The 57,671-nt window shown below is 41.8% G+C and carries 52 protein-coding genes (1 of these 52 running past the window's edge); 36 read left to right on the forward strand and 16 right to left on the reverse strand.

All coding sequences use genetic code 11. The features are described 5' to 3' along the window. The 15 genes from BM156_RS13085 to BM156_RS13155 all read left to right on the forward strand — a co-directional run. On the forward strand, positions 1-295 hold a 295-nt coding region (locus BM156_RS13085), incomplete at its 5' end, for an integrase core domain-containing protein (protein WP_170846958.1). 341 nt (positions 296-636) lie between these two features. Beyond that, complete coding sequence (locus BM156_RS13090) at positions 637-996, forward strand: four helix bundle protein (RefSeq protein WP_093920342.1); 360 nt, start codon at positions 637-639, stop codon at positions 994-996. 52 nt (positions 997-1,048) lie between these two features. After that, the gene (wecB, locus tag BM156_RS13095; protein ID WP_093920343.1) at positions 1,049-2,323 is read left to right on the forward strand and encodes a non-hydrolyzing UDP-N-acetylglucosamine 2-epimerase; all 1,275 of its coding nucleotides are present in this window, start codon (positions 1,049-1,051) and stop codon (positions 2,321-2,323) included. Between the two features lie 91 nt (positions 2,324-2,414). Beyond that, a complete protein-coding gene (rfbB, locus tag BM156_RS13100) occupies positions 2,415-3,467 on the forward strand; it encodes a dTDP-glucose 4,6-dehydratase (protein ID WP_093920344.1) in 1,053 nt (350 codons plus the stop codon). A gap of 32 nt (positions 3,468-3,499) precedes the next feature. Beyond that, positions 3,500-4,372, forward strand: coding sequence for a glucose-1-phosphate thymidylyltransferase RfbA (gene rfbA, locus BM156_RS13105; protein WP_093920345.1), 873 nt, complete (start codon positions 3,500-3,502; stop codon positions 4,370-4,372). After that, a complete protein-coding gene (locus tag BM156_RS13110; protein ID WP_093920346.1) occupies positions 4,373-5,824 on the forward strand; it encodes an MOP flippase family protein in 1,452 nt (483 codons plus the stop codon). It abuts the gene before it with no gap. Beyond that, on the forward strand, positions 5,821-6,936 hold the full coding sequence (locus BM156_RS13115) for a DegT/DnrJ/EryC1/StrS family aminotransferase (RefSeq protein ID WP_093920347.1): 1,116 nt from the start codon (positions 5,821-5,823) through the stop codon (positions 6,934-6,936). The genes BM156_RS13110 and BM156_RS13115 overlap by 4 nt, the downstream gene beginning before the upstream one ends. A 9-nt stretch (positions 6,937-6,945) precedes the next feature. Beyond that, on the forward strand, positions 6,946-7,407 hold the full coding sequence (locus BM156_RS13120) for a MaoC family dehydratase (protein WP_093920348.1): 462 nt from the start codon (positions 6,946-6,948) through the stop codon (positions 7,405-7,407). After that, complete coding sequence (locus tag BM156_RS13125) at positions 7,404-8,297, forward strand: HpcH/HpaI aldolase/citrate lyase family protein (protein ID WP_212733515.1); 894 nt, start codon at positions 7,404-7,406, stop codon at positions 8,295-8,297. Before BM156_RS13120 ends, BM156_RS13125 begins: the two co-directional genes overlap by 4 nt. Continuing rightward, complete coding sequence (locus BM156_RS13130) at positions 8,294-8,947, forward strand: NeuD/PglB/VioB family sugar acetyltransferase (RefSeq protein WP_093920349.1); 654 nt, start codon at positions 8,294-8,296, stop codon at positions 8,945-8,947. The genes BM156_RS13125 and BM156_RS13130 overlap by 4 nt, the downstream gene beginning before the upstream one ends. A 6-nt stretch (positions 8,948-8,953) precedes the next feature. Beyond that, positions 8,954-9,862 carry a glycosyltransferase family 2 protein gene (locus BM156_RS13135; RefSeq protein WP_093920350.1) on the forward strand — a complete coding sequence of 303 codons (909 nt, stop codon included), beginning with the start codon at positions 8,954-8,956 and terminating at the stop codon, positions 9,860-9,862. Positions 9,863-9,936: 74 nt separating this feature from the next. Next, positions 9,937-11,271 carry a hypothetical protein gene (locus BM156_RS13140; RefSeq protein WP_139218280.1) on the forward strand — a complete coding sequence of 445 codons (1,335 nt, stop codon included), beginning with the start codon at positions 9,937-9,939 and terminating at the stop codon, positions 11,269-11,271. A gap of 61 nt (positions 11,272-11,332) precedes the next feature. Continuing rightward, complete coding sequence (locus tag BM156_RS13145; protein WP_093920352.1) at positions 11,333-12,109, forward strand: glycosyltransferase family 2 protein; 777 nt, start codon at positions 11,333-11,335, stop codon at positions 12,107-12,109. Continuing rightward, positions 12,090-13,184 (forward strand): glycosyltransferase family 4 protein, encoded by a 1,095-nt coding sequence (locus tag BM156_RS13150; protein ID WP_093920353.1) that lies wholly within the window; start codon positions 12,090-12,092, stop codon positions 13,182-13,184. The genes BM156_RS13145 and BM156_RS13150 overlap by 20 nt, the downstream gene beginning before the upstream one ends. A 6-nt stretch (positions 13,185-13,190) precedes the next feature. Next, positions 13,191-13,934 (forward strand): glycosyltransferase family 2 protein, encoded by a 744-nt coding sequence (locus tag BM156_RS13155; RefSeq protein ID WP_093920354.1) that lies wholly within the window; start codon positions 13,191-13,193, stop codon positions 13,932-13,934. Positions 13,935-15,306: 1,372 nt separating this feature from the next. Here BM156_RS13155 and BM156_RS13165 read toward each other — a convergent pair. Beyond that, entirely contained in the window at positions 15,307-15,993 is a 687-nt protein-coding gene (locus BM156_RS13165; RefSeq protein WP_093920356.1) for a hypothetical protein, read from the reverse strand. A 326-nt stretch (positions 15,994-16,319) separates the two neighbouring features. On the opposite strand from BM156_RS13165, the gene gmd reads away from it, so the two are divergent. The 5 genes from gmd (at position 16,320) to BM156_RS13190 (ending at position 25,356) form a co-directional block, all read left to right on the forward strand. After that, complete coding sequence (gmd, locus tag BM156_RS13170; protein WP_093920357.1) at positions 16,320-17,480, forward strand: GDP-mannose 4,6-dehydratase; 1,161 nt, start codon at positions 16,320-16,322, stop codon at positions 17,478-17,480. An 801-nt stretch (positions 17,481-18,281) separates the two neighbouring features. Then, positions 18,282-19,385 (forward strand): GDP-L-fucose synthase family protein, encoded by a 1,104-nt coding sequence (locus BM156_RS13175; protein WP_093920358.1) that lies wholly within the window; start codon positions 18,282-18,284, stop codon positions 19,383-19,385. Between the two features lie 105 nt (positions 19,386-19,490). Beyond that, positions 19,491-22,355 carry a bifunctional fucokinase/fucose-1-phosphate guanylyltransferase gene (locus BM156_RS13180; RefSeq protein ID WP_093920359.1) on the forward strand — a complete coding sequence of 955 codons (2,865 nt, stop codon included), beginning with the start codon at positions 19,491-19,493 and terminating at the stop codon, positions 22,353-22,355. A gap of 325 nt (positions 22,356-22,680) precedes the next feature. Further along, positions 22,681-23,832 (forward strand): glycosyltransferase family 4 protein, encoded by a 1,152-nt coding sequence (locus BM156_RS13185; protein WP_139218281.1) that lies wholly within the window; start codon positions 22,681-22,683, stop codon positions 23,830-23,832. Positions 23,833-24,078: 246 nt separating this feature from the next. After that, positions 24,079-25,356 carry a class I SAM-dependent methyltransferase gene (locus BM156_RS13190; RefSeq protein ID WP_093920361.1) on the forward strand — a complete coding sequence of 426 codons (1,278 nt, stop codon included), beginning with the start codon at positions 24,079-24,081 and terminating at the stop codon, positions 25,354-25,356. A 192-nt stretch (positions 25,357-25,548) separates the two neighbouring features. Here BM156_RS13190 and BM156_RS13195 read toward each other — a convergent pair whose 3' ends face one another. The 7 genes from BM156_RS13195 to BM156_RS13225 all read right to left on the reverse strand — a co-directional run bounded on the left by BM156_RS13195 (position 25,549) and on the right by BM156_RS13225 (position 33,198). Further along, on the reverse strand, positions 25,549-27,012 hold the full coding sequence (locus tag BM156_RS13195) for a TRAP transporter large permease (RefSeq protein WP_093920362.1): 1,464 nt from the start codon (positions 27,010-27,012) through the stop codon (positions 25,549-25,551). A 4-nt stretch (positions 27,013-27,016) separates the two neighbouring features. Then, the gene (locus BM156_RS13200) at positions 27,017-27,496 is read right to left on the reverse strand and encodes a TRAP transporter small permease (protein ID WP_093920363.1); all 480 of its coding nucleotides are present in this window, start codon (positions 27,494-27,496) and stop codon (positions 27,017-27,019) included. A gap of 11 nt (positions 27,497-27,507) precedes the next feature. Next, positions 27,508-28,491 (reverse strand): TRAP transporter substrate-binding protein, encoded by a 984-nt coding sequence (locus BM156_RS13205; protein WP_093920364.1) that lies wholly within the window; start codon positions 28,489-28,491, stop codon positions 27,508-27,510. Between the two features lie 15 nt (positions 28,492-28,506). Then, complete coding sequence (locus BM156_RS13210; RefSeq protein WP_093920365.1) at positions 28,507-29,178, reverse strand: bifunctional 4-hydroxy-2-oxoglutarate aldolase/2-dehydro-3-deoxy-phosphogluconate aldolase; 672 nt, start codon at positions 29,176-29,178, stop codon at positions 28,507-28,509. Positions 29,179-29,277: 99 nt separating this feature from the next. After that, entirely contained in the window at positions 29,278-30,315 is a 1,038-nt protein-coding gene (locus BM156_RS13215) for a sugar kinase (RefSeq protein WP_093920366.1), read from the reverse strand. A gap of 200 nt (positions 30,316-30,515) precedes the next feature. Further along, positions 30,516-31,919 (reverse strand): glucuronate isomerase, encoded by a 1,404-nt coding sequence (gene uxaC, locus BM156_RS13220; RefSeq protein WP_093920514.1) that lies wholly within the window; start codon positions 31,917-31,919, stop codon positions 30,516-30,518. Between the two features lie 31 nt (positions 31,920-31,950). Continuing rightward, entirely contained in the window at positions 31,951-33,198 is a 1,248-nt protein-coding gene (locus tag BM156_RS13225; RefSeq protein ID WP_093920515.1) for a tagaturonate epimerase family protein, read from the reverse strand. 299 nt (positions 33,199-33,497) lie between these two features. Here BM156_RS13225 and BM156_RS13230 point away from each other — a divergent pair, with 299 nt between their 5' ends. The 8 genes from BM156_RS13230 to gnd all read left to right on the forward strand — a co-directional run bounded on the left by BM156_RS13230 (position 33,498) and on the right by gnd (position 42,232). Continuing rightward, positions 33,498-34,556, forward strand: coding sequence for a LacI family DNA-binding transcriptional regulator (locus tag BM156_RS13230; protein ID WP_262987309.1), 1,059 nt, complete (start codon positions 33,498-33,500; stop codon positions 34,554-34,556). Further along, a complete protein-coding gene (locus BM156_RS13235) occupies positions 34,543-35,394 on the forward strand; it encodes an SDR family oxidoreductase (RefSeq protein ID WP_093920368.1) in 852 nt (283 codons plus the stop codon). Before BM156_RS13230 ends, BM156_RS13235 begins: the two co-directional genes overlap by 14 nt. Positions 35,395-35,588: 194 nt before the next feature. Beyond that, positions 35,589-36,671 carry a PfkB family carbohydrate kinase gene (locus BM156_RS13240; RefSeq protein ID WP_093920369.1) on the forward strand — a complete coding sequence of 361 codons (1,083 nt, stop codon included), beginning with the start codon at positions 35,589-35,591 and terminating at the stop codon, positions 36,669-36,671. Positions 36,672-36,723: 52 nt separating this feature from the next. Then, positions 36,724-37,089 carry a four helix bundle protein gene (locus BM156_RS13245; protein WP_093920370.1) on the forward strand — a complete coding sequence of 122 codons (366 nt, stop codon included), beginning with the start codon at positions 36,724-36,726 and terminating at the stop codon, positions 37,087-37,089. Between the two features lie 71 nt (positions 37,090-37,160). Continuing rightward, on the forward strand, positions 37,161-38,450 hold the full coding sequence (locus tag BM156_RS13250) for a nickel-dependent putative hexonate epimerase (RefSeq protein ID WP_093920371.1): 1,290 nt from the start codon (positions 37,161-37,163) through the stop codon (positions 38,448-38,450). A gap of 70 nt (positions 38,451-38,520) precedes the next feature. After that, positions 38,521-39,543 carry a Gfo/Idh/MocA family protein gene (locus tag BM156_RS13255; RefSeq protein WP_093920372.1) on the forward strand — a complete coding sequence of 341 codons (1,023 nt, stop codon included), beginning with the start codon at positions 38,521-38,523 and terminating at the stop codon, positions 39,541-39,543. 20 nt (positions 39,544-39,563) lie between these two features. Then, on the forward strand, positions 39,564-40,700 hold the full coding sequence (gene pdxB, locus BM156_RS13260; protein ID WP_093920373.1) for a 4-phosphoerythronate dehydrogenase PdxB: 1,137 nt from the start codon (positions 39,564-39,566) through the stop codon (positions 40,698-40,700). A gap of 80 nt (positions 40,701-40,780) precedes the next feature. After that, the gene (gene gnd / locus BM156_RS13265; protein WP_093920374.1) at positions 40,781-42,232 is read left to right on the forward strand and encodes a decarboxylating NADP(+)-dependent phosphogluconate dehydrogenase; all 1,452 of its coding nucleotides are present in this window, start codon (positions 40,781-40,783) and stop codon (positions 42,230-42,232) included. 84 nt (positions 42,233-42,316) lie between these two features. On the opposite strand, the gene BM156_RS13270 is transcribed toward gnd, so the two are convergent. The 4 genes from BM156_RS13270 to BM156_RS13285 form a co-directional block, all read right to left on the reverse strand. Beyond that, a complete protein-coding gene (locus BM156_RS13270; protein WP_139218282.1) occupies positions 42,317-42,976 on the reverse strand; it encodes a hypothetical protein in 660 nt (219 codons plus the stop codon). Positions 42,977-43,103: 127 nt separating this feature from the next. Continuing rightward, positions 43,104-43,511: an SRPBCC family protein gene (locus BM156_RS13275; RefSeq protein ID WP_244525745.1), complete on the reverse strand. Its 408-nt coding sequence runs from the start codon at positions 43,509-43,511 to the stop codon at positions 43,104-43,106. Positions 43,512-43,520: 9 nt separating this feature from the next. Further along, positions 43,521-43,904, reverse strand: coding sequence for a VOC family protein (locus BM156_RS13280; protein WP_093920376.1), 384 nt, complete (start codon positions 43,902-43,904; stop codon positions 43,521-43,523). A 76-nt stretch (positions 43,905-43,980) separates the two neighbouring features. Further along, positions 43,981-44,562 carry a Crp/Fnr family transcriptional regulator gene (locus BM156_RS13285; protein WP_093920377.1) on the reverse strand — a complete coding sequence of 194 codons (582 nt, stop codon included), beginning with the start codon at positions 44,560-44,562 and terminating at the stop codon, positions 43,981-43,983. 260 nt (positions 44,563-44,822) lie between these two features. Between BM156_RS13285 and BM156_RS13290 the strand changes: the two genes are divergently transcribed. From BM156_RS13290 to creD, 3 genes are all read left to right on the forward strand, one after another. After that, on the forward strand, positions 44,823-45,452 hold the full coding sequence (locus BM156_RS13290) for a hypothetical protein (RefSeq protein ID WP_093920378.1): 630 nt from the start codon (positions 44,823-44,825) through the stop codon (positions 45,450-45,452). Then, positions 45,449-45,745: a winged helix-turn-helix domain-containing protein gene (locus tag BM156_RS13295; protein ID WP_093920379.1), complete on the forward strand. Its 297-nt coding sequence runs from the start codon at positions 45,449-45,451 to the stop codon at positions 45,743-45,745. Before BM156_RS13290 ends, BM156_RS13295 begins: the two co-directional genes overlap by 4 nt. Positions 45,746-45,807: 62 nt before the next feature. Beyond that, entirely contained in the window at positions 45,808-47,127 is a 1,320-nt protein-coding gene (gene creD / locus BM156_RS13300; protein WP_093920380.1) for a cell envelope integrity protein CreD, read from the forward strand. Positions 47,128-47,296: 169 nt separating this feature from the next. Here the strand turns inward: creD and BM156_RS13305 are convergent, their stop codons facing one another. The 3 genes from BM156_RS13305 to BM156_RS13315 form a co-directional block, all read right to left on the reverse strand. Continuing rightward, positions 47,297-49,081 carry a S41 family peptidase gene (locus BM156_RS13305; RefSeq protein ID WP_093920381.1) on the reverse strand — a complete coding sequence of 595 codons (1,785 nt, stop codon included), beginning with the start codon at positions 49,079-49,081 and terminating at the stop codon, positions 47,297-47,299. A 106-nt stretch (positions 49,082-49,187) separates the two neighbouring features. Beyond that, positions 49,188-49,517 carry a hypothetical protein gene (locus BM156_RS13310; RefSeq protein ID WP_093920382.1) on the reverse strand — a complete coding sequence of 110 codons (330 nt, stop codon included), beginning with the start codon at positions 49,515-49,517 and terminating at the stop codon, positions 49,188-49,190. A gap of 172 nt (positions 49,518-49,689) precedes the next feature. After that, complete coding sequence (locus BM156_RS13315; protein WP_093920383.1) at positions 49,690-50,361, reverse strand: hypothetical protein; 672 nt, start codon at positions 50,359-50,361, stop codon at positions 49,690-49,692. Between the two features lie 793 nt (positions 50,362-51,154). Here BM156_RS13315 and BM156_RS13325 point away from each other — a divergent pair. Then, positions 51,155-52,651, forward strand: a complete 1,497-nt coding sequence (locus BM156_RS13325; RefSeq protein ID WP_093920385.1) for an IMP dehydrogenase — start codon at positions 51,155-51,157, stop codon at positions 52,649-52,651. Between the two features lie 224 nt (positions 52,652-52,875). Here BM156_RS13325 and BM156_RS13330 read toward each other — a convergent pair whose 3' ends face one another. Continuing rightward, a complete protein-coding gene (locus tag BM156_RS13330; protein ID WP_093920386.1) occupies positions 52,876-53,610 on the reverse strand; it encodes a flavin reductase in 735 nt (244 codons plus the stop codon). Positions 53,611-53,927: 317 nt separating this feature from the next. Here BM156_RS13330 and BM156_RS13335 point away from each other — a divergent pair, with 317 nt between their 5' ends. The 4 genes from BM156_RS13335 to BM156_RS13350 form a co-directional block, all read left to right on the forward strand. Continuing rightward, the gene (locus BM156_RS13335; protein WP_093920517.1) at positions 53,928-55,610 is read left to right on the forward strand and encodes a dipeptidase; all 1,683 of its coding nucleotides are present in this window, start codon (positions 53,928-53,930) and stop codon (positions 55,608-55,610) included. A 181-nt stretch (positions 55,611-55,791) separates the two neighbouring features. Then, a complete protein-coding gene (gene rplS / locus BM156_RS13340; protein ID WP_093920387.1) occupies positions 55,792-56,139 on the forward strand; it encodes a 50S ribosomal protein L19 in 348 nt (115 codons plus the stop codon). Positions 56,140-56,278: 139 nt separating this feature from the next. After that, positions 56,279-57,202 (forward strand): YitT family protein, encoded by a 924-nt coding sequence (locus BM156_RS13345; protein ID WP_093920388.1) that lies wholly within the window; start codon positions 56,279-56,281, stop codon positions 57,200-57,202. Positions 57,203-57,280: 78 nt separating this feature from the next. Then, positions 57,281-57,671, forward strand: partial view of a patatin-like phospholipase family protein gene (locus BM156_RS13350; protein WP_093920389.1) — the 5' end (the start) only. 1,898 nt of this gene lie beyond the right edge of the window; 391 of the gene's 2,289 nt are visible here — the first part of the coding sequence; it begins with the start codon at positions 57,281-57,283; the stop codon falls past the right edge of the window.

Here is a 57,671-nt window from a genome sequence, read left to right on the forward strand (position 1 = left end):
GATACAATACGCCTGTACCGAGTTTAAAGAGCTGCTGGCGTCAAATCCATTTGTAACACAAAGCATGAGCAGAAAAGGAGATTGTTGGGACAATGCCGTTGCTGAAAGCTTTTTCAAGACCTTAAAAACAGAATGGATCTACAGAAACAAGTATGCCACAAAAAAGCAAGCGAGAGTTTCTGTTTTTGAATATATAGAAACTTGGTACAATACCCAGAGAACCCATTCTGCTTTAAATTATTTGTCGCCAGTGGAATTTGCTGAATTAATAAATAAACAAAAATTGGCAGCGTAGCTTAACTCAATGTCCACTTTTTTGTTGCAAGTTCAGCTTGGGGAGAGTTTCCAAACTAAAAAAACAATTCGAGTCAGTGCAAGCTCAAGTCCGGATCAACAAACAAAACAGAACCACCTCGTCACCGATAAATCGGCGCCACTCCTCCTCGAAAAGGAGGAGAACCAACTGAGCTATTCTCAGTGATGGGTGGAAACAGTGATGGGCGGTGATTGAACAGTGGTGAGTAAGCAATAATATAAGTGATTAAGTGAGGAATAAATAGTGGTCTGTGACCAGTGATGGGTAATTAGTGATAAGTGGTTAAGTGATTAGGTGAAAAAGTGATTAAGTAATCAGTCATGGTACAATCGTTTAAAGACTTAGCAGTTTGGGAAAAATCAATGGAATTATGCGAAAGAATTTATTCGCTTTCGGATCATTTCCCAGCATCAGAAAAATATGGACTAACCAGTCAAATTAGGAGAGCTGCGATTTCAATCCCTTCAAATATTGCAGAAGGTTCCTACAGACAGACCACCAAAGAATTTATCCAGTTTCTTTACATTTCAAATGGGTCAATCTCAGAAGTTGAAACCCAACTAGAGCTGGCAAAGCGATTTAATTATATCAACAATAGTGATATTCCAATCGATCTGATTAAACAAATTAGAAAAATGATTACGAATTTAATTAAAGCTCTAAAAGCCAAAACCACCTAATCATTCAATCACATAACCACATAAACACTTAACCCCCAATTTTAAAAACGACATGACACAAAATACAACAACAAAAAAACGCATTCTCTTGGTCTTCGGAACAAGACCCGAGGCAATTAAAATGGCGCCATTAGTCAAAGAATTTGAGAAGCATCCCGAGCAGTTTGAAACCTTGGTGTGCGTTACGGGGCAACACCGCGAAATGCTTGACCAAGTGTTGCAATTATTTGAGATCAAGCCACAATACGACTTGAACATTATGAAAGCCGGACAGGATCTCTATGATGTAACCTCCCGGGTATTGTTGGGTATGCGCGATGTATTAAAAGAAGCCCAGCCAGACTTGGTTCTGGTTCATGGTGATACCGCCACTTCAACGACAGCTGCCTTGGCTGCTTTCTACCAACAAATACCGGTAGGCCATATTGAGGCTGGCTTGCGGACGCATAATATTTACAGCCCTTGGCCAGAGGAGATGAACCGACAACTTACCGGTCGTTTGGCGAGTTACCACTTCTCCCCTACACCACTCAGCAAACAAAACCTGTTGAATGAAGGCGTAAAAGAAGAAAACATCCATATAACCGGAAACACCGTGATTGATGCCCTTTTCTGGGTTGTTGACAAGATGAAAAAAGATGAAACGCTGGAGAAAGCCATTACTGAAAAGCTGGTAAGCTTTGGCTTACCCTCCGATAAGCTCCAAGCGTGGAATACCCACTCTTCCTCTCAATCACATAACCACCTAACCACCAACAAGCGCAAGCTTGTCCTCATCACCGGCCACCGTCGTGAAAATTTCGGACAAGGTTTTATCAATATGTGCGAGGCCATCAAAGAATTGGCAGAACAACATCCTGATGTTGACTTTGTGTACCCCATGCACCTCAACCCCAATGTCCGCAAGGCCATCACGAATGTATTTGGTCAGTCCACTCAACCACCTAAGCACTTAGGCACTGCGAACGACAGTGAGCTCTCACTGCGAGCCACCGCGAGCAACACCTATTTCATCGAGCCCCTCGATTACCTTCCCTTTGTTCACCTGATGTCCAAAGCCTACCTGGTACTCACCGACTCCGGCGGCATCCAGGAAGAAGCACCAGGCTTAGGTAAACCCGTACTGGTGATGCGGGATACCACGGAACGCCCCGAAGCTATTCAAGCTGGAACCGTTAAACTGGTAGGAACCGATAAAGCCATCATCATTAGCGAAGTTTCTGAATTAATCAATAAGGATAACCAATACGAAGCTATGAGTAAAGCGAATAATCCATATGGGGATGGAAAGGCCTGCGAACGAGTTGTCGAAGCTTTGAAAAAATAACAACAAAGACTTCCCTTTAATTGCACCATTATAAAATGGCATGAAACCATATTATATGGTTCACTCAATAAGCTAAATCAAGATCATTTCTATGAAAACAATACTCATTACCGGAGGAGCCGGTTTTATTGGCTCCCATGTTGTTCGGCTTTTTGTAAACAAGTATCCCAACTACCACATTGTCAACCTCGACAAATTGACCTATGCCGGGAACTTGGCCAATCTGAAAGATGTGGAGGGAAAACCCAATTACGAGTTTGTCAAAGCAGATATTGTCGATGGAGAAGCGATCCAAAAGCTGTTTTTGGAGAAACAATTTGATGGGGTTATTCACTTGGCAGCCGAATCACATGTTGACCGGTCAATTTCAAACCCTACCGAATTTGTTTTCACCAACCTTATTGGAACAGTCAACCTGCTGAATGCGGCACGGGCAACCTGGAAAAATCAAGCTGCTGATAAGCTGTTTTACCATATTTCAACCGATGAGGTTTATGGTTCATTAGGAAATGAAGGCCTGTTTACCGAGCAAACAGCTTACGATCCACACAGTCCTTACTCGGCATCCAAAGCAAGCTCCGACCATTTTGTCAGGGCCTATCATGATACGTTTGGTTTGCCAACGCTGGTTTCCAACTGTTCCAACAATTATGGATCATTCCAATTTCCCGAGAAGCTAATTCCGTTGTTTATTAACAACATTCGGAACAACCGCCCGCTTCCGGTTTACGGAAAGGGCGAGAACATCCGGGATTGGCTGTGGGTGGAAGACCACGCCCGTGCAATTGATGTTATTTTTCATCAAGGGAAAACCGGTGAAACCTATAACATTGGCGGACACAATGAATGGAAAAACATCGATTTGATTCGCCTGATGTGTGCAATCATGGATCGGAAACTGGGACGTGAAAACGGCACCTCGGAACAGCTGATTAGCTATGTAAAAGACCGTGCGGGCCATGACTTACGCTATGCCATCGACTCAACCAAGCTACAAAAAGAGTTGGGCTGGGTCCCTAGTCTGCAATTTGAAGAAGGACTGGAAAAAACTATTGATTGGTACCTCGAGAATGAAGAGTGGCTGAAAAACGTAACCAGCGGTGATTACCAAAACTATTACGAGGAGCAATATCAAAAACGATAGTCCCCAAGTATTAAAATTTTAGCATTGAAATCATGAAAGGAATAATTCTTGCCGGGGGCTCCGGTACGCGTTTACACCCAATAACACAAGTTGTGTCCAAGCAACTTCTCCCCGTATATGATAAACCGATGATTTACTATCCACTATCTGTTTTAATGTTAGCTGGAATAAGGGAGATTTTAATCATCTCAACCCCATATGATCTTCCTAATTTCCAACAACTATTTGGAAACGGAAATCAACTCGGTCTTAAATTGAGTTATGCAGAACAACCATCACCTGATGGATTAGCACAAGCTTTTGTAATCGGAGAAGAGTTCATCGGAAACGACGATGTTTGCCTTATTTTAGGAGACAACATTTTCTACGGTGCCGGGCTCCAGAATTTATTAACCAAGTCAGTAAAGCTGACAGCCGAAGAACACAAAGCCGTGGTGTTTGGCTATTACGTCGAAGATCCAGAAAGGTATGGAGTTGCCGAATTCGATCAGCAAAATAACGTGTTGAGTATCGAGGAAAAGCCGGCAAGTCCCAAATCAAATTATGCCGTTGTGGGTCTGTATTTCTACCCCAACAGCGTGGTGAAGGTGGCAAAAAATGTAAAACCCTCGGCACGTGGCGAACTCGAGATTACATCCGTAAACCAGCATTACTTGCAACAACAGACACTAAAACTGCAGATTTTAAGCAGAGGGTATGCCTGGCTCGATACCGGTACGCATGAGGCCTTAACCGAAGCTACCGAATTTGTGAAAGCCGTTGAAAAAAGGACAAGCCTCAAAATTGCTTGTTTGGAAGAAATTTCACTAAAAATGAATCTCATTTCGAAGGAAGAATTACATGCCCGTATTTCAACGATGAAAGGTGATTATTTTGAGTATCTGAAAAGACTAATTAACGGTTAAATGAGCCTGAAGCAAAAAACTATAAACGGACTTTTTTGGAGCTTTATCGACAGTTTTGCCAACCAAGGTGTACAATTTATTGTAGGGATTATTTTAGCGCGTATTCTTTCACCACGCGAATTCGGGTTAATTGGGATGTTAACCATATTTATTGCCATCTCGCAGTCTTTTGTCGATAGTGGTTTTAGTAATGCCCTGATACGAAAAAAGAATTGCACCCAGGAAGATTATTCAACCGTATTTTATTTTAACCTGCTGGTTGGCCTTGTTTTTTACCTCTTGCTTTTTGTTTCGGCAGGTAGCATCAGTAACTTTTTTAACGAACCACAATTAAGCCCGCTGCTAAAGGTACTCGGGATAGGTGTGGTGTTAAATGCCATCGGTATCATTCAACGCACCATTCTTACCAAGGAAATAAACTTTAAACTGCAAACCCGTGTATCACTTGTTGCTTCTATCAGTTCGGGTACCATTGCTGTAACAATGGCCTTACTAAATTATGGTGTATGGAGCCTTGTGGCACTAACCTTAAGCCGTTTTAGCCTGAACACCTTGTTTTTATGGCTTTGGTCGAAATGGAAACCTTTACGCACATTTAATAAAGAATCGTTTAACGAACTTTTTGCGTTTGGAAGCAAACTTTTAATCAGCGGATTAATCGATACCATCTATCAGAATATTTACTACTTAATCATTGGTAAATATTTCTCAGCTCAGGAACTCGGATTTTATACCCGCGCCGATCAATTTAAAGCGTTTCCGTCTCAAAATCTGAATAGCATTATTGGGAGAGTTAGTTACCCTGTTTTGTCAAGCATACAAGACGATAAAGAAAAGCTCAAACAAGCCTACCGAAAAATAATTCGAACAACCATGTTTGTTACCTTTTGCCTGATGCTGGGAATGGCTGCTGTAGCCAAGCCAATGATATTAACACTTATTGGCGAAAAGTGGTTACCCTCGGAAATTTATTTGCAAATGCTCTGTTTTGTAGGTATGTTTTATCCCTTACATGCCCTCAACCTAAACATGCTACAGGTACAAGGGAGAAGCGATCTTTTTTTGCGCCTTGAAATAATAAAGAAAACACTGGCCATACCGACAATTGTCATCGGTATTTTTTTCGGAATAAAACTGATGATTGCCGGCATGATGGTAAATACTCTGATTGCCTATTATTTAAACAGCTTTTGGTCTGGAAAAATGATTGGCTATTCGTTTCGCCAGCAGGTAAAAGATATATTTCCATCACTCCTGCTTGCCCTGATAATGGCGGCCACCGTTTTTATTCTCGGAAACTTTCTGGTGCTTGCCCCAATAACGAAACTAATTGTTCAGGTGCTTTTCGGAATCGTATTTATTTTTGCCGTTGGTGAAATAAGCCGCTTTAACGACTATATCTATTTGAAATCTTTAGTTTTTGAAAAAATATCAACCTTCAGAAGAAAATGAAAAAGTTAGAGAATCCTATTTACGTAACCCAACCTTCGCTGCCCGAATTGGAAGAGTTCATTCCCTATCTCCAGCAAATTTGGGACAATAAAATCCTGACCAACAACGGACCTTTCCACCAGCAACTGGAAAAAGAACTGGCCAATTTTTTGGGTGTACCCTATATTTCACTGTTTGCCAACGGAACACTGGCATTAGTTACGGCCTTACAGGTATTGCGAATTACCGGTGAGGTAATCACCACCCCCTATAGTTTTGTGGCTACAACCCATAGTTTGTGGTGGAATAACATTAAACCCGTTTTTGTAGATATTGAGCCTGAATTTGGAAATATCAACCCTGAGAAAATAGAAGCAGCTATTACCCCAAAAACAACAGCTATTCTTCCTGTTCATGTTTATGGTAATCCCTGCAACGTTGAACGTATTCAGGAAATCGCAGACATATATGGACTCAAGGTTATTTATGATGCAGCTCACTGTTTCGGGGTAAACTATAAAGGAAAAGGGATTTGCAACTTTGGTGATCTTTCCATTCTCAGTTTTCACGCCACCAAAGTATTTAATACCATGGAGGGGGGAGCAATCATCTGTCATGATAAGGCAACAAAAAAACGAATTGACTACTTAAAGAACTTTGGTTTTGCAGGAGAAACAACCATTATGGCTCCCGGAATCAATTCAAAAATGAACGAAATGCAGGCCGCTTTGGGCCTAGTACAATTAAAGCATTACCAAGAAAATATTGCTAAACGAAAAGCAATTGTAGATATATACAGAAAAGAACTTACCACAATAAACGGGATCACTATTCTACCAATACCTGAAAACACCGATTTAAACCATGCCTATTTCCCAATTTTTGTGGATGAGAAAAACTATGGGATAACTCGTGATCAACTTTATGAAAGACTCAAGCAAAACAACATCTTTGGACGACGTTATTTCTACCCATTGATTAGTGAGTTCCCAATGTATAAGGGACTAGACTCTGCCGTCCCAAGCAACTTAAAGACCGCTAAGCAATTAGCTGAAAGAGTAATTTGTTTACCAATTTACCCTGATTTAGACATCGAATTGGCAAAATATATTTGTAAAAACATAAAGAATTAGATATATATCATGCAACCATCTGTATTAGGTCACTATTATGAAGAATTTGAAGTTGGAGAAACAATCAATCACTCGCTTTCAAAAACAATTTTCGAAAGCGACAATAATTTGTTTTCTCTTCTAACAATGAATCATCATCCGGTTCACACGAACTTGGACTACGCTAAAAACAATCACCATGGAAAAGTTTTGGTAGTTGGGACACTAGTCTTTTCTCTAGTCGTTGGAATCTCTGTTCCTGATATCAGTGGAAAAGCAATTGCGAACCTCGGCTATGAAAGCGTTGAACATTTAGCTCCCGTATTTATTGAAGATACTCTTTATGCAAAAACTGTAGTTCTCTCTAAAAAAGATTCTCAATCAAAATCCGATAGAGGAATTGTTTACGTAGAAACAATTGCATACAATCAAAATAATGTCGAGGTTCTAAAATTTAGAAGGAAAGTACTATTAAAAAAGCAAAACTTATGAAAGAGGAATCTAAATACTTAATGCGTAGTCTGATGTTTGTCCCTGCTCATAATGAGCGCCTAATGAATAGTGCATCTAGGAGTAATGCTGATGTATTATTACTTGACATCGAGGACTCTGTACAACCAGTAAAGAATAAAGAAATTGCCCGAAGTAATGTCATCAAATATGTAACTCAAGGAAGTTTTAACAAACATCTCGTTTTCCCACGAATTAACGATAGGGAAAGTGGTCAACTATTAAAAGATTTAACAAAACTTACAATACCTGGAGTCACCGGATTCATGTATCCTAAATCATATACAGGACAAGACATCTATTTTATAGATAAACTCCTTGACACCATCGAATATGAGAAAGGCCTACCAGTGGGTACCTTTAAGTTAATCCCCCTCATTGAAACAACAGCCGCTGTATTAAATGCTCAAGCTATTTGCCAAGCATCAAAAAGAGTTGTGGCTATTGCCTTTGGATGCGAAGATTTTGTTACTGACCTACAGGGAGTTCACGACTCTTCTGGCCAAAGTATTTTCTCTGCCAGAGCAATGATAGCAATGGCCGCGAGAGCGAATAAAGTTATTCCTGTTGATACAGTACACATCAAAGTCCACGACCTTGAAGACCTTGAGAAAAACCTAATTGTTGCAAAAAATTTAGGGTATGAAGGAATGCTTGTGTTAAACCCCAAAGAATTGCCTCTCGCCCATCAATACTTTTCACCGACAGAAAAAGAGGTACAAGATGCTAAAGAAATGCTCCAGCTAGCTGAAGAAGCCCAAAAAGAGGGAAAAGGTGTAGCCGTTGTCAATAATAAATTTATTGGACCTCCCATGGTCATAGCAGCTCAAAAAACATTGGATAAACATAACAACATATCAAATAAAAAATGAAAAAACTAGTTATACTTGGAGGTAGAGGAATTGGAATGATCGCAGCTTCAGTTGCAAATGATCTTGGGACATATGATGTTATTGGATTTCTTAACGATTTTGTTCCGATTGGTGAGAAAGTTGGAAAATATAATGGATACAAAGTCATTGGAAAATCAAATGATGCGAAAAAGTATTTAGACGACGAGAACGTATTTTTTTTTATCGGCTATGTTGGAATGCAAAATGAGAAAGAAATCTTTGAAAAGATTACTTCTCTTGAAATTCCAAGCAACAGATTCGCAACATTAATTCATCCAACAGCAATTATTCCAAAAGGATTTTGTTCTATTGGAAATGGTGTATTAATGGCTCCCTTAACTCAACTATCTCCAGATACTACCGTTGAAGATAATTGCATTTTACTTCCAAACTCTTTCCTAGGACACGATAGTACAATGAAAAGATTTTCCCATATCACAGCGAATAGTGTAATTGGCGGCAATGTTACGTTGGGAAAAGGAGCTCATGTTGGAACAAATGCTACGATTCGAGAAAATGTTGTTATTGGAGATTTTGCTCTTGTTGGATCTGGCTCAGTTGTGTTAAACGATGTTCCTGAGAATTCTATTGTCGTTGGAAACCCAGCAAAAATCTTAAGGAGAAAATAAACACTCATGAAACCAGTCGTAAGTATTTGTTGTATTACCTACAATCACCAAAAGTATATTCGAAAGGCACTTGAAGGTTTTTTACTACAAAAAACCAACTTCCCAATTGAGGTTATTATTCACGATGACGCTTCAAATGATGGAACTGATGAAATAATTAAAGAGTATTCTGAAAGATATCCCGAACTATTCATTACAATCCTGCAAACTGAAAACCAATGGTCACAAGGAATACGGCCTTCTCCAACATATGTATGGCCCCGTGCCCGCGGCAAATACATTGCCCTTTGCGAAGGCGATGACTATTGGACGGATCCCAATAAGTTGCAAAGGCAGGTGGATTTCTTGGAGGAGAATCCAGAATTTTCCTTTTGTTGTCACCGTTATAAAATAGACCCGATAGTGAAGGATAGTACAAAGGAAGTCTATCCGCTAAGCTTTAATCCTGTAAATAAACAATTTAAAGGTGTTATTATTAATAAAGACACTTACCATGAAAATTGGATAATGCAAACATTAACAACAGTAATAAGAACAGATGCTTTGCAGGTGGCTATAAAGCATCATTCTAAATACAAATATTTTAGAGATACTCATCTTTTTTATTTTCTTCTAAAACAAGGAAATGGGATATGCCTCGATTTTATTGGCGGTGTCTATAACCAGAACGGAGGAGGCATTTATAGTGGTATTGATCTATTACAAAGACAAAAAATAGATTTACTAATTTTTGAAGAACTTTACTTTAATACCCATGATATTCGCTTTTTAAATAATTATTCATATTTAACATATCAATTAATAATTAAGGGAAATTTTTCTTTTGTAGCAAAATCCCTGATATTTAATTTCTCGCTACGAGATACACTAAATATATTTAAAGCGAGGATGTTGAAAATTAAGCATACATTTTAATCCAAATTTCTTCATTTTAAATGATTTTTAAATCCTTTCATATTGTACTGATACAGATAGTAATAATTATTATTGTGCTGTTTCCTGTTGAGCATTTATCTACAATAAAATGGATTACATCTTATTTATTCCTATTTGCCATATTAAAAAGCAGTAATAAGGTATCTCCCATTACTTGGTTGATGGGAATTTGGAATATAATTTTTATAAATGCCTATTCGGGTATTATTATTTACCATTCATCGTTTAACCATAGCGCTTTATTCTACTTACTCTGTACATTATTTATATTTGCATTAGGTTATTTTTTACCAAACAAAACCAATACAACAGCTATTTTAGCTTCAAATTTCAAATCAAATCTTACAAAAAATGAGAGTAAATTAATTACCATTTTATCTTATTTTAGTATAATTGGGGGTATTTTTATTTTTATTGATATCGTTGTTTTATCGGGTGGTAGTATCTCGAATTTCTCTGCTCTCAGGCTACTAATGAGCGATCGCGACGTTAGTATTTATGGACAGTTGGCTGCAATTTTTTTAGCAGGAAGCTTTCCGGCTCTTATAACACTAATTCTTTTTGAATATAAAAAACAAACATTTTTGCTTATCTCTGTAATGGCTTTAGCCATTGGATCAATTGTAACTGCAGGACGGCAAAATATTTTTCAGATTTTTTTAATATGCATACTTGCAGTTCTTATTAAATATCGGTATAACCTAAAGTTTAAAATAAATTGGGCGACTCGATTTTTATCATTTATCGTTGTAGGATTAGTAATTACTTACCTTATCATATTATCTCTAACCAGAGACATATCATCAATGGATAAAAACAAAATGATAGGCTATGCTAATACTAATAATCTTACCTATAGTGAAGACTTTAAAAAACTTTCAAATGCTATTCCAATAGAAGCCAGCAATTTTATTGCAGACTTTACATTTTATTTTTCAGAAGAAATTATTGTTTACTCAGATGCTTTTAAGCACAACCGTTATCCAATCGTTAATATTGATTTTCTTCAATTTTTCCCATTTTTTGAAAGGCAATTGCATAAGTTAGGACTGAGAGAAAATACTTTAGAATACAGAATGAAGAACTTATGGAAGAAAAACTACCAATCATCAGTTTTTAATTCAGCTTGGGGAACGTCAGTATTATTTTTACTCAAATGTTTTGGATACATTGGAGGACTGATTGTTGTTTTTCTTCATGGACTTTTTTCACAGTATATATTTAGAAGTTTCACCATTTGCCCTTGTTTTTCAACTACTTTGGCTCTTGTTGCAAATAATCTGATTCTCTTTTATACCGCAATAACCCCCATCACGCAAGAAATATCTTTTATGTTTTTCATGTTTTTATCATTTTTTATTCTTTTTAGAAAAAAAATACGCACGTAAAAGAAATATTATTTCGACCATCAATACTATTCTCATTAAAAAGTCATTTTAAAATAACTCTATGAATACTAATGTTTTAATATCTATAATTACTGTTGTAAGAAATGGAGAAGATCATTTGGAGGAAACAATTAAAAGTGTTTTATCTCAAACTTGGAAATCATTCCAATATATCATAATTGATGGAAAATCTACGGATAGAACAATTCACATTATAAAAAAATATGAAAATCAAATTGATTTTTGGACGAGTGAAGAAGATACCGGAATATATGATGCAATGAATAAAGCCATAAAACAGGCCACAGGTGATTGGGTAATATTTTTAAACGCGGGTGATTTATTTGCAAGTACGGATGTTATTTCAGATATTTTCACTACTCCAATACCTTCACATATTCAGGTCATTTATGGTCAAACTGTTTTAAAGTATACTACTACTGATACGACTATTCAACGTAACGATAATATTCAAAAAATATACAAAAGAAAAGGAATAGTAATTATAAATCATCAATCAACAATTATAAAAAGAGAAGCTTTTGAAAAAATTGGATATTATGACCTTAATTTGAAATTTACAGCTGACAACTATTGGTTAAATTGTGCTATTAAATATTTTGGAATAAAAGCACTTCAATATGTTAATATACCTATAGCTATTTATGATAAGACAGGTATATCATCTAATCCAAAATATCATCTGAAAATAATTAAAGAATTTATTAAAATTTGCAAAAAAACAAATGGTTCAGTTCTTAAACAAATCCAAATTGCTGTAATAGGTTATACAAAAACAATTTTTTATTTTTTAAAAAATGCAAATTTATTTCGATAATATTATCTTCTCATTACAGAGAATTGGAGGCATATCAGTAGTCTATTATGAACTCATTAAAAGAGCCCTTGAAGACAATGATCTGGATATTTACTTTTTAGAAGAAGCCAATAAAAATATATTCAGACAGTTACTAAACATTTCTCCCAACAGAATATTAGAGAATCCTTTAGCCAAAATACCCGTAAAGTTTCAACGTTACCTTAATCCTAATATTAGAGCGTCGAAAGGGATTTTTCATTCGAGCTATTACCGAACAGCAAATTCACCCAATCTGTTAAATGTTACCACCGTTCACGATTTCACTTATGAATACTATCGGAAAGGAATTGCCAAAACTATTCATTCGTGGCAAAAAGGGAACGCAATAAAAAATGCCAGTAAGATTATTTGCGTATCAAGAAACACGAAAAGCGATTTACTAAAATTCTACCCTGATACTCCAGCCGAAAAAATTGAAGTAATATACAACGGGGTTGATGAGAGTTATAAAATGCTTTCTGCTTGCAGTATAAATCAATTAGAAAGACTTGTACCATTTAACCCAAAGAAATATACAGTTTTTGTAGGTGATCGTAAGAGTAATCATAAAAATTTCAGGATCGCTGTAGAATCCTGTGAAAAAACCGACACTCCCTTAGTGTTAATTGGAGGTGGGACAATTACAGAAAAAGAAAAAGAACTATTTGAACAATTAAAATTTAAGCAATACAAGCATTTAAGTGGAATCTCAAATGAACAACTGAATATTATCTACAATAATGCACTATGTCTGCTATATCCATCATCTTATGAAGGATTTGGGATTCCGGTACTAGAAGCACAAAAAGCCGGATGTCCAGTCATTTCTGCTAATAATTCATCAATTTCAGAAATAGCAAAAGACAGCGCAATTCTGATTCAAGATATAAGCTCTGATAATTTTGCAGATAAAATTGACCTATTAAAGGAGAACTCAACGTTCGTAGAGCAATTAATTAAAGACGGTTTAATAAACTCAAATAGATTTTCCTGGGATCTTTGTTACCAACAAACTAAAGATCTATATCTGACATTATTTAAAGAAAACCTTTGACAACCAATGAACTTCTCCATTATAACCGCCACTTACAATAGTTATCCGGCCATTAAAGATTGTATCGGAAGTATTGCTCAACAGACATTAAAGCCAGAGCATTTAATTATTGATGGCCAAAGCAAAGACGAGACACTAACAACGATTAAAAACAGTCCATCGGTTAGCCAATACATTTCGGAACCCGACAAGGGGATTTATGATGCCCTAAACAAGGGACTTCAGCTTGCCCAGGGAGAGGTCATTGGCTTATTGCATTCCGATGATTTACTGGCTGAGGCCACAACGCTGGAAAAGATCAAGCAAGCATTTGAGGAAACTGGCGCAGATGTGGTGTACGGTGACTTGGTCTATGTGGACAAGGAAGATACCAACAAGGTCATCCGCTACTGGAAAAGCCAGGCCTTTCAGCCAGCCTTACTCAAACGGGGATGGATGCCTGCCCACCCTACCGTATTTGCCAAACGGGAAGTCTATGCCAGACATGGTCAGTTTGACCTTTCCTTTGACATTGCTGCCGACTACGATCTCATGCTCCGCATTTTTCAAGATAAAACCTTGAAATTTGCTTATTTGCCAGCGGTCATCACCCGTATGCGTGTTGGAGGAGCCAGTAATAAGAGTTTGAAAAACATCATTCACAAATCAAGCGAAGATTATCGTGCGATGAAAAAGAACAGCCTCCCTTTCCCGCTCTGGACTTTAGCCTGTAAGAACCTATCGAAGATCCCACAGTTTTTAAAACGCTAAGCGGGGATTGGAGAAGAGTGAACGGTGGTCAGTGGTTAGTGGTCAGTTTGCCACCAACCTATCAGTACCAGAACGACCTGAAACGTTTAAAACGCAAGAAAGCAGTGATTAGGTGGAAAAGTAAGCCGAAGCCAATGACCATTCTAATATTCCAACCTTCTGACCTTCTAATCTCCCAAACTTCACCGCTAGGTGAAAAAGGCGGGGGCCCGAAAAAAATGCGGGCCGGCAAGGGCGTGAAGTGACTTTTAGGTTGGAGTAGCCGTAATAAGGAAACTGTTAAGAAAGTCACGAGCGGGAAGAAGCATATTTTTTTCTTGACTTTTTTGCATCTTTTTGGGTCAAGCCAAAAATGATGGCCCCGGCAAGGAAAAGAAAATAACAACGGTGATAAGTAGTTGGTGGTCAGCGATCCGTAAACCGTATGCGCCATCCTTTCAGCGTCGGTACAACCTGACAGTGGTTAAAACGCGGGAAAAAGTGATTGAGTGATTAGGTGGGAAAGTAAGCTGGTTCCCCATAACCATTCTAATATTCTAATCTTCCAACCTTCTGATCTTCCAATGGCAGATCGCTTCACCTTGTTCGCGATGACGGAAAAAAGTGATCCGTGATGAATGGTCAGAGAACGGGGGTCAGTTTGCCGTAAACCTTTCAGCGTCTCCAAGACCTGGAAGGTCTAACACGCAAGAAGAAAGTGAATAGAGAACAGTGATAAGGTGATTAAGTGGAAAAGCTGAATCAGAAAACAGTGGTTAGGTGGAAAAGTAAGCTGGTCCCCCATAACCATTCTAACATTCAGACCTTCCAATCTTCCAACCTTCTGACCTTCAAACCTTCGCTGGCTTGAGGAGCGTTTCCTGACAGCATTCGAGGAAACAACAACCGAACTGCGGTTCGGAAACCGCAGCACCCGGTCACCCCTTGTAACCAAATCTTTTCCAAAGTTCTAAACTTTGGAAAAGCTACAAGTTAAAACTGTAATAGCAAAAATACAATTGACACAGTTTAATGAACACTACCGCCAGCGGGAGGCCTAAAAGTCCCCAAGGGACGCTTTAAAATGCCAACGGATGGGTCAATCGCCCCAACGGACGTGCTAAAATTGCCAAAGGATGGGTCACCCATTCCAACGGATGCGCTTAAATTGCCAAAGGACGAATAAAACAGGCCGACGGACGCGCATAAATTAGCCAACGGATGCCTTAAACTGCCGCCGGACGGCATTAAATATCGCACAGGATGCCTTAATTTGCTGCCGGACGACTTTAAACATCCCAACGGACAGCTTAAATTGCCAAAGGGTACTAAAAAACCCCGCAGGGAGGCTTAAACCGCCGCGGGGCCACTAAGATCAAGGATTCTGGATTACTTACTTGTAATAGCGCTTTCGCTTATCTTCGTCTTTCCAGAAGACATAACGGCCAAATTCGCGAATCGTGCTTGCTTTTTGCTCCAGTAAACGATATGCCTTATCACGCAATAGCTTGGCTGTGCTGCTATCATCTGCAGCACCATTGGCAGCAGCCAATAATTCGGACATCGTATGCGAAACAGTACGTGCTTCCTGCAACTGAGCCAAATCAAAATTAATGGCACTTAAGGGTTCGGGGTATTTTTCACCCAGCACGGCCAGTTCCAATAAATCCTGAACCATATCAGCCTGGCTGGCTCCTTCTCGTATACGCATCACCTTCTTCTGAAGGTCGTCATCATTCCGGTAAGCAAATGAAAAATGATGCAACAGTTCATCTCGAAATTTAAACGCTTGTGGAGCCTGTGCCCGCCATTGCGCTTCAGCTTCTTTACGTGCTCGAAAAACACTCATCCAGGTAGCCTGGCAATAACGCAAAGCACCGCTTAGAGGGGTCAGATCATCAATTAAGGTAACATCCAGACCGGCAGCAGCTAAAGTCTCCCGGTCTTCATTGGCTTCAACAGCCAGGGTTTCCGTGCCCGCCACAAAATCATCTACGGGCTGGTCCGGTAACTTAAGCTCCTCCGAAGGGAGGTCCTCAATTTGTTCTTTCCAAAGTTCAAAATCATCATGATAACTCATGCTAACATTAAATTTTGTGATATATTGCAAAAGCTCCGCCGGCCTCCTCTTCCTCTCCGGGCTGCAAAATCGGGAATGGTTGATGACCAGCCGGCGGTTTACTTTTAACAATCTTATGTTTCAATTTACGACATCTTTCGCTATATTCCCAAAAATTCTTTTAACAAAAAACATCATATAAAACACTTCTAAATAATTTCAACCGAACTATAAAAAGCTGTATGACAGAGCACACACAGATTACAAAAGATTCTAGTCTTTTTTGATTTGATCAATATAGCTCCTCTGGCAATCAACAAGAAATTAAACCACTAAATAAACATTACATGACACAAAAAGTAGCATTAATCACAGGAATTACCGGACAAGACGGAGCCTACCTGAGCGAATTCTTACTCAAGAAAGGATATATCGTTCATGGAATCAAGCGTCGTTCGTCCCTTTTCAATACTGACAGGATTGATCACCTTTACCAAGATCCACATGTAGAAAATCGCAACCTGGTTCTTCATTACGGAGATATGACGGACAGCATGAACCTGACCCGAATCATTCAGGAAGTTCAACCCGATGAAATCTACAACCTGGCAGCCATGAGCCATGTCAAAGTAAGTTTCGACACCCCCGAATACACAGCCAATGCTGATGGTATTGGAACCTTACGTTTACTCGAAGCGGTTCGTCTTTTAGGCCTTTCCGAAAAAACCCGGATTTACCAGGCATCAACCAGCGAACTGTATGGCTTAGTGCAGGAAGTGCCCCAAAAAGAGACCACTCCTTTCTACCCCCGCTCGCCCTATGCTGTGGCCAAGATGTACGCCTACTGGATTACGGTGAACTATCGCGAGGCTTATGGCATGCACGCCAGCAACGGGATCTTGTTTAACCACGAATCGCCCATCCGGGGAGAAACCTTTGTTACCCGGAAGATTACCCGTGCTTTGGCTCGCATTGTCTTAGGACAGCAGGAGCAGCTATTTCTGGGGAACCTGTCTGCAAAACGTGACTGGGGACATGCCAAGGATTACATCAAAGCCATGTACTTAATTCTTCAGCAAGAGCAAGCGGATGACTATGTCATTGCCACAGGAATCACCACCACCATCCGCGATTTTGTCCGCAAAGCCGGAGCCGAAGTTGGCTTGGAAATTCAGTTTAAAGGAGAAGGAGTTGATGAACAGGCTTTCATTGCTGCCATTGATGAAAAAGTCTTTATCGACCAAGTTGGGGCCAGTTACCTGGATCACCTGCTAAGCCTTGCCCAAAAACAAGCTCCAATTGTGAAAGTTGATCCGGCCTATTTCCGCCCCACTGAAGTTGATTTGCTGATTGGTGATCCAACCAAATCCAAAACAAAACTTGGTTGGGAACCGGAATACGATCTCGATGGCTTGGTGAAAGACATGATGCAGTCCGACATTCAACTGATGCAAAAAGATGCCTGGCTGCGCGAAGGAGGCTACCGTACCCTAAACTATTTTGAATAATAACTCAAGCTTCGAATTAAGTGGATTAGGTTGGTGGTTGGTGGTGGGTGAACGGTGGTGAGTGAACAGTGGGCAGTAATGTGGTGATTGAGAGCTTAGGTGATTAGGTGGAAAAGTAAGATGAAAGCCCATAACCATTCTAATATTCCAACCTTCTGCCCCTCTAATCTTCCAAACTTCACCGCTAGGTGAAAACCGCGAGGGCCCGAAAAAAATGCGAGCCGGCGAGGGCGTGAAGTGACTTTTAGGTTGGAGTAGCCGTAATACGGAAACCGTTAAGAAAGCCACGAGCGGGAAGAAGCATATTTTTTTCTTGACTTTTTTGCATCTTTTTGGGTCAAGCCAAAAATGATGGCCTCCGGCAGGAGAAAAAAGATAGAAAAAGTGGTCGGTCGTCAGTGATCCGTAAAACGTCTGCCGCAAACCTTTCAGCGTCTCCAAGATCTGAAAGGCTTAAAGCGCAAGTAGAAAGTGAATAGAGAACAGTGATAAAGTGGTTAGGTGATTAGGTGAAAAAACTGAATCAGAAAACAGTGGTCCGTGAGTGAAGGGTGATCAGTGATTAGGTGGTTAGGCGGGAAAGTAAGATGGTTCACCATAACCATTCTAATATTCTGACATTCTAACATTCAGACCTTCTAATCTTCCAATCTTCCAACCTTCTGACCTTCTAATCTTCGCTGACTCGGGGAGAGTTTCCGAGCTTTTCCAAAGTTTCGAACTTTGGAAAAGTTAAAAGCTAACATCTTTTAAAATCCAATTCGCATTAATTCGATTAAATTCGCGTAAAAAACAGATACCATGCAAAAAGACTCCAAAATATACATCGCCGGACACCGGGGATTGGTTGGCTCTGCCATATGGAAAACCCTGGAAAAGAAGGGATACAGCAGGCTAATTGGCCGTAGCTCTTCCGAACTGGATTTAACCAACCAAGCGGCAGTAGCCGATTTCTTTGCAGCAGAAAAGCCTGACTATGTCATTCTCGCTGCAGCCAAAGTTGGAGGAATTGTCGCAAACAATACCTACCGGGGACAGTTCATTTATGAGAATCTTCAAATTCAAAACAACGTTATCCATCAATCCTATGTGCACGGCGTTAAAAAGCTCCTCTTTCTGGGTTCAACTTGCATATATCCCAAGCTTGCCCCCCAGCCCATGCCCGAAGATTGCTTATTGACCGCTCCCCTCGAATATACCAACGAGCCTTATGCCATTGCCAAAATAGCCGGGCTTAAGCTGTGCGAGTCATACAACCTACAGTATGGCACCAACTTTATCGCGGTTATGCCGACCAACCTTTATGGTCCAAATGATAACTTCAACCTGGAGACCTCACATGTCTTGCCTGCGATGATTCGCAAAATTCACTTGGCCAAAAGCCTGGATCAAGACGATTGGACAAACATCCGGGAAGATCTCAATCACCGTCCGGTAGAAGGCGTTGACGGACAAGCCTCGAAAACAGAAATTCTTGAGATCCTCAGAAAGTACGGCATCCAAGCAAAAGAATCATCGCCCACCAAACTCTTTCTATGGGGAACAGGTAATCCAATGCGCGAGTTTTTATGGTCAGAGGATATGGCCGAAGCCTGCGTTTTCTTAATGGAAAATCGCAACTTTGATGAGATCGTAACCAGCTACTCCAATTCGAAGGAAGTAAGAAATACGCATATCAATATTGGCACAGGAAAAGAAATCTCCATTCGCCAACTTGCCGAAACCATTCAACACGAGATTGGCTTTGAAGGGCAAATTGAATTTGACGCATCGAAACCCGATGGTACCATGCGCAAACTGACAGATCCAAGCAAGTTACATCAATTAGGCTGGAAGCATCAAGTAGAATTAGCTGAAGGAATTCGGATGCTCTATAAACATTACCTGTCAAACACCGTTGAATAAGCATTCAGGATGCTCACGTGCTAAAAATTGGCAGGTCATCATTCCCCTTCTAATTTTTTAAATTGAATGAAAAGAAGATTGGAAGAAATTTGAAACTTGATTACTATGAAAAAACTACTATCATTACCCGAAAACCTCGTTAGCCAGTTCCACCAATTGGAGCAAGTTAATCAGGAGGAATATTTTTGCACTTCAGACCCGGCCGGTACCAAAGTTGGTTCTGGCGGAGGCACAGCCCACCTGCTACACCAAAGTTGGCTAAGCAACAACCAACAAGCCCCATTTAATGAGTGGTTGGAGCAGGAACAACGCATCATCATTCATGCGGGGGGACAAAGCCGGCGTTTACCGGCTTATGGGCCATCAGGCAAAATCCTGACCCCCATCCCGGTTTTTCGTTGGCAGCAGGGGCAGCGCCTTGATCAAAACCTACTGGAGCTGCAATTGCCTCTTTACGAACGGATTCTTCAGAAAGCACCAAAATCATTGAACACCTTAATTGCCAGTGGCGATGTGTTGATTCGTGCCTCTGAAAACCTGTCGAATATTCCCGAGGCAGACATTGTTTGCATGGGCATGTGGGTAAGCCCTGAAAAAGCCACCAACCACGGAGTTTTCTTTTGCAAGCGCAACACTCCCTCCGACCTGCAGTTTATGCTTCAAAAACCCACTGCAGAGACCATTCAATCACACACTGGAAACCATCTCTTTTTGATGGATATCGGCGTTTGGCTGCTTAGTCCCAAGGCCATGCAGATCTTGATGAAACGTTCCGGATGGAGCGAAGAGCAAACGCAGTTTAAGGACGGGCAGGTTAATTATTACGATTTGTACGGAACTTTCGGACCAGCCATGGGCTTGGTTCCTAAAGAAGACGATACGGAAATCAACGAGCTGACCGTAAAGGTTGTTACCCTTCCCAATGGCGAGTTCTACCACTACGGAACCAGTCGCGAATTGATTGAAAGCACTGAGATCATTCAAAACCAAGTGGTCGATCAACGTAACATTTGGCAACGCAAGGTGAAGCCACATCCGAGCATGTTTGTCCAAAATGCGACGACTGACATTACGCTAACCGGCGAGCATCATCATCTATGGATTGAAAACAGCCACATCGGACAACATTGGCAGCTCTCTCACCATCATGTCATCACGGGAGTTCCTGAAAACAACTGGCAGCTGAAACTAGCTCCGGAAACCTGTTTGGATCTGGTCCCCGTTGGTGAATCGGACGTTTGTATTCGCCCGTATGCCTTCTTCGACAAGTTTAATGGGACGCTAGCTGGCGATGCCCAATGGCTTGGTCTTTCACTAAGCAAGTGGTTGCAGCAAAAGGGCATCAGCATGGAGGAAGCACAGTTAAAACCGGATACGGACATTCAATTTGCTCCGCTTTTTCCACTCACAGATGAACCGACCGAAGAGCTACTCCGCTGGTTGATTGATCCGGCCAATGATTCTTCGGAGATGAAAGCCCTTTGGCTGAACAGTAAGCGCCTGTCGGCCGCTGAAATCAACAACCAGGCCAACCTGTTGCGCCTCTATGCTCAACGAGCTAATTTCCGAAGCATCAATTGGGAACTACTGGCCAAGAACTATCAAAAGAGCGTGTTTTACCAGGTAAACCTTGAAGATGCAGCCAAAGACTTTGCTCACGATAACATTAAACTTCCTTCCCCTTTAGGAGAGCAGGAAGAAGCTATTCTCCGCATAAAAGATGAGATGTTTCGGGCACGGGTGGCTATGCTCAAAAACAACGATGGCACCGTTCACGAGCAACGAGCCTTTAAAATATTGCAGCAAACAATTGTGGATACTGTCAAAGATAAGCCGGCACACCCGCAGTTGAATGCTTTCGATGATCAAATCATTTGGGGAAGAAGCCCGGTTCGTTTTGACTTGGCTGGTGGCTGGACCGACACGGCTCCTTTCTGCCTCACCCATGGTGGCCATGTGGTTAACCTCGCTGTAGAGCTTAATGGACAACCACCCTTACAAGTCTATGTTAAGCCAAGCACAGAGCATAAAATTGTTTTCCGAAGCATTGATCTGGGCTTAAAAGAAGAAGTGTCCACTTACGAGGAGCTTGCCAATTTTGCCCAGGTGGGTTCAGCCTTCTCAATTCCGAAGGCAGCTTTATGCCTTTGCGGTTTCCACCCGGACTTCTCAACCATCACCTACCCAACATTGACAGAGCAATTGAAAGCTTTTGGGGCGGGTATTGAGCTGTCCTTGCTCGCAGCAGTTCCGAAAGGCTCAGGTTTAGGAACAAGCTCCATTCTGTCAGCAACAGTATTGGGGACACTTTCTGATTTTCTCAACCTGAACTGGGATCAGAATGAAGTGTGTCATCGCACCTTGGTTCTGGAACAACTGTTAACTACCGGAGGTGGCTGGCAGGATCAGTATGGCGGTATCCTCCCCGGGCTGAAGCTCCTTCAAACTGAAGCAGGCATCCTACAACAACCGGTGTCCCGTTGGTTGCCCGATCATTTGTTTACCCGACCGGAATACCACAACTGCATGTTGCTTTACTACACCGGAATCACACGCACGGCAAAGAATATTCTAGCCGAAATTGTGAGAGGAATGTTCCTCAACTCAACCAACCATTTGCGAATTTTGGAGGAAATGAAACAACATGCGCTAAACACCTTTGAAACTATTCAACGGGGAAACTACCAGCAATTGGCGGACCATGTGCATCACAGCTGGCTTTTAAACCAGCAACTGGACGCAGGAACCAATCCTCCGGCGGTACAACAAATACTCAACCAGGTGGAAGATTATACCTGGGGGCACAAACTGCTCGGTGCAGGTGGTGGAGGTTACCTCTTTCTGATGGCCAAAGATGAACGGGCTGCCAGTATGATCAAGAAGCAACTGGAGCAAAATCCACCTAATCATCGGGCACGCTTTGTTGACTTTGCGCTTTCACCCCAAGGTTTTCAAGTAACCAGATCTTAGGAACTGTTTTAAGATTTCCAAAAACAAAACTCGTTAAGCGCTCAGGATGTGTATCATCTCGGGCGCTTAACGAGTTAGATAACCGGATATCAGAGCATATGCAAGTCCTCAAATTGCCTATCTCACTTAGTACCAATAGATTGTTTATGGTAAATCAAATACCACAATCATAGCTTTAAAACAATAAGTCCGAAAAAGTGCGCTTCGTTGCCTCAAAGGGGGGGGTTCATCACGAAAAAAGTGCAGTTCATGAAATAATTCTATTTTTTAGCGGTTATTGTTTTATGACAAGTAATTTTGCAACATAATTTTTAACTACTCAATCGTGAGCTCTACTTTATTTTTCAGTACTATAAGTAGCTTTATTTTAACCTATTTAATTATTCCTCCGATCATTCGCATATCCAATGAAAAAAACCTCATGGATGTTCCCAATGAAAGGAAGGTGAGTAAAAAGCTAATTCCATCTTTAGGAGGTGTAGCCATTTTTGCAGGCATTAATATTACTGCTTTGTTGTTTATGCCTGAAACAGAGTCTCCAGATATGCGCATTCTGTTTGCCTCAACCATTATGATGTTTTTTATTGGCTTAAAAGATGACATTCTGGTTATTTCTGCCGGCAAAAAGTTCGCCATCCAACTAATTGCTGCTTTGATGCTGGTGTTTTTAGGAGATTTTCGCATTACCCAAGCTTATGGCATTGCCGGAATAACAACGATTCATGCTTGGGCAAGTATTCCACTGTCGGTCCTTGTCATTCTATTCATTATCAATGCTGTCAATCTAATTGATGGGATTGATGGTTTGGCTGGTGGATTAACCATCTTTGCCGCAAGTGTACTTGGTATTTGGTTTTATTTTGCAGGATTTACAATCTATGGTGTCCTATGCACCGCTATGGCAGGTAGCTTATTGGCATTCTTACGTTTCAACCTGTGGGGCGGAGCTCATAAAATTTTCATGGGCGATACGGGTTCTCTGGTTCTCGGGACCATCCTGGCAGCACTTTTAATCCGGTTTAATGAGCTTAATACACTTGCCAGTGATCCTTTCTACTTTAACAATGCACCGATCATCGCCTTGTCCATTTTAATTGTACCGGTAACCGATACGCTGAGGGTTTTTGCCATTCGCATCTACCATAAGAAGTCTCCCTTTTCGCCTGACATGAACCACATTCACCATGTTTTATTGAAGTCCGGATTAACTCATATTCAGGCAAGTTCCTTCTTAATTGCCTACAGCGGACTCTTCGTTATGCTAGCATTATCAATTGACAATTATATGAGCAATACGCTAGGTTTTCCTCTGCTTTTGGGAGCTAGCTTTGCGACTTTCGGATGGCTACATTATCGAATGACCACCATTCAAGCCAGACAACAATTAATCATCGAGCAAGGCAAAGGGCGCATTATTCGGATGAATGCCAAAGAAGAAGAGCACAAAGAAAGTAGAAGAAGTAAAAAAAGTATCTAGCGCTTTTCTAAGCCTTCGAAAAGCAAAGCTTCTCAAAGAGTCTCTAATCATCACGACTGATATTACAATACCATTGGCTGCAATCAACTAGATTTGCAGCCAGTTTTTTTTCTTGTCTCATACTTCTGAATAAATCCGCCCCACTTTCCTTACTTCCATTCCATTTTGCAATTTCAATGAGGTAAAAAGCCACCTATAAGATTGACTTTAAGGTGAACTTGTTATAATTTAGATATGCTTTAAAAAATGAATAATCTCAATCCGATGAACAATCAACCATCCCATAAATGTAATTTCTGTCATAGCCCACTCCATCACCTGGTAACTGATTTAGGTGTGCAACCACTATGCGAAGATAAAATCCGAGTCGAAGATTTAACCAAAATGGAACCCCACTTCCCGCTTCAGGTTTACGTTTGCAAAAAGTGCTTTTTGGTGCAAACTCCTGCAGTTGTTTCTCCTGAAATCATCTACAGAGACTATGCCTACTATTCATCCTATTCTGATACTTGGGTTCAGCACGCAAAGCAATACGTTGATTACGTCAGCGAACGGTTTGCCATTACTCCCAAGCACCTGGTTGCAGAAATAGCCAGTAATGACGGCTACCTACTACAGTTTTTCAAGCAAAAAGGTGTTCCTGTACTGGGAATCGATCCGTCAACGGAAATTGCCCAATACGCTGAAAGGGAAAAAGGCATCAAAACAGAAGTGAAGTTTTTTGGCTACGAGACGGCCAAGTACCTGGTTGAAACCTATGGGAAAGCCAACTTAATCATCGGGAACAATGTATTGGCCCACGTCCCTGATATCAATGACTTTTTGAAAGGCATGAAATACTTCCTGGCTGAAGGAGGCTTAATCACCATGGAATTTCCTCATCTCGAACGGCTAATTGAGGAAAATCAATTTGATACGATTTACCACGAGCACTTCTCCTATTTCTCCTTTACAACGGTAAAAGAGATATTTAAAAGCTATGGATTATGTCTTTTTGATGTTCAGCAACTAAAAACGCATGGTGGGTCAATCAGGATCCATGCCTGCCATCAAGGCGATACTTCCAAGCCCATTTCCCAAGCGGTTCATGACCTATTAAAACATGAACATGAATTAGGGATGGATACCTTAGCATATTACGATCACTTCAATAACAAGGTGAAAGAAACCAAACGAAAGATACTCGAGTTTTTAATTAAAGCGAAACGAGAAAACAAACAGGTGGTTGGCTATGGAGCTCCCGGAAAAGGCAATACACTATTGAATTACTGCGGCGTCAGAACTGATTTCTTAGACTATACGGTAGACATCAACCCACACAAACAAGGAAACTTTCTGCCCGGAACGCACATTCCCATCCATCATCCCGATAAAATTAAGGAAACCAAACCCGATTATGTCTTTATTCTTCCTTGGAATTTGAAGGACGAAATCATCAATTACAACAAATACATTTACGAATGGGGAGGAAAGTTCGTCGTACCAATCCCTGAGCTGATGATCTTGAATAACCACCAAGAATAGTCGGTGTGAGATTAGCACACAGGAAACGGATAGCAATACGAGATAAAAAGAAAACCGGAACAATTCATTTGAACAGTTCCGGTTTTTCTTTTCTTTAACTAACCCTAGTGTTTTCTTAGAAGCTGTTTAAAATTAAACAGCTTCTTAATCCTAGGTACAAACAACGCTCATATATCTTTTTTTACCATCCAATTAAAATCCAAACTTAGATGGCAACCACAAACTCAATTCTGGCAGGTAAGTGACTAGCAGCAAGACAACGACCATGCCCAAAAACATTGGAATCAATGGTTTAATTACTTTGTCGATACTCAAGCCCGACACACTACATCCAATAAACAAGACTGATCCAACAGGAGGCGTGCATAGGCCAACACTCAAGTTGAGTACCATGATGATTCCAAAGTGAATTGGATCAACACCCATGGCAGTCACAATTGGTAAGAAGATGGGCGTGAAAATCAAAACCGCTGGAGTCATATCCATAAAAATCCCCACAAAGAGCAAAATCAGGTTAATCAACAACAAGATGATGAATGGATTACTTGAAATTGTCAATAGTCCTTCACTCACGTTTTGAGGAATATTTTCGTAAGCCATGATCCACGACAAGCCCAAACAGGTTGCCACCAAGAGCAATACAATCCCGGTTGTTTTTACCGAGCGTAAAAGAATTGCAGGAAGATCAGCGATTGTAATTTGCCGGTAGATAAAAGCCAGGATCAAGGAATACAGAACGGCAATAGCAGATGCCTCAGTAGCTGTAAAGTAGCCGGCCACAATTCCCCCGATTACAATAATCAACATCAGTAAGCTAGGAATCGCATCCAACAACTTCTTGGTTCCAGCCAATGCTTTTTCCTTGTTATTTTTCGTTTTGATGAAAGCAAAAACAGCAAAGGCCACGAGCGCAACACCTGACAGGCCTTGGTTCACAACCGGGCTAAATGATTCGCGGGCAAAACTTACTCCCTGAAAAGCCAACACCACCCCAATAGCCACTAACACAGCAACTCCCAAACCTTTTACTGCGGCTTGAAAACCTTTTTGTTTGTATATCAGCATGGTCACGGCAGTGGTAATAATAGCCAATCCAGTTAAGATTCCAGGGACATAACCAGCCAGGAAAAGTGCCGTAATCGAAACACCCCCACTCGCTAGCGAATAGACAATCAGAATATTACTTGGAGGAATCGATAAACCAGTTGTTGCAGAAGTAATGTTAACTGCAGCACTGAAATTATCCGGGTAGCCTTCTTTTTTCATCTCAGGCCCCATAATACTTCCAATAGCCGATGCCGATGCCGCAGCAGATCCGGAGATCGCTCCAAAAAGCATATTCGCCAAAACATTCACAATGGCAACACCTCCCGGGATTCCCCCTACCAAAACACGGGCAAAATCAATCAGCCGAATGGCAATCCCACCGCTATTCATAATATTTCCGGCCAGAATGAAGAACGGAATAGCCAGCAGCGCAAAACTATCCAAGCCGGTAGCCATGCGTTGCGAAAAAGTCGTCAGTGCTGGAATCACATCAATACTCACCAGCATGGTCAAAATACCGGAGATACCAATACTAAAAGCAATTGGCACACCGATAACCAGCAAAACAATGAAACTAAAAATCAGTACAAATATCTCTAGAAATTCCATAAGCTTAGTTTTTCCGGTTTTCTTTAACCATGTTATACAGATTATCGATATCAAAATAGGCAATCAGCAATCCACTCAGTGGTAAAACCAGGTAAACCACACCAAGCGGTAAGCCTAAGGCAGCTGATTTAACGGATAGGTAAAAACGGGTGTAAACCAGCCATGAACCTCCAACGACCATCACGGTAAGCGCAAACAAGATGACAATAATACTAATCGCCACTTCCAGCTTAAACTTTCGAGCTGGAGAACTACGCTGGATCAACAGATCAATGGCCAGGTGTTCACGCTTTCCGGCAACATAAGCCGCGCCTAGCAAACCAACCCAGATCAATAAAAATCCGGCCAGTTCATCTGTAAAACTACTTGGAGCATTCATCAGGTAACGACTAATGACCTGCCACAACACGTCAATTACCAGAATCCCCATCAAAAAAACGAGTACCCATTCCAGGGCTTTATCCATGTATTTTCGTAAAGTCATGTCATTCAATTTTAGTCAACAGCTTGAATTCGTTTAATGTAGGAATAGATCACCGGATTGCTTTGGTAGCTTTCCAATAAAGGCTGTACTTTCTCAATGAAAGGTGCTTTATCCGGATAGTTGATCTTCACACCCGCTTTTTGCACCTCTTCCAATGATTTCTTTTCAGACTCAGCCCATAACTTCCGCTGTAAAACTGCAGACTCATCAGCCGCCTGTTGAATCCAGGCTTGTTCCTGTGGACTCAGCTTGTCCCAAATTACCTGGCTAAAAACCAAGACATCAGGAATTGTTGTATGCTCATCCAGTGAATAGAACTTACACACTTCGTAGTGGCGTGAAGTATATAAACTTGGTGGATTGTTTTCAGCTCCATCAACCACCCCACTTTGCAATGCGGTATAAAGCTCTCCCCACGAAATAGGTGTAGGCGAGCCTCCCAACGCTTTGGTCATTTCCACGGCGGTAATACTTCGCATAACCCGAATTTTCATTCCCGCCAGGTCATCAGGATGTGTGATTGGTTTCGACTTGGTGTAGAAACTACGTGAGCCGGCATCGTAATAACACAAGCCGCGGATCCATTTATCCTGGGTACTCAATAGCAATTCCTTGCCAATCTCGCCATCCATCACTTTAAATGAATGCTCTTTTGAACGAAAAATATAAGGTAGTCCGAATACTTTATAATCATCGGTGAAACTCTCCATTACTGCTGCCGAAACTTTCGTGATCGCCAGACTTCCGATTTGAAGGAGTTCCACACACTGTTGCTCCGAGCCCAATTGCTCAGCCGGATAAACTTCAATGGTTAGTTTTCCGTCTGATAACTCGGCCGTTCGTTTAGCCATGAATTCCATTGCCTGGTGCACCGGATGATCAACCGGCAAGCCATGTGCAAGCTTCAGCTCTTTTTTGCCCGAAGGCCCCGTACAGGAAAAGCTGGTCATCAGGACAACAAACAGGAATAGTTTAGCAAGCCCTTTGTTAGTCATTTTGATTGTAGTTGGTTATTTTTTGTATTTCGAAATTAGCTCGAGTGCTTCGCGACACTTGTCGGTAATATAGCCAAAGTTGCGCTGTTGCAAAACCTCCTTCGGGAACAATTGCGATCCCATGCCAACACAATGAACGCCGGCTTTAAACCAAGCACTCAGGTTCGCTTCATCAGGCGAAACGCCCCCCGTAGGCATAATGCTGGCGTAAGGCATTGGTCCCATCACCCCTTTAACAAAGTCGGGGCCTCCAACGGATGATCCTGGGAAAATCTTCACCACTTCGCAGCCCAGTTCATGAGCACGGCCAATCTCGGTTACTGATCCGCAGCCAGGGCTCCAGGCAATTTTTCGCTTGTTGCAAACCCGGGCCATACCTTCATCAATTAAAGGAGACACAATGAAGTTTGCTCCCAAAGCAATATACAGGGCAGTTGTTCCTTCATCAACAATGGAGCCAACCCCCATAATCATTTCCGGACATTCAACAGCAGCCCATTGGTTGAGCTCTTTAAATACCTCAGCAGCAAAATCTCCCCGGTTTGTGAATTCAAACACCCGGATACCACCATCATAACATGCTTTAACCACTTGCTTGCACAACTCGGTATCGGCATGATAAAAAACCGGAACTAAACCAGTTTGCTTCATGGTTTGTGCCACTTCAATTCTAGAAAATCGAGCCATTCTATTTCGTTTTAAGTTTTTAATAGTTAACAGTTTTTGGCAGACAGTTTCTCAAAGCTTCGGAACTCATGCCCTTCGCTCTCTGCCCGCCAATCAAATTTATCGTGCAACCCGGCCAGAAGCATCACCGCCCATCAGTTTCTCAACTTCAGAGACAGTCACCTGGTTGTAATCGCCATAAATGGTATGTTTCAAACAAGAGGCAGCCACTGCAAACTCCAAGGCCTTTTGGTCATCTTTGGGATACGTTAGCAGTCCATAAATCAGGCCTCCCATAAATGAATCGCCACCTCCAACACGGTCAACAATGTGGGTAATCTGGTATTGACGAGATTCGTATAATTTCTCACCGTCCCAAAGCACGCCAGCCCAACTGTTGTGGTTAGCATTAACAGAGCCACGAAGCGTGGTAATCACTTTCTTACAACGTGGAAATTTAGCCATAATTTGTTTTGAAACAGACTCGTAAGCTGCTCCTTCGACATGTCCTCCGGTTACATCCACTCCCTCAGGATGAATGCCAAGAACCATAGCAGCATCTTCCTCATTACCTAAAACAACGTCGGTTCCGGCCACCAAATCAGGCATCACCTCGCCCGCTGTTTTTCCATACTTCCAAAGATTCTTGCGGTAGTTCAAGTCACAAGAAACCGTAATTCCCTTTTCATTGGCTTTTTTAATTGCTTCCAGACAAACATCTGCAGCGCCCTGCGAAATTGCAGGGGTAATTCCAGTCCAGTGGAACCAACCAGCACCTTCAAACACCTGATCCCAATCAATCATACCTGGTTCAATCTCGGCAATGGCCGAATGAGCACGGTCGTATACAACTTTACTTCCACGGCTTACAGCACCGGTTTCCAAGAAGTAGATACCAACCCGATCACCTCCGGTTACAATTTGGTCAACGCCAACACCGTAACTTTTCAGATCCATTTTACAAGTCCGTGCAATATCGTTTTCCGGTAAACGAGTTACAAAATCTACTGGAATTCCATAGTTAGCCAAGGATACAGCAACGTTGGCCTCACCGCCTCCAAAGGTAGCTGTTAAACTATCGGTTTGATTAAACCTTAAATATCCGGGAGTTGCTAAACGCAACATGATTTCACCAAAGGTGATAACTTTTTTATCCATGAGTCAATTTTATTTAGTTCAAAAGCCAACGGAAACAAACCTTCTTTTAGCAATCCTAATCTGAGTTGGGAATTATTTCTATTGATATGTTTCGTAGCTAGTTTATACTTTACAACTTAATGCAATCGATTGCAAAAATAAGATTCCTTTCTCATAGAACCAATAATTTTGCCTGCTTTCTGACAGCTTTTCAAGTATTTTCACTCAAAATCAAAGTAATTTTTTGCATTCCAGAATGAAATATCCCGAACCAATTTACCCAACAACTCGGGATCATTGGGAAGCTCGCCTCGTTCGACATCCGTTCCCAGCAAGTTACAAAGCGTACGGCGGAAATATTCGTGACGCGTGTAGGATAAGAAGCTCCGCGAATCGGTCAACATCCCCACAAAACGACTCAATAAGCCCAGATTCGAAAGCGCATTCAATTGTTTTTCCATCCCGTCTTTTTGGTCTAAAAACCACCAGCCAGAGCCATATTGTATTTTTCCAGGACACGAACCATCCTGAAAATTACCAATCATTGTAGCATACAACTCATTATCCCGTGGGTTAAGATTGTAAAGCACCGTCTTGGTCAGTTTGTTGTTTTGGTCCAGTCGGTCAAGCATTTTTGCCAAGGAGGCTGCCACCGGTAAATCACCAATGGAGTCAAAGCCAGTGTCCGGGCCCAGCTTCTTAAATAAGCGGGTACTGTTGTTACGCTGAGCTCCAATGTGGTACTGCTGCGTCCATCCGCGAGCATGATCCATCATTCCAAATTCATAAAGCATGCACGATTTAAACTTCCTGATTTCAGTCTCATTCAAGCTTTTCAATGAACGAACCTTATCAAAAATGGCATGAATGTCTTTCATCGAATAATCATCAGCATAGGCTGTGTCCAGCCCATGATCAGACAAACGACAACCGTTCTCGTGGAAAAACTCATGGCGCTTATCCAAGGCAATCAATAAGGCATCAAAACTATCGATCTCAATATTGGCCACTTCAGCCAATTGATCCAGATAATCATTAAAAGCTTCAGTCTGCTCCACCATCATCGCTTTATCTGGTCGCCAAGCCGGGAGGACAGCTGTTTCAAAATCGTCCTCGGAAATTGCCTGATGATACTCTAATGAATCAATCGGATCATCGGTAGTACAAATTGTATCGACTTTGGCCTTGCTAATAATATCACGGCAAGAGAATGAGCCGGAAGTAAGCTTTTCATTACACTGCTCCCAAACCTCACGAGCAGTCTTCGGACTGAGTAGCAAGTCAACATCAAAAAAGCGCTTCAACTCCAAGTGAGTCCAATGGTAAAGTGGATTTCGCAAGGTATAAGGAACGGTTTCAGCCCATTTCTCAAATTTTTCCCAATCACTGGCGTCACCGGTACAGTAGCGTTCATCCACGCCGTTACTGCGCATCGCCCGCCACTTATAATGATCGCCATGCAGCCAGATTTGGCTGAGGTTTTCGTAGGATTTATCTTCCGCTATTTCCTTTGGTGAAAGGTGGCAATGATAATCGAAAATCGGCATTGGAGCCGCATGTTCATGATAAAGCTCTTGTGCTGTCTCCGAGTGAAGCAAAAAGTGCTCATCCATAAATTTTTTCATGTTTCCTGGTTTTATTTGTTTCTGCTTGGTTTTACAAATCAAACAAACGTTTCAAGTGGCGCTCATAAATATTTTCCTCAACACAAGCCCCAATAATTTCCGCATGTGCTTCAAGCAAAGAATAGTAACGCGTTCCCATTTCAGCGGCAACTTTGTACCCCACATGAATCAACTGGCGAAAGTTGGGATTATACTCCGGATGATTCGGGATATGTCGGAGCGCATTGGCAAATTGCTCTCCCGTCCATCCGTTAACCTCATCTACACTTGGCAACTGTTCCGGATCGATGTCAATCACATCAGCATAGGGAGCACACAACTCGTCTTGACGGGCCAAAGCAGTCGTATAAATATCACGGGCAGCCTCCAGCGCTTCACCTCCCGCCAAAGCCAAGCCAATCACTTCCTCCAGCCAAGTTGTTCCAGCAGTTTTCACATGCAGCCCTTTATCATATTTTTTGATGATTGCCCCCATCGCCGGGTAAATGGAAAACTTATCGCTACCTGAGTGGACACTCAATTTCAGATCAGCCGGCAATCCAAATTGCTGAACGGCATAATCAATCACCAATACATCTTCTTCAAATTCGCGGGCAAACTGCGCTTGATCACCAACATAGTCAACTCCCTTATTAAACCGACCGGTGAATTTTGGAGCAATGGTTTGCACCGGAATATTTTTATCAGCCAACATCTTCAAGATAAAAAATAAATCGACCGGAGTTTGCGGCTGCGCGACTTCATCCATCGACACTTCTGTAATGAAATTGCCTTTTCCTTTCCTTTCAACCAGGCAGTTATAAATGGCGGCTGCTTGCTCAACTGCTGCCAAAAACTGATTTGCAATCTCTCGCAACAACTGATCATCAACCGTAATTGGATCTTTAATTCCCGGAATTACCAACTGCCCTTTGTATCGCTCACATTCCTTCAGAAATGCAGCAATTACCTCATCTGAGCTTGGTTGGCCAATAAAAGCGGCAACATCCAACGTAAAAAAGTCAGAACCGTCCACAAACGGAGCTACTGTACCTAAATTGATGTGGTCCGCGTCAACAAAATAAGCTTGTTCCCATCCCAAGGCTGCAACTGCGGCATCAGCCTCTTGGCGCACATCATTGGGTTGCGTATGAACAATTCCATGTTCGCGGTTCGATTTATTCCAAACTGGAGCAACATTAACGCCTGCTTTATTAGCCTTCACAATGGCTCGTAACTGTGCTTCTCCTTGATGAGAAAACCGGTCTCCCACTCCAAAACTATACTTACTTAATTCCATTTGTTTCACTATTCTGTTTAAAATCCGATTCTTATAAAAATAACTTGATTGGCGAACAATCCGCTTCATTTTGATGTTTCCGTTTGTTTAACGGAAAACCGTGTTCGCACACGAAAGTAGAACATTTCTATCGCAAATCCACATAAAAATCTAAAAATCGTTGAAAAAATGTTTTACAAATATGAAAACCGTGTCCGCACACGAATTGTAAAAAAAATTAGCTAGCTTTGTTAGCCTGACAGTACTCATTTTAAATCGATAAAGTTATCAAACCAACAAGCAGAATACGGATTAAAGACATTGCCGAGAAAGCGAATGTCTCCATCGGAACGGTTGATCGCGTAATCCATAACCGCGGTGAAGTGTCGAAAAAGACACGAAATAAAATCCTGAAAATCATTGAGGAGCTGGACTACCAACCCAATATTTTGGCCAGCACACTGGCATCAAAGAAAGTTTATTCCTTCGCCGTCCTCATTCCAGAACCGCAATCGGCCGAAGCCTATTGGAATAAGCCTTTACATGGAATTAGCAAAGCACTCCAGGAGATTCAGCCCTATGGAGTCGAAGTAGTGATTTACCAGTTTAAACAAAACGATCCAGCACTATTTAAAGAACAGGCCAAGCAATTGCTTGCTCATGGTCATGACGGAATTGTACTCGCTCCAATCTTTTCGCGCGAGTCCAAAGCTTTTATCACTAAGTTGGAAAAATTGAATATTCCCTTTGTTTTTATTGATTCGAACATCAAAGGAAGTCCGAAGTTGAGCTATATCGGGCAAAACTCCTTTCAAAGTGGGGCATTGGCCGCCAAATTGTTGAACTTCTCCATGCCGGCAAATAGCCCTGCTTTAGTCATTCATTTTGCCAAAGAGATGGACAATCAAAATCACCTGGTTCAGCGCGAAATGGGGTTTTACAACTATTTTAAAAAGCAATCAGCGAGTTCTAGTCGATCCATTCGTACTGTCGAGATCAACAATACCGACCACCAGGCCTATTTTAAGCAAATTGAAGAAGAGCTTAAAAACTCGCCTCAAGTTGGAGGAATCTTTGTCACGAACTCTCAGGTTTACAAAGTGGCCGAATACCTTGAAAGCAAAAGCATGACCGACATTCGCCTGATTGGCTATGACCTGATTCCGGCAAATGCCGATTTTGTCCGCAAGGATTTGATTGACTTTTTGATTTGTCAGCGTCCGGAAGAGCAAGGTTATCAAGCTGTCAGTAAACTTTTTCAGCACCTTGTTTTAAAGAAGGAAGTTGCTTCCGAAAATTATACATCAATAGATATTCTAACTAAAGAAAACCTGGATTTCTACCAGGAATTTAAAACCAGTAACTATGGACCCAATTAGTTTTAAAGACCTGCAAGGCAAAGTATGTGTGATCACCGGCGGAGCAGGTGTTATTGGCCAGGAACTTGTCAAAGCCATGGCATCAGTCGGCGTAAAAATAGCCATTCTTGACCGCGATAAAGAGCAGGCCGAAAAAGTGGCTCAACAGTTAGCCGATACTTATCAGGCAACCATCATCGGTATTGAAGGCGATGTACTCGATAAAGCAAAGCTAGAAGAGGCACACGAGGCCATTAAAGCTCAGCTTGGCCCTGTAGATATTCTCATCAATGGAGCCGGGGGAAACCACCCCAAGGCGACTACTAAAGAAGAGCAACTGACTGAAGATATGCTCGATCGTCTGGATGACACTTTCTATGGCTTGGAAATGGAAGGATTTGATCAAGTATTTGCCCTCAATTTTAAAGGTACCCTACTCCCTTCTATGGTTTTTAGTAAAGACATGCTGAAAGCCAGAAAAGGCGTTATCCTCAACATCTCATCGATGAACTCATACAAGCCATTAACCAAGATTCCAGCCTATTCGGCAGCAAAAGCATCAGTGAATAATTTCACAGAATGGCTGGCTGTTCATTTTGCCAAAATCGGCATCCGCGTAAACGCCATCGCTCCAGGCTTTTTCATTACCAACCAAAACCGTTTTCTGGTACTCGATGAAAAAACAGGCGGTTATTCTCCACGTGGGCAGAAAATTGTAGACAACACTCCTATGGGCAAATTTGGACAACCGGAAGATCTGCAAGGAGCCTCTCTTTTCTTAATCTCTGATATTTCAAGTTTTATTACCGGTATTATTCTTCCCGTTGATGGAGGTTACAGTGCTTTTGGAGGAGTGTAATTGGGTGATGATGATTGGTTGGGGTCCTGAAATTCGAGCAGGACGAAACTAAGAATTAGAGGACAAGTGGCCATCCTCCTCTTAACTCTTGGTTCTTGGTTCTTGGCTCTTGGTTCTTTTCTAATATCCACCATCTATTTTCTAAAAGACTAAAATCTAATAATCTATTGTCTAGTATCTAAAAATCTAACAAAATGACCATTGAATTAAAAAAAGATTGCCGCTATTCGCTTATCGTACCGACCAGCATGGGCATCCGGATTACTCCGGTAAATGGACAACCTGTTCATAGCAGTAACCTGTTTGAAATGCAGGCAACCAGTGCTGAAACGAATGTGGCCAGCATAGCTTCCTACCTGGGATTACCCGTAAAAGTGTTAACCAACTTTGTCAAAGGAAGCCCCATCGCACAACTGATAAAAAGTAACCTGAAGAGTCGCCATATGGATTATGAAGGCCCTGATGTTGAACAAGGAGGCCCTTGGGGCTACCGTCACCAGTTCAATATCGCCGACAGCGGCTATGGCTCGCGTGGCCCTCGTGTACACAATGACCGGGCAGGAGAAGTCGGTCGTAAGCTTCATGTCAAAGACTTTGACCTAGATCGGATTTTTGGGCAGGAAGGCGTGCAAATTGTTCACCTTTCAGGCTTAATTGCCGCGCTATCTCCCGACACCAGCCAATTTTGTCTGGAGCTGGCTCGAACAGCAAAAAAATATGGGAGTCGCATTTCTTTTGACCTGAACCACCGTGCTTCGTTCTGGGAAGGCCGCGAAGAAGAATTGCGGGCAAACTTTACAGAAATTGCTTCGCTGTCGGACATTCTGATTGGTAATGAAGAAGACTACCAACTCTGTCTTGGCATTCAAGGACCTGAAGCTGGCGGGAAAGGTATTGAGGCTCAAATTGAGGGCTTTAAAGGCATGATTCAACGTGTGAAGCAAGCTTTCCCTAACACAGCTGTTTTCACCACCACCCTGCGCGAAGTAGTCAATGTAAACGAGCACTTGTGGGGAGCTATCATGTTGGAAGGCGACAGCAACTGGCAGGTCATCCTTCCACGCCCTATCCGCGTACTTGACCGCATTGGCGGAGGCGATGGTTTTGTTGGCGGTTTGCTTTATGGTATTCTAAAAGAATGGGAACCCGAGAAGTGGCCTCAGTTTGGATGGGCCACCGGAGCAATGGCAACCACCTTTCTTACCGATTATGCCCAGCCTGCTGACGAAGATATGGTTTGGAGTATCTGGGAAGGCAATGCCCGCGTAAGAAGATAAAGAGGAAGGCAAAGAAAAAGGCACAGGCACAGGTTAAAACGAACTTACTGATATGGATAAAAAGTACAACGATTTTAGAGACATGTCTGTATGGCAAAAAGCTTTTGCCTTGTTGGTCAAAGTTTATGACGTTTGCAAGCACTTCCCGCCCGAAGAACGTTATGCGCTTACAGATGATCTAAGACGAGCAGCCAACTCTGTCGTTCACAATTTGGCTGAAGGCTATGGGCGTTTTGAATCAAAAGACAAAACCCGATTTTACAAAATTGCCCGTGGAAGTTCTTATGAAGCAATGAGCCAACTATTAGTTGCAGACTCTCAAGCCTATGTTAACTCAAAGCAATCCGAAGAATTGCTAAACGATTATAAACAGGTGGTCGAAGAGATCAATGCTTTAATCTACTTTTTGGAAAAATAACTGACACTGTAAGGGAGAGCGTCTTTGCCTTCTCCTTTGCCTGTGCCTAATCAAAATTGTAAATAAAGAAGATGTTATACTACGAAATAGGTTCGCCAAACCATGAATTGACTGCTGATGATCTGAAGAAGGGGCTTTTTCAGGCTCTGGATCAACTGCAAGGGATTAATAAGGTATTGGCTATTCCGCCTGATTACACCAGGCTTCCAAGTCGTGCTGGCGAGCTCACGGAGTTCAGCTGGCAATACTATGGCGATAAATTAACCGATGTACTTCCGGCACTGGGCACACACACGCCCATGACTCGGGAGCAAATCAGCCACATGTTTGGCAGCCTGCCTGCATCGCTTATTCGTGAGCATGATTGGCGAAATGATGTGGTGAATGTTGGTGAAGTCCCAGCATCCTTTGTTCGGGAAGTATCTGAAGGGGCAGTTGATTTTCCATGGCCGGCACAGGTAAATAAGCTCCTGTTAACGGGTAATTTTGACCTGATCCTTTCTATTGGGCAGGTGGTCCCACACGAAGTGGTTGGCATGGCCAATTACAATAAAAATGTATTTGTTGGAACCGGCGGTGTCGAAGGAATCAACAAAAGTCATTTTGTAGGTGCCGCTTACGGAATGGAACGGATGATGGGACATGCTGATACCCCCGTTCGCAAGATCTTCAACTATGCCTCGGACAATTTCACCCAACACCTGCCAATCTTGTACGTTCAGACGGTTGTTGGACTTGACAAAACGGATGGAAAGGTAAAAACCCGCGGCCTTTTTATTGGTGATGATTACGAGGTGTTTGACAAAGCGGCCAAACTATCGCTGGAAGTCAATTTTGAGATGCTGGACGCCCCTTTAGACAAAGTCGTCGTTTGGCTTGACCCGACCGAGTTTAAGTCAACCTGGCTGGGCAATAAATCCATCTACCGAACACGGATGGCGATTGCCGATGAAGGCGAGCTGATCGTGCTTGCCCCTGCTCTGAAGGAGTTTGGCGAGGATAAAGAAATTGATCGTCTTATTCGCAAATATGGCTACTTTGGAACGCCGGCAACATTAAAGGCTTGCGACGAGCATGAAGAACTCCGCAACAACCTCAGTGCTGCTGCCCACTTAATCCACGGATCTTCTGAAGGACGATTCAGCATCACCTATTGCCCGGGTAAAAGACCGGAAAATCTCAGCAAGGAAGAAATTGAAAGCGTGGGGTTCAACTATGCTGATCTAGATGAAATAACTGCTAAATATGCCCCATCATCATTGAAAGATGGGTACAACGAGTTACCAAACGGCGAGAAAATTTTCTATATTTCCAATCCGGCAATTGGCTTATGGGCCTTTAAGGATCGATTCAGCTATTGACGGACTAGAGAAAACCGGAGAACGAAGACGGGAGACCGGAATTTGAACTCTGAAATTTGAAACTCAACACATGAAATTGGATACAGTCAAATGGGGAATTATTGGATGTGGCAACGTTACTGAAAAGAAAAACGGGCCACCCTTGTACAAAACACCTCACTCTGAGTTGGTGGCCGTCATGCGCCGCAATGGCAAGCTGGCTGCTGATTACGCCAAGCGCCACGGTGCAGCTCGCTGGTACGATCATGCCGACAAGCTGATCAATGATCCGGAAGTGAATGCAGTGTACATTGCAACTCCACCAAACACCCATGCGCAGTATGCCATTCAAGCCATGCGTGCTGGCAAACCGGTCTATGTGGAAAAACCCATGGCCCGAACTTATGCCGAGTGTCAAGAGATGGTTCGTGTTTCAGAAGAAACAGGAGTGCCGCTATTTGTTGCTTATTATCGGCGGGCACTTCCCCTGTTTGTCAAGGTTAAGGAACTTATTGAGCAAGGTGTTATCGGAAAGCCACTGACCGTCAACATTCGCTTTTATCGTCCTAACAAGGAGCTAACGCAAGCTGGCGACCAACTGTCATGGCGAGTTTTACCGGAGATTGCAGGCGGTGGCCTCTTCTACGATCTGGCTTCTCATAAGCTTGATTTTCTGGATTACCTGTTTGGCCCGATCGTAAACGTGCAGGGAACTGCATTCAATGTTGGGGGAATTTACCCGGCTGAGGATACCGTTGCAGCCTCCTTTGAATTTACCAATGGCGTTTTGGGAACCGGTAGTTGGAGCTTTTTTGCTGATGCGGCTTCCATTGAGGATACCATTGAAATATTGGGGACTGAAGGCAAACTCTGGTTCGCTTGTTTCGACCCGGTTAAGCTGACTCTTCGGACTCAAAAAGGCGATGTGTTCTTCAATTTTGATCCTCCGGAACACGTTGGCGGAAACTTAATTCAACTGGTGGTTGACCAACTCCGGGGAGAAGGAACCTGCCCCAGTTCGGGCACATCTGCTGCGCGGACCAATTGGGTGATGGAAGAAATCGTGAAGAGTTATTACGAAAAGACAACTTCTCAGCCAAAAAACAAAGACTGATTACAAATTACGAAACAAACATGAAGTTTATAATTGATAATAAAATACCTTACATCAAAGGAGCGCTAGAGCCATTTGGAGAGGTTGTTTACTTGCCTGGTGCCCAAACAACACCCGAAGTCGTCAAAGATGCCGATGCCATTATCACACGCACACGCACTAGTTGCAACGAAGCATTGCTGGCAGAGTCTGCGGTGAAGTTTATTGCAACAGCAACCATTGGCTACGACCATATTGACACGGCATACTGCCAGCAAGCTGGTATTGAATGGACCAATGCTCCCGGATGTAACAGCCGATCGGTTGAGCAGTACCTCACCTCCGCCCTGCTGATCATGGCGGAAAAGCAAAGCTTTCAACTTCGGGATAAAACCATTGGAATTGTTGGTGTCGGTCAGGTAGGCTCCAAGGTAGCCTGCGCCTGCAAGTTGCTTGGTATGCAAGTTCTACTGAATGACCCTCCCCGCGAACGCGCTGAAGGATCTGATGAATTTGTAAGCCTGCAAGAGATCAAAGCGAAGGCTGACATCATCACGCTACATGTTCCATTAGCGATGCAAGGTGAGGATGCAACATTTCATTTGGCTGACACGCTGTTTTTCAACGAACTGGAACGCACTCCAATCGTAATCAATACCTGCCGCGGAGAGGTGATGGATACTTTTGCCGCTGAAACAGCCATCCAACGAGGATCAATTTCAGGCTTGGTGGTCGACTGCTGGGAACGGGAGCCAAACATCGATCAAAACTTGTTAGCACTTGTCGATCTGGCGACACCGCACATTGCCGGCTATTCAAAAGATGGCAAGGCCAATGGAACCAGCATGAGCATTCAAGCTATAAGTCGCTTCTTTCAGCTAGGGATTGACAATTGGCAACCCGCAAAAGTCGACCTGCCGGAGCAAACAATAATCGAGCTGGATGGTTTAAACCGTACAGATGAGGAAATCATCCGGGAAGCTGTGCTATTCACCTACGATGTTCGAAATGATGACGCGGCTTTACGACAATCTCCGGAACAGTTTGAACAACTGCGTGGAGACTACCCGGTTCGGCGCGAATACCCGGTTTTCACCGTAAAACCTAAAGATGTGTCTCCAAACGCATTGGATATTCTTGCTCAGTTGGGTTTCCAAATTGAAAAATCAAATAATTAGAATTGATCATTCGATTTTCAGAAGTCAGATTTATAGACAATTGAACAATACATAAAAAATCAAAACATAAAAATAACGCTATGACAAAATTAGCAGATATTGGTTTAATTGGGTTAGCCGTAATGGGCGAAAACTTGGTTTTAAACATGGAAAGCAAAGGCTACACAGTAGCTGTTTACAACCGTACTGTTGAGAAAGTTGATAAATTCGTTAACGGCCGTGGAGCTGGCAAAAACTTCATTGGAGCACATTCTATTGAAGATTTAGTGGCCTCGTTAGAAAAACCACGGAAAGTCATGATGCTGGTAAAGGCTGGACAACCAGTCGATGACTTCATCGATATGATTGTCCCTCATCTGGATAAAGGAGACATCATTATTGATGGTGGAAACTCGCATTTTCCCGATACCATTCGCCGGACCAAGTATGTTGAAAGCAAAGGGCTCCTTTATGTAGGGACCGGAGTTTCCGGAGGTGAAGAAGGCGCCCTAAACGGACCATCAATGATGCCAGGGGGATCGCCTGAAGCATGGCCTCATGTAAAAGATATTTTCCAATCGATTGCTGCAAAAGTTGAAGACGGTACTCCTTGCTGTGACTGGGTTGGTGAAGATGGTGCTGGCCACTTTGTAAAGATGGTGCACAACGGAATTGAGTATGGTGATATGCAAATCATTTGCGAAGCCTACCAACTGATGAAAGACCTATTGGGTATGAGTGCCGATGAAATGCACGAAGTATTTAAAGAGTGGAACAAAGGCGATCTGGATTCTTACCTGATCGAAATTACTCGCGATATTTTGGGTTACAAAGAAGACGGCGAAGCGTTGGTTGAGAAAATTCTGGATACTGCCGGACAGAAAGGGACCGGGAAATGGACCGGAGTTGCAGCTCTTGACCTGGGCATCCCATTAACACTGATTGGAGAGTCGGTTTTTGCCCGCTGTCTGTCGGCACAAAAAGACTTGCGCGTTGAAGCATCCAAAGTAATTGAAGGACCTAAAGTGAAATTTGAAGGCGACAAAGCTCAAATGATCAATGACCTGAAAGATGCTTTATTCGGAGCCAAAATCATTTCTTATGCTCAGGGCTATAACCTGATGATGGAAGCTGCTGCCGAGCACGGCTGGAACCTCAACTACGGAGGAATTGCCTTGATGTGGCGTGGCGGTTGTATCATCCGCTCAGTTTTCTTGGGAGACATCAAAAAAGCCTTTGACAACAATCCTGAATTACCAAACCTGTTGCTTGATCCTTATTTCAAAGGAAAAGTAGAAGCAGCACAAGCTGGATGGCGTAGAGTTTGCGCAACAGCACTGGCTAATGGAGTTCCAGTTCCTTCTCTTACTTCAGCCTTGTGTTATTTCGACGGATTTAGAAGTGAGCGTTTGCCAGCCAACTTACTGCAAGCTCAACGTGACTATTTCGGTGCACATACTTACGAGCGTATCGACAAACCTCGCGGACAGTTTTTTCACACCAATTGGACAGGCCGTGGAGGCGATACAGCTTCAACAACCTACGATGTATAAGGTAGCATTTAACTCGATATAAAAAATCATTTTTAAGCCACTTCTTTTCCCCGGGAAGTGGCTTTTTATTTTGAAGATCAATGGCTAGAGGTAAAGGAACTCGTTGATCAGATAATGAAAAATGTTTTCTTCAGAACCAAACCGCTTTTTGAGTCCTCGCCAGGTTTCACGACTAAATTTGAACTCATTCCCAAGCGAATCACTGTACGTCCACCGATCGAATATATCTTTTTGCAAGGTCGCATCTTCATCGGGAGCGTCATACTTCAGTTCGCCATTTAGCCCTCTTTTTACTGAGCGCTTTTCACCATTAAATTCTTCTTCATAGGTTTCGTTGCCAAAAATATCTTCCCCAATTTCCACCTTCCCATTTCGATTGTCTTCAATCACAAGCTTGTCAAAAATATCAACCGCATACTTCGCCTTATATCCCCGGTCAAATTCATGTTCATGAATTAAACTTGTAAACAAGTCCAGTTTCTCTTCCGGCTTATTCAACAAATCTCCATACTCCAGATCCAGGTATTTTTTCTTAAAGGTTACTTCATTGCCATTGCTATCTGAAAATATCAAATCATCAAAGATATTTTGCTTCAAGTAGGCCTTGTAACGTTCATCATGTGATTGATAAACTAAATTATCAAACACATCTGTTTCAATCTTTTGAGCAAACACCTGCATTCCTGCAACAACCAATAGAAAAACCAACAACACTTTTCTCATCATCACCTTTTCCGTTTTCATGTCAACCGGCTCTACAAATTTGGCGCCAAAAACGAACTCCCTTCACATAAAGATTCATCAAAAGTTCCTTGTTAACCAAAAAGGCATCATTTGAATCCCAATAAAAAATCCCGCATTAAGAAGGGATTTAAGTTCTGTTTTCGCAATAATGTTTCAACCGGAACAAGAACAGGGCCCAGTTGTAATTACACCATCTGTAAAAGTCAGTTAGTTCTCTCCAGTCGAGATGTTTGAGGACGACTGTTGTTACTCCATCTTTCTCTGATAACGCGATGAAAATTCGTGTACCTATCCATTCCTTATCAGATTCAACGCATTCCCAAACAACTTTTTGATTCTCCTGCAATTCAACAGTTCTCAATTTCGTCAGGTAGCCTTCGTCAAAATCAAATTCATTGATAAACCCAATTTCGGCTTTGACCTTCAATTTATTTGTCCAAACATTTCCCAAACCTTCTTCAGTTGTTAACGCATGGTATACCGTTGACGCAGGAGCTTTTAGGTAATTGATGTGTTCAATATCAACCATCTGCATTGAGTATCTTTATTTCATCGAGTGTAAACCAATGGTATTTCCTTCGGTATCTACCAACAGAGAAATAAAACCATGTTCTCCGATAGACATTTTGGCTTGGTGCACTTGTCCTCCACTGGCAACGACACGGCTTTCCTCCACGGCACAATCTTCACAGCCGAAATAGACAATTGTACTGTTTCCTCCAGCTTTCACACCATCCATTTTAACCAAGGCCCCCACAGCACCATAGCTTTCCATATCACCAGGAAATCCTTTCATCACAACAGATTGATCGGAAGGATCTGTCATATCTTCCATCTGAAAACCGAATACTTTCTCATAAAATTTGGCGGCTCGTTCTATATTTTCCACATAGATCTCGAACCATACTACAGGATTCTGTTTCTTCATTTTTTAAGCTTTTATAAATTTATATTACACAAAGCTCAAAAAACAGAACCAGAAAAATCTTGTCATAAGATAAGTTTTAAGCCTCTTTGGCAATTTCCTTTCTAATTCGACTTAAGGAAGTGTCGGTGATGCCTAAATAGGTAGCGATGTGCTTTAACGGAACCTGTTTGATTATTTGTGGTTTTTCGCGCAACAGATTCAAATACCGCTCGGTAGCCGTCAAGGTTATCATCCCAATAGACCGTTGTTTGGAAGTTAGCAGCTGGCTCGCCATCCAAGCTCTTCCCCACTCTCTGAATCCTTCTATTTTATGAAACAGCTCCTGAAAAGTTGGGTATTCAATCTTCCACAAAACACCATCGCTTAGTGCTTGAATATTTTCCATAGCCGGAATTCGTTGAAACAAGGAAGACACATCAATCAAAACATCGCCATCAATGAAAAAATCGGTGGTAATTTCGTCGCCACTGTAGTTAAAGACAAATGACCGAAATAGCCCTTGCTCAACCAAATAGTATTCGTTACACCTTTCGCCAGAACTGATGATAAGATCATTTTTCGAAAATGCGACCTGAGTATGTACGGCTTTGATTTCGTCATACTCCTCTTTCAAAATTGTCGGATACTGATAGGCTTTTTCAAATAAAGAATCTTTCATTAGAAGGCTTCGATTTAGTAACGAATTGATTCACATCAATCATTTGCATGGGATGATCTATTATCACCTATTTTCAACACTTATAAACTAAAGTTTGTTTATTTTAAGAGGGGTAAACGACTTGTAGTTATCACTTGCCAGGCAAAAGCACTAGCTTTTAGATTTTCATTGGGTAAGCTGTAAAAATAAATGCTCAAACATATTGCCGGAAACTAAAAAAAGATTTTACTTTGTATTTCAAAGTACTTTTAAAGCAAACTATGAAAACGACCAATCAATACTTGGATGAGATCAAAGAGATCAAAAAAATGATGGAACAGTCAACCCGATTCCTTTCTCTTAGTGGATTATCGGGCGTTCTCATTGGCATCTATGCGCTCATTGGCGCATTCATTGCCTATAAAATGATCTACTTGCCAGGCCCTCTGGAGTACCGAAAAGTTTATGCCAATGAAATTACCAATGAATTGTTTTTGCTGGCGGGCTTAGTCCTGCTAGTTTCCTTGTCAACCGTTTTCTGGCTTACCTTCTCGAAAATAAGAAATACGAATCAGAAGTTTTGGTCAGCAAGCTCACGACGCTTGCTTATTAATTTGGCAATCCCGCTAATCACAGGTGGTATCCTGATTTTGATTTTCTCGTATCGCGGTGTACACGCGGTGATTGCTCCATTCTGTTTGATTTTTTATGGTCTGGCACTAGTCAATGCTGCAAAATATACCCGGCAGGAAATTTTCTATATGGGCCTCGTTGAAATTGGCTTAGGCTTACTTTCTGCGGTTTTCCCCGGCATGGGAATTGTTTTTTGGGCCTTGGGCTTTGGCCTTGTTCATATTATTTACGGAACAGTCATGCATTTTCGCTACGACAGAAAAATTGAACAAGCGTGAAAAACATCTTTCAAAATCTGGATAAAGCATTTGAGAACAAGCTGAGATTGGGTATCATGTCCATTCTTTCCGTCAATGCATCAATCTCTTACAACAGTTTAAAAGAGACGCTGGAAGCGACTGATGGAAACTTGGCTAGCCACTTGAAACATCTTGAAAAAGTGGGCTACCTGTCGGTGACCAAAAGCTTTATCAACCGCAAACCCAATACTGAGTACTCCATTACCGATGCCGGACGAATTGCGTTTGAGAAACATTTAAGTGCACTTGAAGCCATCATAAAAGGCTTATAATTTTTTTTAACCATCTACTTTGAAATGCAAAGTACTTTATAAAATAATTAAAACAGATAAACATGAAAACACAACAACTACTGGAAGAAAAGGTAAAGAGCAAGAGCTTCAGATTTAGCGTAAAGCTCATGACAATTGGCCTAATCATTCTTATTTTACTCATTCCCAAAATGATGATCATGGGATTGATTCATGAACGCAAAATGACTTCAGAGTCAGCGCAAATGGAGGTTCACAAATCGTGGTCGTACCAGCAAACGATTCGTGGCCCAATTCTCACCATCCCTTATGTCGAAAAAGTCATCGATAAAGATGGAAAGCTCGTTAAGGAAGAGCACCATGAGTATCACGTACTCCCGAAAACACTCGACATTCAGGGTGAACTATTTCCCAAAGAGCTGAACCGGAGTATTTACCACAGCATTGTTTATGAAAGCGCTATAAGTCTCAATGGGCAATTTGAAAAGCTGGATTTGGAGCACTTACCCATGAGTCTGGAAGACATCAAATGGGATCAGATCAGGCTGTCAATTGCTGTTGGCGACTTGCGGGGCATTAGTTCGGCAGTAGCCCTAAAATGGAACGATCAGCAACTTCCCTTCTCTCCCGGCATGAATAAGCCCACGCTTGGCACCAATGGTATTTCATTGATCTTATCTGAAAACAACATCAAAACCATGCCGGCTGAATTTTCCATCCAACTCGAACTTAAAGGCTCCAACGCCATCTCGTTTGCACCGCTGGGAGAAACAACAAATGTAAGTTTGTCGTCAAGCTGGAACGATCCCAGTTTTCAAGGGCTGTTTCTTCCAACCGACCGCAATGTAAATGAAAAAGGCTTTACGGCCGAATGGAAAGTCTTAAACTACAACCGTGATTTTCCGCAACAGTGGACAGACAATGCCTACGACCTAAAATCAAGCGACTTTGGGGTTGCTTTGGTTGATGTGGCTGACCACTATCAAAAGAATGAACGAACAGCCAAGTATGGCATCATGATTATTGTTTTCGTCTTCTTATCCTTCTTCCTAAATGAAATCATCACCAAGCAGCGCGTTCACCCCTTTCAATACATCCTGGTTGGTTTTGCCATCCTGGCCTTTTACCTGCTGTTGCTTTCTTTTTCAGAGCACGTTGGGTTTAACCTGGCTTATCTCATTTCTGCCGTGTCCGTTATTGGCATGGTGTTTATCTATTCCCGATCGTTCTTAAAAACCTGGCTAAGCTCCATTGCATTAACCAGCATTTTATCCGTTGCATTCCTCTTTATTTTCATTCTGCTGCAACTGGAATCCTTTGCCCTATTGGTTGGAAGTATTGGCCTGTTCCTGATTTTAGGCCTAACCATGTTCTTTACCAGAAGAATCAACTGGTACGAATAAAACACCCCTTCCTTAGGCTTTTCTTGATCGGATGACTGCAAGTCGTCCGGTCAGGAAGCTGGGAAGGGTATCTGCAAATAGAACTTGAAGTTTAACTTAGGTCCCAAAGGCTTGACTCCAAGCCCTGCGCTACCTTAGCAACTTCACATCCATCAGCACATTTACCAACTCAGTCATTATCTTCTCTTGCCACTTCCAGTGCTTTTTCCAGGAATTCATCACGTCCTTCTTTTACTCCCTGAATTGTTTTTTCTACATAGATATTGGGTAGCACTCCGATGCCATGATGTTGTGTTCCATCATGTTTGACAACTTTCATTCCTGTCCAGCTAATTTTATATCCACCGGGCAAACTAAACAAATTAACATTTCCATTTGTCCCTGCAGTAGGTTGGCCAACGATGGTTGCAAGCTTATATCCTTCGATGTATCCCATGTAACTTTCGGCATAACTTATCGCACGTCCGTTGGTAATAAAAACCACATTTTTATCCCCCAGATAGGGCTTTTTTGCGGTCATGGAGCCAATCCAATTAGACTTATAATACCCAACAACTTTGTTCTGATCTGGATAAACAATTTTTGGTCTTTGCATCCAAGCAGAGGTTGTATCATCAATAGCTAATAAATGTCGAATAAAACCATGATTACCTTTAGGGTATCCTCTCAAGTCACATATGATTGATTTACATTCTTCCAGTTGAGGTAAAAGTTTATTAATGGTATCCATTGCTATTTGATCGAGATTCAGATACCAAATATCAGGTTCTATTTCTTTATATACATCTTTCTCAAATCTTGCTTTCTGCAACCAGTAATTTGGATTAGCAGTTCGTTCTAGTTTATGCTCTTTTCCTTCAATCACAACATTCAATTCACTCTCCTCCTGACCAATAAGGCTTTGGATTCTGGCCTTATAACGCAACCATCCATCGGTCGCCGCAGAAATCCTCGAATAAGTTTCTTCAAAATACTCCTCCGAACTTTTCCCATCGATATGGGTAACAATATCTCCAACGTGAATGGAGTCATAGTATTCGGCCACCTTTGTAACGACCAGTTTGTTTTCAATCCATTCCCAAGCAATTGAGGGGGCATAATCTTTACTCAGTGATTTATTAGAAACGGAAATATGTCCATCCTGGAGAGTAGCCGTAAACTTTCTTAGAGTAACCAGATGATCGAATTTTGACGTATCAATATAACTCTGTGCTATTGCGTTCTTAAATTCAGCTTCCCAGTCGACCTCGACAACATCAAAATAGGGGTAAAAATGTTGAAAGACATTAAACACATTGACCATATTTCCCAGTCTTAAATACGGATCTTCCACCTTGGCGTTATTGGTGTCTTTTAGTTTTTCTTTTAACTCTTCAAGTCTAGTTTCATCGGCCCTTGGGAAGGTTGATTCCTTATTACCATATAGCACGATTGGAATCCGACAATATATTCCATCTCCAACTTGTTTAATTACACTCTCGCCAAACTTGGGCTCGTATTCAAATAGTTGCTTAATCCCCATTGCACTGTCCCGATTAATCCGCCAACTTGCATAGGGACTTCTTTTGCTATCCATTCCTATACTTACGCCTACATGTTGCCAATATACAGGCGCATACTGCTCTTTATTTTCAGGAATGATATCCTTTAGTTCAGTATCAAGAATCGTCTTGTCTTCGGCAAACGTTATGGATGGCGCAATGGGTTTAAATAACCGATTCAGTGTATTTACGATATCCTCCTTTGTTCTGCACTGATCAATTTGGGAGGCACCATATATTGAAAATTTCTCCCAATCAATTTGAGATGCTTCATCACTTGGATGAAAATATTTGACATATCCGTAAACTTTGGCAAAAGTCACCATATTTTCAATCTTCTTACTCTCATTTTGACAACCCAAAAACGAGAAAAGAAAAATTACAAATCCGATCCTATAAATTTGTTCTTTCATCTTTTGTTATTCTTTTTATTAGTCACTTACTAGTTGTCCGGTGTCAGATAGCCATCAACAGGGGAGCCAATCCAGTTATATTTTAGACCTCGTGTTATTATATTTCTCAAACACTTTTCTTTTGTACTAATTTTTGAGTCGTGCCAGTTGCAATGATTGTGGAAATGACTGATAGGATCATTGAAGTCAAGTTGATTGTTTGGAGTCGTTGGAGTGTATCATCATTCTGGTCATTTATAGCAGAACCTTTTATTGTTTCAAGCTCCTCTAAATAATTGATCGTTTCTCCAAGAGTTAGTGGTCTTTTGAGTTCAACAGCTGTTCGTATTTGAAAGCTTTCATCCGTGTATGATTTGATGTATTTCAAATAAAGTCCAGACGAAATCCCGACAATAGAAATAACCAGCAGTAGAATCAGGTAAGTTTTGTTTTTCATAGTCAATTTTTGGTTCGGAAGCTTTTTATATATTCTTGTTTTTTTAGCTTATTAATGACGGCGGTTCGCCCATATAAAGATCCTTGGGGGGGGGAGTGTTGTATATTCACTTTTCTAGTTCTGCTTCAATTTTTCCCGGGAGCTGAACTTTCAAAACTCACCTAAGCCTATGCTACTTCATTATGGCTTGCTGTGCTTTGCTTTTTTCTTCGGTTATTTCAAGTGTTTTCTGTATTTGCCATAATAATCTATCACGAGAACCTCTATCAAGTGCTCTTTGACCACTCAACATACTCGAAAAGAAAACAGGAGTATCTGAAAGAAGAGTCCCTTTTGAAAATCTAAATGTTCCTACAATATCATCCCAGTACAGAGAATATCCACACCATTCAGAGCCTATGAGCAATTCCCGAGAAAAAGTATTTGCAACAACAATTATTTTTGGATTACTATTTTCGATAACATATTTAGATAGCTCCAAGTTCTTCTTTATAAACTCTCGAACATCTGGTTTTCTGCTCAATTTTTTGATAACAGATTGTTTGGTCTCTCGTAATATCAATAAATCATAGTGTGTCCAACTTACATCATATTCTAATTTATCATGAAATCGCTCTATTTGTTTAAAGTAGGCATAACATGTTTGTTGATATTCGTCATAAAATAATCTCTCTGACATTTGATAATCTTGGTGCGGGTACGATGGATTTAATCCAATATACATTACCGAATTATTATTTGTTTCCTTTGTTATCCAATACCCTCTATTAGCGTAATGCTCTATTGCCTCAGAGGTATTTTCGAATAAATCATCAAATTTGCTTTTTAGGATTTCAATATTCATATTATTCTTGCTTTGTAGTAAAAAAACATTGATATAACATCAGTCTCCTTTATGAACTCATAAAATTTCTCATTTTGTTGGTCAAAAAAAATCCATGTTTGTTATATGTTTTTTAAGTAATTTTTGGCGTAGTTACATATACACTATTCTTATTGTACATACCAAAAGTCTTCTTTCCTCTTCGAATATATAAAATATGTTTATCAAAATAAATGACTTAGTCAGCTAATTTTATGAATTTGCTTTTTCGGCCCCCAACAGGCACGCAAAGGGCATCCCTCCAACAACTCGACACGAACTAACTGATTTACTGCCCCCTGCAACCGTGCAACAAGCCAGAAACTTTTGTGGCTTGCTTCCCGCAATCCTGCAGCAAGCATGAAATTTCCGTAGTTCGCTTGCCGCAGCGCTGTAACATGCCAGAAATTTTCGTGGATAGCTTGCCGCAGCTGTGCAACAAGGAAAAAACTTTCGTAGCTGACCTGTCGCAGCCGTGCAGCAAGCAAAAAATTTTGGTGGCTAGGCTGTCGCACGCCTGCGGCAGGGTCGCAAACTGATTTGCTTGGGTCCCGCAAACGTTTCCCACCCGAGGTAGAACGAGTGTTTCAACAAGGCGACCGGCACTCCGGCACTCATCGATTTTCAAACAAGCCAAATACCTAAAAACGAGTGGCTCACTCCTTCCCGAATTCTGCTATCTCCCGAAAAATCCATATTTTTACAATCGCACCCTCACGCATTCGAAAATTAATTGTAGTTTTGCGCAATTTTTCAATCTAAAAGCTGGTATATTATGGCAAAGTACTCAAACGAAGTTTCCAGAACCTTTAGCGAATATCTGCTGATCCCCGGTCTTACTGACAAAAACTGCGTTCCACAAAACGTTTCATTAAAAGCCCCATTGGTGAGTTTCAAAAAAGGCGAAAAGCCAAGCATGGAACTCAATGTGCCTTTTGTTTCGGCTATCATGCAATCGGTATCCGATGATAACATGGCCATTGCCTTAGCACGAAATGGTGGGCTGTCGTTTATTTTTGGCTCTCAAGCCATCGACACTCAGGCTGAAATGGTGCGCAAAGTAAAAAAATTCAAAGCAGGATTTGTTGAAAGTGACTCTAACCTAACGCCAGAAAACACCTTGGCTGATGTTGTAAATCTGATTGAAAAAACGGGACACTCAACCCTCGGAATTACCGAAGATGGCTCGTCACACGGAAAACTACTGGGCATTGTTACCGGACGTGATTTCCGAACCAGTCGCGATCCAATGGACAAAAAAGTGAAAGAGTTTATGACTCCTTTCGACAAGCTGATCACCGGACAACTTGGAATTTCATTGAACGAAGCCAATGATATCATCTGGGACAATAAACTCAATAGTCTTCCAATTATTGACAACAACCAGAATCTTCAGTACTTCGTGTTCCGCAAAGACTACGAAAGCCACAAAGAACACCCGAACGAGCTTTCAGATTCCAATAAAAAATTGATGGTTGGTGCTGGGATTAACAGCCGCGACTACAAAGAACGTGTTCCTGCCTTGGTCGCTGCTGGTGTTGATGTGCTTTGTGTTGACTCTTCGGATGGTTTTTCTGCCTGGCAGCGCGAAACCATTGAATACGTCAAGAAAGAATACAAAGGCGAAGTCAAGATTGGTGCCGGCAACGTAGTTGACAAAGAAGGTTTCTTATACCTTGCTGAAGCAGGAGCCGATTTCATTAAAGTTGGGATTGGTGGCGGATCGATTTGTATTACCCGTGAGCAAAAAGGAATTGGGCGCGGCCAAGCCACCTCAATCATTGAAGTAGCTGCTGCACGCGATGAGTATTTCGAAAAAACCGGAACGTACATCCCAATCTGTTCGGATGGCGGTATTGTACAGGACTACCACATGGTACTGGCCTTGGCTATGGGAGCTGACTTTTTGATGATGGGCCGTTATTTTGCCCGTTTTGACGAGAGTCCAACACGTAAGCTGATGGTGAACAACCGCTATGTTAAAGAATACTGGGGAGAAGGATCGAACCGTGCTCGCAACTGGCAACGTTACGATATGGGCGGCAGCACTGGCCTGAAATTTGAAGAAGGTGTTGACAGCTATGTTCCTTACGCCGGTAAATTGAAAGACAACCTGGATATTACTTTGGGAAAAATGAAATCAACCATGTGTAGTTGTGGCTCAATTTCCATTCAGGACTTAAAAGATAAAGCAAAAATTACCCTGGTATCGGCCACCAGTATTGTTGAAGGTGGAGCTCATGATGTTATTCTGAAAGATGCCAACATGTAATTTAAGCGATCGTTAGGTTTTCAGATTTCGGATGATCAAACATTGATCAGATCTTCGCTTAGAGGGATTTGGATAATGTAAAAAGCCAGCCGATGACATAAAAATCAACGAGCGACTATAATTAGCAATCACATAAAGACTTAGAAGTCCCAGGCTCCATCGAGCTTGGGACTTTTTAATCGGTATAGAACATTTAATACGTTAACTATCTTCTGCAGAATTGCTTAAACCTTTTTGAAGTAATCCTTAGCCGCATTACAAATCGGGCATTTATAATCTTCAGGCAAATCCTCAAAAGGCGTGCCCGGAGGAATTCCCATTGAAGGATCGCCAACCGCCGGATCATAAGTAAAGCCGCAAATCACACAAACATGAGATTCTGCTCCGTCATCTTCTTTTTCGTCCGGCTTTGCATCTTGCTTTTGCAGTTCAGCTTCTTCCTCATCCAGCACCGATTTCTCAATATAAGTTGGGGAATTCTTAGGTGAAAACATTTTGTATTTCTCGCGGTAGTAGGCATAGGTCAAAGGCTCTTCATCCGACAGCACATCGCTGTCAACCACCTCTCCTACAATCAGCCAATGCGAACCAACATCAATCGCATGAGTCACTTTGCAGTCCAGCCATGCCACACATGCATCCAACACAATCGGAGCTCCCGTGCTGGCTTGCGTTAGTTCAACATCCTTAAACTTATCCAGGTCACTTCCCGAATTAAACCCAAAGTTCCCAATCAGTTTAACGTCCAATTCCTTCTTCAGAATTGAAACAGAAAAAATACCGGACTCGCGAATGGCAGCTGTGCTCTCATTGTCCTTATGACAAGAAATAGCCACCTGCTCCGGCTCGTTTGTAACCTGAAAAGCGGTATTGGCAATGTACCCGTACTTTTTGCCACCTTGCTCAGTGGCGATCAAGTACATGCCGTATGACATTTTATGAAAAGCTTTGTATTTCATCTGTTTATAATTGTTAGTTTTTAATGTGGTTCGCTAGAGATCTTAACAGTCGATTTCGCTAATCATGCTCACCTCCTGTGTTCATTGGCACACAATAGCAAGCATAATGAACTTTAAATTTGGGATTATTTTAGCAAACTTCCATACATCTATGCCAAATATCGGAACTCATCCAGAAGCTTTTCACCGCTCTTTCTTCTCTGCCGAACTAAAACCAACGAATTGAGCTTTCTCATTTTTAGTTCAGGCTTTTTTTCACTTTTTTAGTGGTTTCGTTTCAAAACCAAATGCTGACATTTCTAAAAACAAAAAATAGCATGATAAGAAGAATTAGTTTAATCGCTTTATTTGTAGTTGTAGGAGCGGCGTATAGCTGGGCCTGTACCAATTTTCTAGTTACCAAAGGAGCCTCGGTTGATGGCTCTACCATGATCACTTATGCAGCAGATTCGCACACACTTTATGGCGAACTGTACTACCAACCTGCTGCGGATCATCCGGAAGGTACCACCCGGGACATTTACGAATGGGATACCGGCAAATTTCTTGGAATTATTCCAGAAGTGCCTCATACTTACAGTGTGATTGGCAACATGAATGAACATCAACTGGCTATTGGCGAAACCACTTTTGGTGGACGCTCAGAGCTTAGCAGCCAATCTGGAGCAATCATGGATTACGGAAGTTTAATCTATGTAACCTTGCAACGCGCCAAAACAGCCCGTGAAGCCATTAAAGTAATGACTGACTTAGCAGACACCTATGGGTACTACAGTTCAGGGGAGTCGTTTTCAATTGCCGATCCAGAGGAAGTTTGGATTCTGGAAATGATTGGAAAAGGTGAAGGCGAAAAAGGAGCCGTTTGGGTTGCTGTTCGGGTTCCTGATGGCTACATCAGCGGACATGCCAACCAAGCGCGTATCACCACCTTCCCTTTAAACGATACACAAAACTGCATGTACTCGAAAGACGTGATCTCTTTTGCTCGCGAAAAAGGATGGTTTGATGGGAAAAATAAAGAATTCAGCTTTTCAGATGTTTATGCTCCGGTTGATTTTGGTGCAGCTCGCTTTTGCGAAGCTCGCGTGTGGGCCGGATTCAATAAAGTAGCTGAAGGAATGGATCAATACACCAACTATGCCAAAGGGCTGATTGAGCAGGATCCGAATACCAAGTTTGCAACCAACCGCATGCCGTTGTGGATTAAGCCAGACAAGAAGCTTTCAGTGAAAGATGTGATGGAAATGATGCGCGACCACTACGAAGGAACAGAACTGGACATGAGCAAAGATTTAGGAGCCGGACCTCATGGATTACCCTACCGTTGGAGAGGACTAACCTGGGAAGTTGACTCCGTAGAATACTGCAACGAACGCGCCATTTCAACGCAGCAAACCGGTTTCTCATTTGTATCGCAAAGCCGTTCTTGGTTACCCGATGCCATTGGAGGAATTCTATGGTTTGGTGTTGACGACACTTACAGCACCTGCTATGCCCCCATGTATTGCGGCATTACCGAAGTTCCTGAGTGTTTCAAGGTAGGTAACGGCGACTTGCTGAACTATTCTGAAACGTCAGCTTTCTGGATTTTCAATACAGTAACCAACTTTGCTTACCTGCGTTACGATGCCATGATTGAGCACGTTCGCAAACGTCAAGCAGAAATTGAAGGCAAATTTATTGCCAGCACTCCAGCAATTGACCAAGCAGCCAACTACCTTTTCGAAAATGAAGGAGAAGCAAAAGCCCGTCAATTCCTGACTGAATATGCCAGCAACGAAGCCAACAACATGACCGCTGACTGGAAAGAGCTTTTCCAATACCTGCTGATCAAGTACATTGACGGAAACGTTAAAAAAGAGAAAGACGGTCAATTTGAACGCAACGAGTATGGCATGCCTGCTTCTCCTGATCAACCAGGATACCCAGATTGGTGGTACGAAGCAATTATCAAGAGTACCGGCGATCATTTTAAAGTTATTGGTGGCGCAGGACACTAAAGAAGAAAATAAAAAAGCTAAATCGGTGCAAACAGGGATTCTATTCTGAATCCCAGCACCTAAAAGCTAATCAATAAAATTCAGCAAAATAGTTTTGCAAGACAATAAATATTACTATTTTTGCGCAAAATCTGCAATCTCTTACACTGACGCTGTGTAATATTGCCTAAAATTTAAAAAGATGGATTTAATTAAAGTAGCCGAGCAAGCTTTTGAGGTAGAGAACAAGCTACCTAAGTTTGGCGCTGGTGACACTGTTACTGTTCACTACAAAATTAAGGAAGGAAACAAAGAACGTATTCAGGACTTCCGTGGTGTTGTAATTCAAGTGAAAGGTGCTGGAACAAACAAAACATTTACCGTTCGTAAAATGTCTGGAAACATTGGTGTTGAGCGTATCTTCCCAATGACTTCTCCTTTTATCGAAGGTGTTGACATTAACAAAGTAGGTAGTGTACGTCGTGCACGGATCTTCTATCAACGTGAACGTACTGGTAAAAAAGCACGGATCAAAGAAAAAAGATTCTAATATCAGCATTCATGATACTCAAAAGGTCTTCAATAAGAAGGCCTTTTTTTGTATCTGAAAGTGTTTCCACAACACTATTTTTTCTGATAAAAATCACAACTTATCAGACTTTGCTTAATTTAATTTGTAAAAAAAAGTTATGCCATTCCTACAAAAAGAAAAACTGTTTTCATTAAAGTGGTTTAAGGAATATGCCTTCATCACTTTAGGTTCATTCATATTAGCAGTCGGATTTGTCTATTTTATTTCTCCACACAAAATCGTTCCCGGGGGAATATATGGCGTAGGAATCGTAGTTCACTACCTGACCAAAGGTCTTTTCTCATTTTGGCCCGAAGGTTTTCCAGTCGGATTGTTCGCTTTACTGGTCAACATCCCCTTAACCATCGTTGGAATTAAGGTACTAGGCCCTCGCTTTGGGGTAAAGACAGTCGTTGGCTTTGTGCTCACATCTGTCTTCATGGACTTAATAACTTACCTTCGCCCTGTTGGCGATGCAGCCTTGGTTGAAGATGTATTGCTTTCCTGTGTTTTCGGCGGAGTGTTGCTTGGCGTTGGCTTAGGCTTCATTTTTAAATCGCGTGCTTCATCAGGTGGATCAGCCATCATCTCCATGATTTTGTCAAAATACACCGGCATTCAACTGGGGCAGTCACTCATTTATGTTGACTCTGTTATTGTAATCTTTGGGTTGATTGCATTTGGCGAATGGCAAATCCCACTCTACTCTTGGGTTGTTATTTACATCACTGGCCGAGCTATTGATATTACTATTGAAGGTTTTGACTACAACAAAGCCCTGCTGATCATTTCCGACAAACACGAAGAAATTAAAAACAAGATTCTGGTCGATTTGGAACGAGGTGGCACTTACCTTAAAGGAAATGGCATGTACAGCGGTCAGGAAAAGCAAATCATCTACACCGTTGTTAGTCGTCGCGAAGTGGCTATTTTAGAGCAGTACATCAGCCAAATAGATCCCGATGCCTTCATCACCGTTATGGATGCCAAAGAAATTTTGGGTGAAGGATTCCAGTCTCTGAAAAACAAGATGGACGACTAGTTGGCAAGTTTTGTACATTTCATCGGGTTTTACTGTTCCTTTTATGTAATTTAGGGGCTCGAAAATAAATCCCATGCCATGAAACGTTTTAGCTTAACTTTTGCGCTCATTTGCTGTATATTAGTAGCAAATGCTCAATCGGTCGGACTCGTATTGAGTGGTGGCGGAGCAAAAGGATTAGCCCACATTGGTGTCATCCGGGCACTAGAAGAGAATAATATCCCCATCGATTATATTGCAGGAACATCCATGGGGGCAATCGTTGGAGGACTATACGCTGCGGGCTATTCTCCCGACGAAATGGAGACTTTATTCTTATCTGACCAATTTAAGTTCTGGGCTACCGGAAAAATTCAGGAAGAATATCGCTATTTCTTTCGAAAGCTGGAAGGCACTCCGGCATGGCTTAATCTCGACCTGCAAAAAACCGACGACAAATTAAAAATTTTACCGCCAACGAACATCATTC

Origin of the sequence: Sunxiuqinia elliptica, assembly GCF_900113005.1 — a bacterium.
GTDB lineage: Bacteria > Bacteroidota > Bacteroidia > Bacteroidales > Prolixibacteraceae > Sunxiuqinia > Sunxiuqinia elliptica.

Bases quoted from the DNA above. Each gene is read 5' to 3' on its own strand.
- rfbA (WP_093920345.1), top strand. From the start codon at position 3,500: ATGAAAGGAATAATTCTTGCCGGGGGCTCCGGTACGCGTTTACACCCA.
- BM156_RS13195 (WP_093920362.1), bottom strand. From the start codon at position 27,012: ATGGAATTTCTAGAGATATTTGTACTGATTTTTAGTTTCATTGTTTTG.
- BM156_RS13285 (WP_093920377.1), bottom strand. From the start codon at position 44,562: ATGAAAGATTCTTTATTTGAAAAAGCCTATCAGTATCCGACAATTTTG.
- BM156_RS13315 (WP_093920383.1), bottom strand. From the start codon at position 50,361: ATGAATATTGAAATCCTAAAAAGCAAATTTGATGATTTATTCGAAAAT.
- BM156_RS13330 (WP_093920386.1), bottom strand. From the start codon at position 53,610: ATGAAATACAAAGCTTTTCATAAAATGTCATACGGCATGTACTTGATC.
- gnd (WP_093920374.1), top strand. From the start codon at position 40,781: ATGACAAAATTAGCAGATATTGGTTTAATTGGGTTAGCCGTAATGGGC.
- BM156_RS13180 (WP_093920359.1), top strand. From the start codon at position 19,491: ATGAAAAAACTACTATCATTACCCGAAAACCTCGTTAGCCAGTTCCAC.
- BM156_RS13215 (WP_093920366.1), bottom strand. From the start codon at position 30,315: ATGGATAAAAAAGTTATCACCTTTGGTGAAATCATGTTGCGTTTAGCA.
- BM156_RS13150 (WP_093920353.1), top strand. From the start codon at position 12,090: ATGCAAATTTATTTCGATAATATTATCTTCTCATTACAGAGAATTGGA.
- BM156_RS13110 (WP_093920346.1), top strand. From the start codon at position 4,373: ATGAGCCTGAAGCAAAAAACTATAAACGGACTTTTTTGGAGCTTTATC.
- BM156_RS13310 (WP_093920382.1), bottom strand. From the start codon at position 49,517: ATGAAAAACAAAACTTACCTGATTCTACTGCTGGTTATTTCTATTGTC.
- wecB (WP_093920343.1), top strand. From the start codon at position 1,049: ATGACACAAAATACAACAACAAAAAAACGCATTCTCTTGGTCTTCGGA.
- uxaC (WP_093920514.1), bottom strand. From the start codon at position 31,919: ATGAAAAAATTTATGGATGAGCACTTTTTGCTTCACTCGGAGACAGCA.
- BM156_RS13205 (WP_093920364.1), bottom strand. From the start codon at position 28,491: ATGACTAACAAAGGGCTTGCTAAACTATTCCTGTTTGTTGTCCTGATG.
- gmd (WP_093920357.1), top strand. From the start codon at position 16,320: ATGACACAAAAAGTAGCATTAATCACAGGAATTACCGGACAAGACGGA.
- BM156_RS13135 (WP_093920350.1), top strand. From the start codon at position 8,954: ATGAAACCAGTCGTAAGTATTTGTTGTATTACCTACAATCACCAAAAG.
- BM156_RS13325 (WP_093920385.1), top strand. From the start codon at position 51,155: ATGGCAAAGTACTCAAACGAAGTTTCCAGAACCTTTAGCGAATATCTG.
- BM156_RS13130 (WP_093920349.1), top strand. From the start codon at position 8,294: ATGAAAAAACTAGTTATACTTGGAGGTAGAGGAATTGGAATGATCGCA.
- BM156_RS13255 (WP_093920372.1), top strand. From the start codon at position 38,521: ATGAAATTGGATACAGTCAAATGGGGAATTATTGGATGTGGCAACGTT.
- BM156_RS13245 (WP_093920370.1), top strand. From the start codon at position 36,724: ATGGATAAAAAGTACAACGATTTTAGAGACATGTCTGTATGGCAAAAA.
- BM156_RS13305 (WP_093920381.1), bottom strand. From the start codon at position 49,081: ATGAAAGAACAAATTTATAGGATCGGATTTGTAATTTTTCTTTTCTCG.
- pdxB (WP_093920373.1), top strand. From the start codon at position 39,564: ATGAAGTTTATAATTGATAATAAAATACCTTACATCAAAGGAGCGCTA.
- BM156_RS13120 (WP_093920348.1), top strand. From the start codon at position 6,946: ATGCAACCATCTGTATTAGGTCACTATTATGAAGAATTTGAAGTTGGA.
- BM156_RS13250 (WP_093920371.1), top strand. From the start codon at position 37,161: ATGTTATACTACGAAATAGGTTCGCCAAACCATGAATTGACTGCTGAT.
- BM156_RS13225 (WP_093920515.1), bottom strand. From the start codon at position 33,198: ATGGAATTAAGTAAGTATAGTTTTGGAGTGGGAGACCGGTTTTCTCAT.
- BM156_RS13115 (WP_093920347.1), top strand. From the start codon at position 5,821: ATGAAAAAGTTAGAGAATCCTATTTACGTAACCCAACCTTCGCTGCCC.
- BM156_RS13155 (WP_093920354.1), top strand. From the start codon at position 13,191: ATGAACTTCTCCATTATAACCGCCACTTACAATAGTTATCCGGCCATT.
- BM156_RS13235 (WP_093920368.1), top strand. From the start codon at position 34,543: ATGGACCCAATTAGTTTTAAAGACCTGCAAGGCAAAGTATGTGTGATC.
- creD (WP_093920380.1), top strand. From the start codon at position 45,808: ATGAAAACACAACAACTACTGGAAGAAAAGGTAAAGAGCAAGAGCTTC.
- BM156_RS13240 (WP_093920369.1), top strand. From the start codon at position 35,589: ATGACCATTGAATTAAAAAAAGATTGCCGCTATTCGCTTATCGTACCG.
- BM156_RS13175 (WP_093920358.1), top strand. From the start codon at position 18,282: ATGCAAAAAGACTCCAAAATATACATCGCCGGACACCGGGGATTGGTT.
- BM156_RS13200 (WP_093920363.1), bottom strand. From the start codon at position 27,496: ATGACTTTACGAAAATACATGGATAAAGCCCTGGAATGGGTACTCGTT.
- BM156_RS13125 (WP_212733515.1), top strand. From the start codon at position 7,404: ATGAAAGAGGAATCTAAATACTTAATGCGTAGTCTGATGTTTGTCCCT.
- BM156_RS13290 (WP_093920378.1), top strand. From the start codon at position 44,823: ATGAAAACGACCAATCAATACTTGGATGAGATCAAAGAGATCAAAAAA.
- BM156_RS13335 (WP_093920517.1), top strand. From the start codon at position 53,928: ATGATAAGAAGAATTAGTTTAATCGCTTTATTTGTAGTTGTAGGAGCG.
- BM156_RS13210 (WP_093920365.1), bottom strand. From the start codon at position 29,178: ATGGCTCGATTTTCTAGAATTGAAGTGGCACAAACCATGAAGCAAACT.
- BM156_RS13345 (WP_093920388.1), top strand. From the start codon at position 56,279: ATGCCATTCCTACAAAAAGAAAAACTGTTTTCATTAAAGTGGTTTAAG.
- BM156_RS13165 (WP_093920356.1), bottom strand. From the start codon at position 15,993: ATGAGTTATCATGATGATTTTGAACTTTGGAAAGAACAAATTGAGGAC.
- BM156_RS13270 (WP_139218282.1), bottom strand. From the start codon at position 42,976: ATGAAAACGGAAAAGGTGATGATGAGAAAAGTGTTGTTGGTTTTTCTA.
- rfbB (WP_093920344.1), top strand. From the start codon at position 2,415: ATGAAAACAATACTCATTACCGGAGGAGCCGGTTTTATTGGCTCCCAT.
- BM156_RS13280 (WP_093920376.1), bottom strand. From the start codon at position 43,904: ATGAAGAAACAGAATCCTGTAGTATGGTTCGAGATCTATGTGGAAAAT.
- BM156_RS13090 (WP_093920342.1), top strand. From the start codon at position 637: ATGGTACAATCGTTTAAAGACTTAGCAGTTTGGGAAAAATCAATGGAA.
- BM156_RS13275 (WP_244525745.1), bottom strand. From the start codon at position 43,511: ATGCAGATGGTTGATATTGAACACATCAATTACCTAAAAGCTCCTGCG.
- rplS (WP_093920387.1), top strand. From the start codon at position 55,792: ATGGATTTAATTAAAGTAGCCGAGCAAGCTTTTGAGGTAGAGAACAAG.
- BM156_RS13190 (WP_093920361.1), top strand. From the start codon at position 24,079: ATGAATAATCTCAATCCGATGAACAATCAACCATCCCATAAATGTAAT.
- BM156_RS13145 (WP_093920352.1), top strand. From the start codon at position 11,333: ATGAATACTAATGTTTTAATATCTATAATTACTGTTGTAAGAAATGGA.